The following is a 57,359-nucleotide window of genomic DNA, read 5'->3' as shown; positions in this document are numbered from 1 at the left end:
CCCGCGATACCGGCACTACGGTCAACCAGTTCCTGTATCCCTACCTGGGGCCGAACAACGAGTACAACCACGCCAGCCCTGAACTGAAGGCGATGATGGGCGGCGTAGTCGGCCTGCAGTACCTGCTGCAGGATGCCGGCGCCAACTACTTCGGCCAGCGCAACACCGACAAGAGCTACCGCGTGCTGACCGGTGCACGTGGCAACATGGGTGACTGGAACTGGGAAACTGCTTTCGCCACCGCCGGCACGCACTCCACCACCTACCAGACCATCAACGTCAACCTGAAGGGCTTCGAGAAGGCCTTCGGCCCCTACTCGGTGGATCCGGGTACCGGGCGGGTGATCATTTCCGACCATCCGGCATACAAGTTCGGTGAGATCAGCGAAGCCAACGCAGCGCTGATCCGCGAGGCGTTCCCGACCTTCGACATCCAGTCCTGGACGCGCCTGCACACCCTGGACGGCAAGATCGAAGGCCCGCTGTTCCAGCTGCCGGCCGGTGAGATGCGCGCCGCGTTCGGCTTCAATGCCAGCCGCGAAACCTTCTACACGCCGGGCAATGCCGACGCAGCCGCCGGCCTGATCACCCAGCAGGGCGGCTCGTGGTTCGACGGTGCGCGCAACACCTATGCACTGTTCGCCGAAACGGTGGCGCCGATCACCGACAAGCTGGAACTGGATGCCGCGGTCCGCGTGGACAAATACCCGAACTTCAGCGCCAACGTCGCACCGAAGATCGGCTTCAAGTACCAGGCATTCGATCAACTGATGCTGCGCGGCACCTATTCGACCGGCTTCCGTGCGCCGAGCCTGGCCGAGTCCGGCAGCGGTGGCGTGTTCGCCCAGCTCGGTGGCTACCGCGATGAGGTGCGCTGCGCCGAGACCAACGCGATCGCCGACCTGTTGCGGCAGTCGCAGCGCGCCGGTGACGTGGACCTGGGCAAGAGCCTGGCCAACGTCGATTGCAGCCGCACCGTGGCCCGCATGACCCAGCCCAACCAGGACCTGAAGCCGGAGAAGGCCAAGATCGCCACCCTGGGCTTCGTCTACGAGCCGGCCAGCTGGCTGTCGGTGTCGGCCGACTACTGGTTCATCTACCGCAACAACGAGATCGTCGCCCCGGATTTCAGCCGTGATACCGACATCATCTCCTCCACCCGTTCGCCGATCACTGATGCCGATCGCGCAAACCTGGCCCAGCTGGCGGCGATGTGCGCCGACCCGGCCAGCGGTGTGAGCTGCCCCTCGGTCCTGCCCGGCTACAGCGTGGGCAACGTGGCCAGCGTGGTCGGCCAGTACAAGAACCGCGGCAAGACCCTGGTCGACGGCTTCGACGTGGACGCACGCAGCCGCTTCTCGCTGGGCGAGTGGGGCGGGCTGAACGTGGGCCTGGCCGCCACCATCGCCAATCGCAACCGCTACTACATGGATGAGGAAAGCGGCTGGTACTACGGCGACGTGGTGGGCTACTACAACAACCCGCGCCTGCGCGCCACGCTCAACGCCGACTGGACCTACAAGCAGGTGACCACCAGCATGTTCGTCAACTACGTGGGCGGTACCAAGTGGGCCCGTGACCGCGTGGATGAGGTGGATAACAACAAGGAGACCTGCACCGCCGGCTACCTGGCGCTGCAGGCCAGCAAGTGCGACGGCGCGCCGTCCTGGTGGACCGCCAACCTGAGCGTCACCTGGCGCCCCGACGACGCCTGGAACCTGAGCTTCACCGTCAAGAACCTGTTCGACCGGCTGCCGTTCTACGATCCGAACAGCTTCCTGGGTGACTCCAGCGACTACGCGACGATCTTCGGCCGTGGTTACAGTGTGACCATCGGTTATCGATTCAAGTAAGCAGGTTCGAGTGATCCAGCGCGCCGGTTGCGGCCGGCGCGCTTCCAAGAGGAGAGATGTTTGCCATGAAACGCAGGGAGTTCATCGCGGCCAGTGCCGCCGTCGCCGCCAGCAGCCTGTTGCCACAGACCCCGGCCTGGGCGCGCGGGCGCACGCTCCGCCTGGCCATGATCGGTACCGGCATGCGCGGCCAGGTGCTGTTGAAGGAGCTGGTGCGCCGCGACGATGTCGAGGTCATTGCACTGTGCGACATCGAGCCGATCATGCTGGGTCGTGCCGTGGACATGGTGACCAAGGCCGGCAAGCCTGCGCCGAGGACCTACGGCCAGGATCGCGACAGCAACGCCTGGAAGCGCCTTCTGGAACAGAAGGGCATCGATGGCGTGATCATCGCTACGCCGTGGGAATACCACGCGCCGATGGCGATCGCCGCCATGCAGGCGGGCGTGGCCGTAGGCTGCGAGGTGGTGGCCGGCATCACCCTGCAGGACCACTGGGATGTGCTGAAGACCCAGCTCACGACCGGCACGCCGTACATGCTGCTGGAGAACGTCTGCTACCGCCGCGATGTGATGGCCGCCCTGCAGATGGTGCGACAGGGCCTGTTCGGCGAGCTGGTGCATCTGCAGGCCGGCTACCAGCACGACCTGCGCGGGGTGAAGTTCAACTCCGGTGATCCCAGCCAGCCTTACGACAGCGGCGTGGAGTTCGGTCCCAAGGGCTGGAGCGAGGCACGTTGGCGCACCGAGCATTCGGTGGAGCGCAACGGCGAGCTCTACCCCAGCCACAGCATCGGCCCGTGCGCGATGTACACCGGCATCAACCGCGGCAACCGCTTCACCCATATCAACGCTTTCGCGACCAAGGCACGCGGCCTGCACGAGTACACCGTGGCCAAGAGCGGTGGCACCACCCACCCCAGCACCCAAGTGAAGTTCAAGCTGGGTGACATCGTGACCACCACGCTTGCCTGCGAGAACGGTGAGACCATCCTGCTGCAGCACGACACCTCGCTGCCCCGACCGTACTCGATGGGCTTCCGCGTGCAGGGCACCAAGGGTCTGTGGATGGACGTCAACCACTCGATCCACATTGAAGGCCGCAGCCCGCCGCACCAATGGGAAGAGTTCAAGACCTACCAGGATCAGTACGAGCACCCGCTGTGGAAGCAGCATGCCGACACCGCGGCCAGCGCCGGTCACGGCGGCATGGACTGGTTCGTCATCCATGCGTTCGTCGAGGCACTGAAGGCCAAGGCGCCGATGCCGATCGACATCTACGATGCGGTGACCTGGAGCGCGATCACCCCGCTGTCCGAGCAGTCCATTGCCAATGGCTTCCAGACGCTGGAGTTCCCTGACTTCACCGCTGGCGCGTGGAAGCAGCGCAAGCCGATCTTCGCCTTCGACGGCACGTACTGATCCGTACACCCACGGTAGCGCCGGGCCATGCCCGGCGTTGCTGTGTGGACCGGTGTACCCGCCCCGACAATCGGTGGCCTGAGCAGGGAAAGATGGCGCGCCCGGAGGGATTCGAACCCCCGACCAATGGCTTCGGAAGCCACTACTCTATCCGGCTGAGCTACGGGCGCGTTGTAGAACCGCCACGCCATCAGGTTGACCGAGGCGGGCATCGCAGCGCCATGAGGCGGTGCGGGAGGGGCATTCTATCCAGTTTTGCCGCACAAATCTCCCCCCGGCTGGCAAAGTCGTTCCAGCAGCGCCGGAGTATCCTATCGCCATGGCCGATACCCCCCTTACTTCGCCGCATTCGCCGGCGACGCCGCGCTGGCGGCATTACTGGAGTCTGATGCGCGCGGATCGTCCGATCGGCACGTTGCTGCTGCTGTGGCCCACCTGGTGGGCGCTGTGGCTGGCGGCAGGCGGCATGCCGCCGCTGTGGACCCTGTTCGTGTTCACCGCAGGTGTCTGGCTGACCCGCTCGGCGGGGTGTGTCATCAATGACTACGCCGATCGCTGGCTCGACCCGCATGTGGAGCGCACCAAGGCCCGTCCGCTGGCGACAGGGGCGATCAGTGGCCGTGCCGCGCTGGTGCTGTTCGCAGTACTGATGCTGGTGGCATTCGGACTGGTGCTGACCCTGAACGGGCTGACCATCGGCATGAGCTTCATCGGCGTGTTCCTGGCCGCCAGCTATCCCTACCTGAAGCGTTATACGCACCTGCCGCAGGTCTATCTGGGCATGTCGTTCGGCTGGGGTATTCCCATGGCATTCGCCGCGGTGCAGGGCGAAGTGCCGCTGCTGGGCTGGCTGCTGTACGCCGGCAACATCCTCTGGTCGACCGCGTATGACACCTGGTACGCCATGGTCGACCGCGAGGACGACCTGAAGATGGGCTCGCGCTCCACGGCGATCCTGTTCGGGGACCTGGATCTGGTGATCCAAGGGGTGCTCTACGCCCTGTTCCTGGCGACCATGGCGCTGGTCGGTGTGCGCGCCGGCCTGGGGAGCTGGTACCTGGCCGGCCTGGCGGTGGCTGCGGCGCTGGTGGTGTACGAATTCTGGATCTGCCGCAACCGCGAGCGGGGGCCATGCTTCAAGGCGTTCCTGCACAACAACTGGGTCGGCGCGGCGCTGTTCGCCGGTATCGCGCTGGATCTGGCGCTGCGCTGACAGGCGCAGCCGGGAAGGGGCCCGTACCGTCCTACGACCAATAGGCGACTGACAGTCCCCGCCGCGAGGCCGAGAATCGAGCCATCGAACCTGGGAGGGTAGGTGATGGCCTCGACGGCAGCAGTACAGGATGGCTGGATGGCGCGCGCAGCGCTGCGCTCGGCCTCCTGGGCGGAAAAGTGGTTCCCTGATGCCTACGTGTTCGCGGTGCTGGGCGTGGTCATCGTCGCCCTGGCAGCCATCGGCTTCGGTTCCACGCCGCAGACCACGGCCAGTGCCTTTGGCGATGGCTTCTGGAGCCTGATTCCGTTCACCATGCAGATGGCCTTCGTGGTGATCGGCGGTTATGCCGTGGCCACCGCGCCTGTGGTGGCGCGCTTCATCGAACTGCTGGCGCGGATGCCGCGCACGGGGCGCGGTGCGGTGGTCTATGTAGGCCTGGTCAGCATGCTGGCTTCGCTGCTCAGCTGGGGCTTCTCGCTGGTGTTCGGCGGTCTGCTGGTGCGTGCATTGGCGCGCCGGACCGATCTGCGCATGGACTACCGCGCAGCGGGTGCCTCCGCCTACCTCGGCCTGGGCGCGGTCTGGGCGATGGGCCTGAGTTCTTCGGCTGCGCAGCTGCAGGCGAACCCGGCCAGCATGCCGCCGGGGCTGGTGGAGATCACCGGCGTACTGCCCTTCACTGAAACCATCTTCCTGTGGCAGTCGATCGTGCTGACCGCGGCGTTGATCCTGGTGTCACTGCTGATTGCCTGGTTGACCGCACCGGCGGCTGGCAGTGCGCGCACCGCTGAATCGTTTCCCGGTGCGGCGCAGGCCGAGCCTGAGCCGCTGCAGCGCCGCACGCGCCCCGGCGAATGGCTCGAATACAGCCCACTGCTGACCGTGCTGCTCTCGTTGCTGGCCTTCGGATGGCTGTTCAACGAGTTCGCCAACAAGCCGGTGGTGACCGCAATCGCCAACCTCAATACCTACAACTTCCTGTTCATCTCGCTCGGCCTGCTGCTGCACTGGCGCCCGCGCAGCTTCCTCAACGCTGTGGCCAAGGCGGTGCCCAGCACGACCGGTGTGCTGATCCAGTTCCCGCTGTATGGCGGCATCGCGATGATCCTCACCCACGCGGCCGGCGCCGATGGGCAGACGCTGGCGCACCGGCTGTCCAGCCTGTTCGTGCACATCGCCAGCACCGATACGTTCGCTCTGGTGATGGGCGTGTACTCGGCGGTCCTGGGCTTCTTCGTTCCCTCCGGCGGCGGCAAGTGGATCATCGAAGCACCGTACGTGATGCAGGCGGCCAACGAACTGAAGGCGCACCTGGGCTGGGCTGTGCAGGTGTACAACGCCGCCGAAGCACTGCCGAACCTGATCAATCCGTTCTGGATGCTGCCGCTGCTGGGCGTGCTGGGCCTGAAGGCCCGCGACATCGTCGGCTTCACCTTCATCCAGCTGCTGGTGCACATCCCGCTGGTGCTGGGCCTGCTGTGGTTGCTGGGCATGACGCTGGATTACGTGCCGCCTGTGATGCCATGAGGTGCTGCGCCCGCTGCGCGGCCGGGCCGGGCGGGCGCCGCTGAATGGGTCACAGCCTCTGCGGGCATGAGCACATGCCGAACCCGCATGAATCCTTCAGCCGCTTGCGGCACAAGGGGCCACGCCGGTTCATTCACGCGCATGCACATTTCTGTAGCTGCGTCACAACGCATGGTTAACCCACCGCTGCAGACGATGGCCGCAACCACCGCATTCCGCGAGTGGCACTGGAGACACCGCAATGGGCCAGCACAATCAGAACCAGCAGAACCAGCAGAACCAGAAGCAGCAGGATCAGCAGGATCAGCAGGATCAGCAGGGGCGCGGTCGCGATCAGCAGCAGCAACAGCAGCAGGAACAGCAGCAGCGCGGCCAGCGCAATCAGCAGCAGGGCGGGCAGGACGAGGAAGAGTGACCCTCGCGTCCCTGTCCAGCATCGCCTGAAGCCCCGCCTTGTGCGGGGCTTCTCATTCCAGTGTGCCGATCCGCTCCAGCACGGGCGCCGCCGACATGTCGTTGGGATTGGTACCCGGTACGCCCTGCGGTACGTCCATGCCCATGCTGCGGTAGAGGTCGATCCAATGCCGGGCGATCTTCCCGGTCTGCGGATTGCGGAAGTTCATCGGCTGCAGCGCGAATACATGGTGGGCACGGAAGGCACGCTCGATGAAGTCCGAGCAGTAGTAGCTGTCATCGTTCGGCACGTAGGAGGCGTTGTAGGGCCTTCCAAGCAGGGTACGCGCGGTGGCGACGGCGTCGCCGATGGCAGCGTTGTGCGGTGCGCGCAGGCGGTAGACCACGATCTGCCGCAGCCGGGCGCGCGCCTCCTGCTGGAACGTAGCCAACGTCTGCCGGCGCGAGCCCTTCTCGTCCGCATGCAGCACTTCCCAGCCCTGCGTCGTGGCGGCCACCAGGCCAACATGATCGAAACCGGGATGAGCCTGCGTACCGGTCGCATCATCGATGGCAGCGCTCAGGCCACTTTGCCCTGCGGTGACGAACAGCAGGTCGCCCTCCTGGAGATCCACGGCCGTCGCCGCGGCAGCGGGCAACAACAGGGCGAACAACAGCAGGATGCGGCGCATGGAGGGTCCGGCAACGGGAGGGAGCGCCATTGTAGGTTCCTGCACGGCACACGGTCCGTTCAGCCCCGCCGATGCGGTACGGCGCGTACCTCCCAGCCCAATTCCGCATCCCGCAACTCGCCCGCGGGTACATCTCCCAGAAGCACCTGCAATCCCCATGCGTTGGGCAGGTCCTTCTGTTCGGGGAACCAGCGCCGGTCGGCGGCAACGACGATCAGCAGGCCCTCGTCATCGCCCATCGGTGCGAACTGGGCCGAGGGCGCGCTGATCGGTTGCAGGCCGAAGCGCCCGGCGGCCTGCAGGCGCACCGAATCGACATCGTGGCTGGGCAGACCGACTTCGCTCAGGCAGGTCATCTCACTGCCATGGAAGGCGCCCTCCTGCGGACTGCACGGAAGCCGGCGCCGGCCGATCAGCTCCAGGATCAGTCCATCCGGGCCGGTGAAGTACACCGACTGCGATTGCCAGCTGCTTTCCAGCGCGAAGTAGTCCAGTCCTGCCGGGTTGCGCTGCAGCGGCGTACGCTCGCGCAGCCAGGTCATGGCGGCCGCGAAACGGTTGTCCGGCACGTTGAAGGCCAGGTGCACGCCGCCGACCGCGACGTCCTCGGCCAGCCGCAGCTCGATCGTGCTCCAGCCGATGTGGATGCGGTTGCCGCTGACCGGCAGCTGCAACACATCGCGGAAATAGGCCGCCACCCCGGTGACGTCGGATACCGGCAGGGTGAGATGCAACAGACGCATGGTCTCTCCGCCTCGAAGCGTGCGCTGACAGTGTAGTGGCACGGGCCTTCGCGCGCCGTCTTCATCCGTGCAACCGGGCGTCGCGAAGCGCTATGGTCGCGGCTTCAGGGCGGCCTCGAAAAACCGCTGCGCCTCCGCCACGGTGCGTGCATGCGTCTGCGCTCTTGGCGTCTGGCTGCTGCACAGGGCGGGCAGTCGCTGCTGGCCCAGCGGCGTGCATTCGGACAGGAAGTCGTAGTGGCCGACACCGGGCAGGACATCCAGTCTCGCCTCCGTGATGGACGCCTTGGCGACCTCCGCGTTGGTGGCTGCAGGAGCGACCGTGTCCGCCGCGCCCTGGATGATCGACACCGGTTGCCGCAGCGCCTGCAACTGCTGGGGCGGGAACGCCTGCATGATCGCCGGTGCCATCAGGAACACGGCGCGCACACCCGGGACCGGGCGGGCATCATCGGCGTGGGCCATCCACGGCGCCAGATCCGCCGCCGCCGCCGCGGCCTTGCGAGCCTCCAGGGTGTGCGACGGCGCCTCGCTCTGGGGCTGGCACACACCGTCATCCGGATGGGCTTCGCAGAAATCACGCAACCGCCGCAGGTCCGGTCGCGCCCCCGCCGCCAGCAGGGCCGTGTAGCCTCCGGCCGAGAAGCCCATTACACCGATCCGCTGCGCATCCACGTGCGGCCCCAGCTTGGGATCGGCCTGCACGGCGGCCAATGCGGCGCGCAGATCATCCGCACGCAGCCAGCTCAGCATGCTGCCCTGCAGGGTCAATTCATCCACGCCGTTGTTGCCGGGATGGTCGACGGCGATCACCAGATAACCAGCGCGCGCCAACGCGGTGCCCAGCCAGCCCATCATGCGGGCGCTGCCGCCGTTGCCATGCGAGAGCAGCAAGGTCGGCAGGCGGCCACCGGCAATGGCGGCCTCCGGCGCCGCCTGGCCCACCACGAACAACGTTGCATCGGGCGGACCGATACGCAGTGGCACTTCGCTGCTGCCCGCCATAGCCGGATACCAGACGGTGTAGCGAAGCGTATCGCGCTGCTGCGCGTCGCGTACCGCAGCGCTGGCCACGGTGGTCACCGCCTGGTGTTCGCCGGCCAGGCCACTGCCGGGGACGCCGGCGAGCGACGCGGGGGCAATCAGGACCAGGCCCAGCAGCAGGTGCATCAAGCGCATCGCACGACTCCTTTCAGTGTGTTGCATTCATCAGGGGTGGGGGTCCACGGGCAGCCAGATCTCCACACCGCCATTGCCGCTGTGCTCGTCGAAGCGGGCGTCGTAGCGTTCCAGGTCCGGCGCCGCGGCAAGACTCAATCCGGAGGTGGGCAGATAGTGATCCAGCAACCAGAACCAGGTGGCGCGGATGGACGAGATGTGGCCGTCATGCCAGGCCACCAGATAGCGGCGCGCGGGAATCTGCAGGCGCTGCCAATGTGCTGGAATCGAGGTCAGCGCGGCGCTGGGCAATGCGGCCAGGTAGGTGAATCCGCCGTCGTCATCGCTGTCGTGGCATACACCAAAACTGACCGGTGCGGGTTTGGGCCATTCCCGGTTGAGCTGCGCCCATTGGCCGGGGATGGCGCCACTGCTGTGGCGGGTGTGGCGCATGCCGATTCCGGCCACCTGGAACGAAGGCGTGTCGAGCAGGCGCGGTGCCACGCTGCAGGCGGTGGGAATGTCGTCCACGCGCGCCGCCTGCACCAGGACCAGATCCGCAGTGCCGGACTCGCGCACCCGTTCGGGGGTCTGCCCGAACTGCTCGCAGAAGGCACGGGTGAACGCGGCATGCGTGGAATAACCGGCGTCCATCGCCACCGGCAGGATTTCGTCGGCGCCGTCGGCCAGCCGCTGCGCTGCCATGCTCAAGCGGCGGCCGCGCAGGTAGCGCATCACCGACGTGCCGGTGCGCGCGTGGAACAGACGCGACAGATGGAAGGGCGACAGGCCAGCGGCAGCCGCGATATCGGCCAACGCCAGCGGACGGCCCGCATGGGTTTCGATGTACCACAACGCCTTGCCTGCCGCGCTCATCCCGCCATCCCCGCTGCACTGTCCGGCACAGTAGCGGATCGGCTGCCGCTGCGCTTAGCAGTTCTTGCGCAGTGGATGCCTGACATGGGGGAGAGAACCGGGCCGCCGGTCGACTCCGGCAAAGTCCCCGGCCGGCCGGGAGAGCCGGCCCGCCGGGGATACCACACAACGCTTTACCGCCTTACTTGGTTTCTTCCCACTGCACGACGTCGGGCTCGGCGGCGCGGATGCCGGCGGTCGACAGCAGTCGTGTGGTCGCGTCCAGTGCGGCGTTCACCGATGGGTACTCGACGATCGCACGGCCGGAGGCCTTGGACACCTTCACCACGGTGCCGCCGGTGGCCGTTGCCGCGCGCTGTGCGGAGGCCGCATCGGTGAAGAAGACCTTTACCCGGGAGGTGGCCACCACCGGCGCGCCGTCGCTGGAAACGGCGGCGGCGAACTTGCCGGCACCAGCATCCAGACGTGCAGCGGCACCGGTGCTGCTGGCCTCGGTGGAGCGCTTGCTGCGGGTGCCAGTGGCGGGCGCCGGTGCGTCGGTCGAGGGCGTGATGCGGAACTCACCGCCCTTGGCCTGCTGCACGGTAGCCGACGGCGCCAGCTGGAAGCGGGTCGCGCCCACGTTGAACGCGCGGCCCGTGGCCCTGGCCTTCAGTTCCTGTGCGTCCACGGCAGACAGGCTCCGGGCTGTGGGGGCCTGGGTCGAGCTCTGCGCCCAGGCGGTAGAGGAGATCGCCGCGACGGCGAGGGTGGTCAACAGAATGGTCGTCTTCATCATCAGTGCCCCAGAACGCGGATCTTGAAGAATTCGAGGCTGCCGCGCGACGCTGCGTTCGCGGACTGCCCCATGTCGGTCACTTCCAGGGTCCAGGTGCCGTTGCCGGTCTCATCCAGGAAGGCGTTGCTGGACAGCAGGTCCCAACTGGTGAAGTTGCGCTGGATCGCCACGGAACCCGACAGGCCGGAGCCGATCGAGGTGAACGCCGGTTGCACCACGCTGCGCGTCCCGCTGGGCGAAACCAGCACGAACTGCAGCTGGCGGGTGTTGCTGTGATTCACCCGGAAGCCCAGCTGCACCGATTCGACGTTGCGTGCGACATTGGCCAGCTGCACCGTCAGCCGCGCTGCCGCAGCGGAGGTGTTGCCGATGGCGACCCGGCGCGTGGTGTTGCGCCATCCGCTGTCCACCAGCGGCCCCAGAGACTGGAAGTTCTCTGCGACCTCCACCGCGCGCGCCGCGTTGACCACGCCGAAGCCGTACCAGTTGCTGTAGGCCCGGTTTGCAGCGTTGACGGTCCAGCCCGGCACCAGCGTGCGTCCATCGGCGAGTGTCACGGCAGGCTGGTTCGGGTGGTTGCGGGTGGCTGTGGTGGCCAGGATGTACTTCACGTCGCGGTACGTCAGGTTGGGATTGGTTTCCAGCACCAGCGCCGCCACGCCCGACACCATCGGCGCCGAGGCCGAGGTGCCATTCATCTTGGCGGTGTAATTGCAGGTGCTGTCGACAGCGGACTGATTGCCGTCCAGTGTGTTGCGCAGGCTCGCGTTCTTGTTGCTGCCCTGCGCGCAGCCGGTGACATCGGTGGTGACGATGGCCGGATCGTAGCGGACGGCAGGCTGGCCCGGGACGACCTGCCGCTGCCAGCCGTACTCGCCACCGAATGCGGACACCCACAGCGCGGCACCGGTGGACGAATAGGACGAACGTACGCCGTCGGCGCGTATCGCACCCACGGTGATCACATTGAACAGATTGTTGCGGGGGTCGCGGCCGGCAGGCACGCAGCCGGTGCCGCGGTTCTTGGTGTCGGTGGTGCAGACATCCTGCGTCTGGCTGATCGATGCGTTGTTGAAGTTGTTGCCGGCGGACTTCACGTAGATGCCGCCGCTGCCGCCGCGCGTGCCGGACAGGGCCTGCTCGTACGCGCGGATATCGTTCTCGCTGAACGCGAACGGCAGGTTCGGATTGCCCGGGCCTGCGCCCCAGCTGTTGTTGAACACCTGCACGTCGGCGGCCTCGGCGCCGTCCCACCACGAGTACTCGATGTTGGCCGTCTGGCTGCCGCTTGCATCGGAGGCCAGTACGTTGAAGCCCTTCAGCGTGGCCGCCGGGGCGACGCCGCGCACGCCCACGCCGTTGGCGCCCACCGCGCCGGCAATGCCGCCGACCATGGTGCCGTGATTGTCCACATCCGGAGCGGAGGGGGAGGGGTTGTTGGAGTTGTTGGCAAAGTTCTTGCCCGCCACGGCTGCCACATTGGCGGCCAGGTCCGGGTGGGCGATCTGCAGGCCGTCGTCGACGATGCCGATGATCACTCCTTCGCCGCGGATGCCATTGCGGAACAGCCCATCCACGTTCAGATCATTGCCGGCAACCGGGCGCGTGTCGCCCTGTACCGCTTGCCCGGTGTTGAGCAGATGCCATTGGATGCCGGCCAGCGGATCGGCCTGCTGGGCCTGGGCGGTCACGGCCAAACCGCCCAGTACCAGGGCAGTGGCCAGGGCCAGCCGCGCGGAGCGCGGTGGCGCGGAGTGGTGCGTGTGTCGCTTCATACACGAATCCTTCTGTTGTGAATCGGCCTGGCAGGACGGCGGGACGGAATTGCCCCATCGCAACGAGCCAAACGCGACACAACCGAGAACCCCCTACCTCTTCACGGCAGCAATTTGCAGATGTGCCGATTGCGTCACAAACACTCATGCCCCGCGGTAATGACGACTGCGTATTCCTGTTGTAAGGCCGAGCCTGGCGTCGCCGCAGAACCGAAGGCTCATCGCGCGCCTTCACCACCGACTGTGCTACCAAGGCCCCTGCACTTCCCCGCAATGGAGCAGGACGATGGTCAATCCGCTGGCCCAGGCCCATCGTGGCCTTGGCACGACGCTGTTCAGCCTGTTGAACCCGATCCCGTTCGGCTTCTTCGTCGGCGCCCTCATCTTCGATGCCATCTACCTCAACTCTGCCGAGGTGATGTGGGGCAAATCCGCGGCGTGGCTGATCACGTTCGGCCTGCTCATCGCCATCGTGCCGCGACTGATCAACCTGTTCGCCGTCTGGCGCCGGGGCAACACTGCCACGCGCATCGACCGCCTCGATTTCCTGCTCAATCTGGTGGCGGTCGCCCTGGCCATCTGGAACGCCTTCGTGCACAGCCGTGATGCGTATGCGGTGGCCGTTCCCGGCACGATCCTGTCGGCGCTGACCGTTGCACTGATCGGTCTTGGCCATGTCCTGTTGTCACTGCAGCCGCCGGTGCTGCAAGGAGGCCGTCATGGTTGATCGCATCGTGCCTGCTGCAGGCGGGCTGGTCCTGGCCGCAATCCTGTCGGCGTGTGCCGGCAAAGCCGAATATCACCCCAGCGAACAATCCGGTGCGCATCCGCCGCTGCCGGCGCCGGAGAACTACCTGATGCCGCCCATGCAGGTACCGCGCGGGGTGGGCTGGGCCGATGGGCAGGCGCCGTCGGTGGCCGACGGACTGAAGATCGAGCGCATCGCTGCCAACCTGCAGCACCCTCGCCGCCTGCTGACCCTGCCCAATGGCGATGTGCTGGTGGTGGAAGGCAACGGTCCGGGCACCGAGCCGGTCACCACCCCCAAGCAATGGATTGCCGGCAAGGTGAAGGCGCGCTCGGGCAAGGCCGGCAAGGGAGGCAACCGGGTCACGCTGCTGCGGCGCGCGCCCGGTACTGCCACATGGACCCAGCACGTCTACATCGAGGGCCTGCATTCGCCATTCGGCATCGCCCTGATCGGCGACACGCTGTACGTCGCCAACACCGACAACATCATGAAGTACCACTACGTGCCCGGCGAAACGCGCATGTCCGACAAGGGCAGCGAATTCACCGACCTCCCCAGCACCGTCAACCACCACTGGACCAAGGATCTGCTGGCCAGCCGCGATGGCAGCAAGCTGTACGTGGGCGTGGGCTCCAACAGCAACATCACCGAAAACGGCCTGGCCATCGAGTACCGGCGCGCGGTGGTGCTGGAGGTGGACGTGGCGACCAGCGGCAGCCGCATCTATGCCTCCGGCCTGCGCAACCCCACCGGCCTGGACTGGGAACCCAGCACCGGCAGGCTGTGGGCAGTGGTGAACGAGCGTGACGAGATCGGTGCCGACCTGGTGCCGGACTATCTCACCTCGGTACAGGAACATGGTTTCTACGGCTGGCCGTACAGCTACTACGGCCAGCATGTGGACGAGCGTGTGCAGCCGCAGCGGCCGGATCTGGTGGCCAAAGCGATCCGCCCGGACTACGCCATCGGTTCGCACGTGGCACCGTTGGGGCTGCTGTTCTATACCGGCCAGGCACTGCCGGCGAAGTACCACGGCGGCGCCTTCATCGGCGAACATGGCAGCTGGGACCGCTCTCCGCTGAGCGGCTATGAAGTGGTGTATGTGCCGTTCAAGGATGGCAGGCCGAAGGGGCGTCCGCAGACCGTGGTCAGTGGCTTTGCCTCGGAGGACGAGAAGACATTGAGGGGCGCACCGGTGGGCATGGCCATCGACAGCGAGGGCGCCCTGCTGGTGGCCGACGACGTCGGCGATGTGGTGTGGCGTGTGTCGGCCAGGTAGCTCTGCAGAGTCCAGCCATGCTCGACTGCTCTGGATCTGGCTTCTGTAGGGCCGAGCCCGGGCTCGGCTCTACAGTTCCGTGGTACCGCTGCGGAGCCCGCTGAACACCGATTCGGCCGCAAACCCGACGCCGCCCAGCAGCACGCCGAAGTACGCAACCGTGGCGACCAGGAAGGCATAGCCGGCCGCCACCGCCGCGCCATCACGCTGGATGAAGCCGATGGCGAAGGACATCAGGGCAAGTGCCGGCAGCGTGTTGCTGAAGGGAATCGGCCCGGCCGGCGCCATCAGCAGCAGCGTGGCCACGATCAGGGCCAGGTTGTTCAGGCGCATCATCTTCTTCGAGCGCACCATCACCGCCAGCCGCATCGGTCGCGACAGGCGCTCCATGCGGTGCACCCACTTCAGTGCGCGGCCAAGGTTGGCCTTCAGCTTGTCGGTGGCGATCTCGCGACGGGCCAGCTTCTGGGGCACCCACAGCGGGCGGTTGCGCACCCGGCTCAGGCCGATCAGCAGGATCGAGGCACCGAATACGGTACTCAGCCCGGGAATCGACACCGGAATGATGAAGATGGCCGAGAGCAGGATCACGATCAGCAGCAGGCCTTCATCGCCCAGCGCGCCGAGCAAGGTGCCGACGCTGACCTGGTCACCGGGCAGCTCGTCGATCATCTGCTCGATCTGCTGGGCCAAGGGGGCGCTGTCGTTGGTTTCGGGGGCACGGTAGGTCATGCGTCGCAAGCTTCTCCAGGGAAGGGCGGTCAACGGGCCGTCCTGCGGTGTGGGACGCACAGGCTCTGGCAGTATCCCGGCCAACGTGGGCAAAGAGGTGAACCGGGCATGAGGGGGTAAACTGGCGTGCCCCGCATGAGTTGAACGCAATGGACATGGGCCGCAGGCAATCGACCGTCGAACTGGTCGCCATCGACATGGATGGCACCCTGCTGGATCCCACCCACGCGCTCACCGCACGCGCCAAGCAGGCTATCGCGCAGGCGCGCGCGCTGGGCGTGCACATCGTGCTGACCAGCGGCCGCCCGGTCCCCGGCCTGGCGCCGTTCCTGCACGAACTGGGCATCGATGGCAACGACGACTACTGCATCGCCTGCAACGGCGGCCTGGTGCAGCGCATCGGCACGCGTGAAACGGTGGTCGAGTACCCGCTCAGCTTTGACGATTTCCTGTTCTGCGAGCAGGTGGCGCGCGAACTGGGCGTGCACTTCCAGGCGCTGGACAGCCAGCGCATGTACACGCCCAACCAGGACATCAGCTATTACACGGTGGCCGACTCGCACCTCTCGCGCATGCCGCTGTCGTACCGCCGAGTGGCCGACATGGATCCCACCATGTCCTTCATCAAGCTGATGATGATTGATGAGCCGGAGGTACTGGATGCGGCCATTGCGCGGTTGCCCAGTGAGCTGACCGAGCGTTTCGCGGTGCTGAAGAGCGCACCGTTCTTCCTGGAGGTGTTCGATCATCGTGCAGGCAAGGGCCCCAGCCTGCAGAAACTGGCGGAGCACCTGGGGATCGACCGTGCCAACGTCATGGCCATCGGCGATCAGGAGAACGACCTGACCATGCTGCAGTACGCCGGCACCAGCGTGGCGATGGGCAACGCCATTGACGCGGTGAAGGCGGTGGCGCGGTTTGAAACCACCAGCAATGCCGATGACGGCGTGGCACGCGCCATTGAGCGCTTCGTGCTGCGGTAACCGCGTCATCCCTGTGCTCTGGTAGGTGCCAACCTTGGTTGGCACACACAAACGGCAAGCGCCGACCAAGGTCGTCCCCCGCCACGCCAGGGCTATACCCACGTATAACCCACCCATCCCCATCGCCATTCGCGCTGTACCACGGCCCAATGGCGGACGCGGCAGTGCGATGCAAGAATTCCGCACGTCGAAATCACGCCATCGAATGATGCGGCAGATGATCGTCTTCTGCTGCTGACCGGCGCGCACCGCGTCGTCTCCCCTTCAACGCAATCGCACCGCCAGCCAGGGCGCCGACACCGGTGCTGCAACGCGCTGGGCGTGCGCCTGCGCCGCTCTCCCTCTGCACCCTGGATCTGCCCATGAGCACCCCACCCACGACGCGCCTCGCCCTGGCCATCATCGCGGCCATCGCAGCCCCTGCGTACGCCGCAGACACGCACGACGCTGCGCTCGACACGCCCACTACGCTCAATGCCCTGCAGGTGATCGCCACGCCGCGCGGCGCCGCCGTTGCACCGACCCAAGTGATCGGCCCCAACCGCTACCTCATCAAGGCCGAAGACCTGGACGCGATGCTCACCGGCAACAACGGCCTGGCCATGCTGAAGCAGGTGCCCGGCGCCAGCTACACCGCCACCGACGGCCTGGGCCTGGATATCTCGGCCACCAGCCTGTTCGTGCGCGGCTACCGCATGAACGAAATGGGCATCACCTTCGAAGGCGTGCCGCTGAACGACAACGGTTTCCTTTCGCTCACTGGTACCAGCGTGGTGAACGTGGGCGTGCCCGATGGCATCGGCGTGATCACGGTCAGCCCCGGTGGCGCACCGGTCAGCGTGTTCTCCAGCAGCGTCAACGGCGGCAGCCTGGAGTACTGTCTGCGCGAGCCGCGGGACACGCCCAGCCTGCGCGTGAAGCAGGGCGTAGGCAGCAACAGCACCCTGGTCACCACCGTGTCCGGGCAAACTGGCCAGCTCGGCGAACATGGCCCGAAAGTGCTGGTCGACCTGCAGCGGGTGTCGGCCGACAAGTACCAGGGCGAGGGCACGCAGAACTTCCTGCGCGGCGACCTGAAGCTGCAGCAGGACGTCGCCTGGGGCGATTTCACTGTGTTCCTGTCCGACAGCAAGGCCAAGGTCTGGGGCTACAACAACATCTCCTTCGACATGATCCGCAGGCTGGGCTGGAAGGCCGACATCTTCTACCCGGACTACGCGTGGGCCTGGTACGTGGCCTCGCCAGAGAATGCGGACAGATCCTGCGGTGCCTACACCTGCGGTGAGCTGTCCGAACTGATTCCGTACGACACCGGCCAGAGCACCCGCGACCGGGTGTCTTCGATCAACCATCGCTTCCAGATCAGCCCGGCGCTGGGCGCCAACGTGCAGCTGTACAACGCCAACAGCCACACCCAGGCCACGCTGACCGACCCGAACGTGCCGTCGCCCAACGGCGCGCCGTTCTCCGAACAGGTGCAGACGCCGCACCTCAACCGGCTGGGTGGCATGCTCAACCTGCAGTTCGAGGCCGGCGTGCACACCTTCACTGCCGGTTTCTGGCAGGAGAAGAGCAAGGCCGCGGCCAAGACCGAGTGGTACCAGCAGCCGCTGCTGGGCGAGGGTCCGCCGCTGAAGGCCACCGGTCCGTTCGATGTGTACGGCCCGGCGTTCAGGACCGACAACGCATCGTGCTGGGTGACCCGCTCGCGTCAGTTCTACCTGCAGGACGACATCGTGCTGAACGATACGCTGAAGCTGGGCGTCGGCTTCAAGGCCGTGGATTTCCGCACCAGCGGTGGCGGCCTCGGTGATGCCAAGGACCGGCCGGTGAACGGCACGCTGCGCGCGAAGAGCAACTTCCTGCCGCATGTATCGTTGTTCTGGAGCCCGACTGAATCCACCGATGCGTTCATCGACCTGGTCAACACCATGAACGGCTACCGCGTGGCCCAGCGCGGCAACATCGGCTACACCGCCTCGGCGTGGACCATCACCGACCAGGATGAGTTCGACCGCGTAGCCGGCACGCTGCGCCCGGAGAAGAACTGGAACCTGACCATCGGTGCTTCGCATCGTTTCGACCGACTGACGATCACCGGCGACGTGTTCTACAACGACATCCGCAACCGACTGCTGTCGGCCGCCATCGGTACCCAGTTCGCGCAGATCAACACCGTGCGGCTGATGCCGAAGATGCATGTGATCGGCGCCGACCTTGGTATCACCGCCGACCTGACCGACCACCTGCAGTTCTACCAGGGCGTGGCCGTGGCCCGTTCGTACTACGACAGCGATTTCGTGGTGGGTGACACGGTGTACCCGATCAAGGGCAATGCGCAGCCGGGCTACCCGCAGATCTCGCTGGTCAGCGACCTGTCCGTGCACTTTGGTGACTGGCGCTTTGGTGCCACCAGCACCTCGTACCTGCGCCAGCCGTTCACCTACGAGAACGACATCCGCGTGCCGACCTTCTGGCAGGTCAACACCTATGCCGCCTACCGCTTCGGTGCGGACAGCGCGGTACCGGGGCTGGAACTGCGGCTGGACGTGAGCAACCTGTTCAATCGCCACAACATCGGCACCGCCACCATCGCCGGCTCGTCATTCTCGGGGGATTACCAGAGCCTGCAGCGCAGCGCGCCCCGGCAGCTGATGTTCAGCACCTCGATGGCGTTCTGAGGCAATGATGGTCGGGGTCAGAGCCCTTTGCCCAGCAAAGGGCTCTGACCCCAGACCCACCTTTGCGCGGCCGGCAGCGATTTTCCGGCAGTGACGCAAGGTTCCCACAATGTTGCTGGGTCATTCTGTTCGCATGGCACAGCACACCCCGCCAACCCGATTGTTCGGCATAGGCGGCCCACGACGGCCCCGGCAGGCGCTGTCCGTGGCGCCGGCGATCGACCTGCAGGGCGAATACCAGTTCTGGCAGGTCTACGAACGCGTGGTCCGCCCGCTGCCCGGCGGTGGGCTGCGCCGGGCTTGGCTGGTATGCCAGAAGGTGTACCGGGACCGCCTGCGGTTCCCGCATGACACACGTGAAGCCGCGCTGGCGCGTGTGCTATTCGGCAGCAACAGCACGCCCGAGCGCGCAGCCGAACTGCGGGACCTCTTCGGCCTTGTCAGCCGCCGCATGGCGTCCGTTGCCGTCCGGCGACAGGCGCCCATCCCCGGGAAAGCGAATCACTGGCCAGGAATCGACACGCGTTGATGGCTTTCTCTCGGTCCGCCTGCTTTTGGCCTATTCTGGGGTGGGCCGGTAAGGACAGGAAACGATGGAAATCAGACGATCTGCACGCCTTGTGATCGTTGGTGAGGATGCGGTGCTGCTGTTCCGGTATCACGATGAACACCACGCTCCCTTCTGGGCTACACCGGGCGGGGAGCTTCTGCCCGGGGAAGGATATGCGGACGCCGCACGGCGTGAGCTTCGGGAGGAGACCGGATTGGATCTGCCGATAGGAGAGCGGCTGGAAAAGCGCGATGCCGTCTACGCGGTCGCCCGATCAACGCCTGCGCGATGGCTGGAAGAGTATTTTCTGGTCCGCAGCCCCAACCAGCCCGACATCCAGCGTGATGGGTGGACGGAGGAGGAAAGTGCAACGATCAGGGCGTGGAAATGGTGGCGCCCAGAAGAGATGAGAAAACAGCCAGCTTCCCTGTTCAAGCCGGAATGGCTGCCGGGATTGCTGGAGCGGCTGCGGTCATGACGCAGCATCACTGGCTCGCCTTCCCCCGATCCAGCTGCCGATAGCCAATCGCCTCGGCCAGATGTGCGGTCTGGATGTTCTCGCACCCGGCCAGATCGGCAATCGTGCGTGCCACGCGAAGAATGCGATGCATCGCGCGCGCTGACAGTTGCAGGCGCTCGATGGCGTGTTCCAGAAGATCCTGGTCGGCCTCGCTCAACCGCGTGCACGCGCGCAGCGCAGCGGGAGGCAGATGCGCATTGAGTCCCCCGCGCATCTGCTGCCGCGCATGCGCAGCCTCCACCCGCCCGCGCACCGCATCACTGGGCTCGCCCAGCGGCGTGCTCTCGCGCAGCTCCACCGCATCCATACGCGTCACCGCGATGTGCAGGTCGATGCGGTCCAGCAATGGGCCGGAGACTCGGGCGCGATAGCGGGTAATCCGCTCATCGGTGCACAGGCAACGGTTGCTGCGGTCGCCGGCCCAACCGCAGGGGCAGGGGTTCATCGCCGCGACCAGCTGGAACCGCGCCGGAAACATCACGCTGCGTGCAGCGCGGGCGATGCGGATGTGGCCCGATTCCAGCGGCTCGCGCAGGGTCTCCAGCGCGCTGCGGTTCCACTCGGGAAGTTCGTCCAGGAACAGCACCCCATGGTGCGCCAGTGATATCTCGCCGGGGCAGGGCGGATTGCCGCTGTCATTCACACCAAATGGCGAGAAACCCCCTCGCAGAAAGCCCCGGTTAGAGCCCTTCACCAAAGCATATCTAGTCTAGGCTCAACATTAGAGGATGCGAACGAAAACACGAATTAACACGACCGGATTGCATAAAACATCTGATGAAGAGACTCGTTTCCAGCGCCCCCGTTCGAAAGTTGAAAAATAGTCGACGGGCCCTGACCGGGAAGGTCAATTTGGAAGCTGGCGGGGTAGCCGGCTTTGAGTCGTCGCTCGAGCGCGATCTACTGATTGTTCTGGACTCCAACCCTCAGGTCCTTCGGGTCCAGGAACAGCCCTTCACTCTGACCTACGTAGATGCCGGCCGGGTTCGGCGGTACACCCCTGACGTGCTGGCGGAGTTCAATCGGGACGAGATCCCGACCGTTGTCTATGAGGTCAAACCTCTTGAGTCCCTGAAGGAGGACTGGCAAGAGCTGCGGCCTCGCTTCAAGGCCGCGGTCGCCTACTGTCGTAGGAGGGACTGGCAGTTCAAGATCGTGACTGAGCGTCATATCCGCACGCCCTACCTCCAAAACGCCAAGTTCCTTCGCCGGTATCGGGCGATGGACCCGCTGTATGTCAGGCAGGCCCAGCTGCGCTACACCGCAAGCGCGCTTGGTCCTACTACACCCGAAGCCTTGCTTGCCGCCGCCTACTGGCCGGAGGAGGAGCGGGCATTGGCCATCCCTGCGCTGTGGCAGATGGTCGCCCGGGGTGACTTCGACATTGATCTGAACAAGCCGCTCAGCATGCGCATGCCGATGCAGCTGAGGGAGTAACCCATGTCTGAATCCAACTTCATGAGCATCGCGCCCGGAGCTGAGGTGATGGTTGGCCAGCGCCGCTATCGCATCACCCGTTCGCTCGATCTCTATAGCGTCCTGGCCGAGGATGTTGAGACTCAGGTGCCCGCACGGCTGCGAATTGAGACCATGTCGCGTGTTATCGAGGCAGCGACGGCCGATGGCACCCCCAACTACTCTGTGCACCACTATTCAGACGAAGTTTGGGCGGTGGCGCAGCGCCGTTTCGAGGCTATCAAACCTCTAATCGAGATGCCATACCGCAGCAAGGATGATGTCAGCCGGGCCGCTTTGGCCGCGGGTGTTAACACCTCAACGCTCTATAAGTGGCTGTCGTTGTACTTGGATCACCAGCACGTCGCAGCGCTGGTGCCTCGGAAGCCTGGTCGCAACAAGGGCGACCGCTTTCTTCATGCCGACCAAGAGCTGGTCATCGCCTCTGTCATAGAGGACTTCTACCTGACCAAGCAGCGCCGTTCGCCCAAGGAGGTCGTTGCCGAGGTGCTCCAGCGTTGTCGCGTCGCGAGCATTGATGCGCCGCACGAAAACACCATTCGTAAGCGGTTGGCTGAGGTCAGACCTGCTACAGCGCTGCGCTCGCGTGGTCAGAAGGATCAGGCCCGCAACAAATATGAGCCGATTCAGGGCTCTTTCCCTGGCGCTGACTTCCCGATGGCGGTCGTCCAGATAGACCATACCCCGCTCGACGTGATCGTTGTTGATGAGGTGTACCGCAAGCCGCTTGGCCGACCCTTCCTCACTTTGGCCATCGACGTCTTCAGCAGGTCGGTTGTCGGGCTCTATGTGACCTTGGACGCACCCTCGGCTACCTCGGTGGCCATGTGCGTATCACATGCAATCAACACCAAGAGTGAGTACCTGCGGGAGCTTGGCGTTGAGGGAGACTGGCCGGTTTGGGGCCAGATTGGCACGCTACACGCGGACAATGCACGCGAGTTCAAGTGCAAAGCGGTTGACCGCGGTTGCCAAGCAAACAACATCGACATGCAGTGGCGGCCAGTGAAGAAGCCTAACTACGGTGGGCACATCGAGCGCTACATGGGAACGGTGGCCACGGAGATGAAGAAGGTGCCGGGCACTACGTTCTCCAATACTCAGGAGAAGGATAGCTACGATTCTGAGAAAGAAGCAGCCCTGACATTGAAGGACGTGGAGCGCTATCTGGTTGAATTCATAGTCAACAACTATCACCAGCGTAGCCACAGTCAGCTCCAGGACTCCTCCCCCATGCGAATCTGGCAGCAAGGCATTCTCGGTGGTGACAAGCCTGGTATTGGCCGGATGCTGCCCGCCAACCCCGATCGCATTCGCTTGGACTTCCTGCCTTACTTCAGCAGCACCGTCCAGCGCTACGGCGTTCGCATCGACTACGTCTACTACTACGACCCTGTCCTGGACCCGTACATCGGCGCCACGGATCCGGAATTTCCCAAGCGCCACCAGAAGTTCACCTTCGCAAGGGACCCTCGCAACGTCAGCGTCATCTACTTCCTAGACCCGGCCGTGGGCGACTACATCGCTATCCCTTACCGCAACCTCGGCCATCCGGCGGTTTCTGTTGGCGAACTGCGTGAAGCACAGCGTGCCATTCGCGCCGAGGGCAAAGCAGCGGTGGACGAAGATCGCATCTTCGACAGTATCCGCAGGAATCGGCAGCTGGTGGACGAGTCGGTGTCTAAGACGAAGGCGGCCCGCCGGCAGCACGCCAAGCGTCCCAAGCAAGGCGATGCTGCGCCTGTGCCCGGCACAACGCATACGGTACCCGCGGTACCGAAATTCCCTGTGGCAGCGGTGAAAGATCGCGGCATCTTCTCCCAGGTTCTTGAAGTACTCGAGGTAGGAGAGATCAACTGATGAACGCATTCCCGCATCTGATGGATAGCATCGCTGTCCACATGGACAGCAACGTCGAGAAGCGTATTGAGATCTGCAGAGCAGATCGCTGGATCGGCTATGAAAAGGCCAAGTCTATCCTGGATTCCTTGGATCAGTTGGTCATGTACCCCACCACCCAGCGCCCACCTTGTCGTGTGATCGTGGCACGAGCGGACAATGGCAAGACTGCGTTGCTCCGACAGTTCCAGCTCAGGCACAAGTCAGTGGAGAAAGAGAACGGAACGCTCTGCTCGCCCGTTGTTCGCATGGCTATGCCTGTGCCGGCCGATCTGTCGCAGGTCTGGTCTGAGATCCTGACGCGCTGCGCCGTGACCCATCGCCGGTCTGATCCGGCCCACACCAAATATCAGATGGTGCTGGCAGTGATGCGCTTGCGCATGGTACGGGTTCTGGCCATCGATGAGTTCAATGATGTGACCCTCGCACGGAAGGGGGCGGCCGATATCCTCGCCGGCCTGCGCAAGCTCAGCAATGACTTGAACATCAGCATTGTGGCGGCGGGTACCACCGCTGCTGTGAATGCGCTCTCCTTTGACGCGCAGATGAAGTCGCGCTTTCAAACTGTGGCCATGCCGAGGTGGGAGCTGGACATTCCCTACCTCAACTTCCTCAACACCTACGAGCGTCTCTTGCCGCTGGGCAAGCCTTCGGGCCTGGCGACCGAGGAGCTGTCCACTGCCCTGTTTGCTCTGGGAGAGGAGACCATTGGCGGGACCGTACGTCTTCTGAAGGACGCGGCAATCTTGGCTATCACCGACGGTAGCGAGAAGATCACCGTCAACCTGATTCAGGCGGTGAAGGAAGCGCGGCCAAAGGAAGATGCACTGGCAGATGTCTAGTGCATACCAACTGGCCACCTCCGATTCCCGGTGAGTTGCTTACCAGCTACTTAGCGCGTCAGGCCATCTTGTGGGGGGTCTCGCCCCATACGCTAATCCAACTTGCATCTCCAGGGACGGCCGTATGGAACCGCGATGTCGACGTCAGCGCCTCATCCCGCCTGATTGATGATCTGGCTGTCGCATCCGGGCAACCCAGAGAGGTACTGGAAGAATTGACCTTGGGCCGGTGGGAAGAGGTAACCCGGCGACAGCCTGAACCGTTACAGGGGGCCTACCACTGGATAGGGAGCATTGGCGTGTACCACCGCAGGCGTTTGCGGCCTGGTTTGGCATTCTGCCCGGCCTGCTTGGCTGAGGGCGGGGGCTTCCTGAGGCAATGGCGGCTTTCCTTTTGGACGGTATGCCCCATCCACCAAACGCTGATGCTGGACCGGTGCCCCCGTTGTGGTGTTCCGGCCCAGCCGCAACGCCAGGGCTTTGACATAACGGTCTGCTGGAACTGCTTTGCGAACTTGGACGCTGCAAAAGCACTGCCTGCAGAAGTGACCGCGGCCCAGTCTCTTCTCTTCAATGCCCTGGTGGGACCGTGCGATTGGTTCTTGCCGTGCGACTCTCGCTGCAGTGGCAAAGACCTACTCTGGGGCGTCGATGCCTTGCTATCCGGATTTGGGGCCGCGGGGCGCCCTGCTTATTCACCCACGGTACGTATGGAGTTCAGGTCAGTGGAAGCCCGGCATGCGTACATGCAACTGACAGAATCTCTGATCGGAGACGCGGTGGCGCTGGAAGCCAGCGCAGATCGTTGCCACCTTACGCAGCGCAGCTTCCGTCAGAGCATGCCACCTTGGCTAGCCGCCTTTGTGGGGCGATTGCCCCCAGGCCGCCGAAACAGGGGATGTAGCTTCAACAGGCAAGAGATACGAACGGTGGGAGAAGCGGAGCGAAAAAGACAGGTTGGGTGGCGCGAGAAAAGGGCAGCTTTGTTATTCAAGATGGTTGGAAAAGCACGATGAGTACCGATAAGTTAGGGCGCCGTAGCTGCGATGGTTGCAGCCGGCACATCACCAAAGCCCAGCGAATTCACGAAGGGAAGGAGTACTGCGCAACGTGCTACAAGCGTGAGTTCAAGCGGGCGCAATGTCCTTCTTGTGAGGGTACCGTGGTGCATCATCGGTCAGAATCGAAGGCGCCTCAGTGCCCACGATGCGATCGTTCTGAGCGGCGCTGTAATCGATGCAACCGCCTGGCTCCTGAAGCAAGACACGTGACGCTGGTAGTCCCGGCTCCGGACGGGGGTAGCATCACCGAGTGCGTTGTTGCCTGTCTGTCTTGCTATCCGTACTTCACCGAAGCCGTTCCTTGTGACATTTGCAAGGAACCGAGCCAACGCCTGAGCGGTGCCAGCCATCTTCAGCCGGGACAGAAGGCCTGTCCGCGGTGCATCAATAAGGCAACACACACCACGTGTTCAAGGTGCCGACGCTACCGAAAGCTGGTGCAGACCACAGATGATGGCCGCAAGCTCTGCGGCCACTGCAGCACTGATCAGCCGGCCACTCATGACTGTCCGGAGTGTGGGACTACGGTCAATGGGACCGGTCGTGCGCGCTGCGATGGATGCAGCATCAAGTCCAGGGTGCGCCGAGAAGTTGAGCAGCAGCTGCCGATCTTCCAGCGATCATGGGTCGCCGATCTGTACCGGCAGTATGGTGAGTGGCTGTTGGTCAAGAACGTGCCTACGGGCGCGTTGCCGAAGAAAGCTGGAAAGGCTGCGGGATTTTTCTTGGCAATCGACAGTGATGCCCAGGCTCGCCAGCCACTCATTGCTGCCGATCTTCTCCGCATCTACGATACCAAGACGCTCCGGGCAAACCTCAATGCCACACAGTACGTTTGCGAACACTACGGCCTGTCCATCGACAAGGACGCACGCAATGAAGCTCGTGACCTCGCTCTCATCGAGGATCGCTTGTCCGCTGCCGACAGCAAACCGTGGGGGCCTTTCCTGCGCGAGTACCGGGTGTGGCTCACTGGGAAGCAGACCCGTACGGTTTCCCAGTACCTAGGAGTTGCCGATGCATTCTGTGAAAGTGCGCAACTGGAGGGGCCATTCAGCCAAGAGCAACTGCTCGCCTATCTGGCGAAGGTTCCGGGTGCTCGGGCAACCATCAGTGTCTGGGTCACCTTCGTGCAAAGGTGCTACGACTGGCAGGTGACTATGCCGCCTCGAGCGCCCAAGGCGCCGAGCCTCAAGCGGGGAGCGGTGAAACTGGTGGATCTGTTGGCGCGGGTCAAGGATCTGCCAAAAGCGGACTACGGGGACCTGGCCGCCATCCTCTGTCTGGTCTACCAACTTGAACCCGCAGAGCTGCGCCGGGCTATGACCGGGGTCACCCCGGAGGGGGATATTGTTACCAGGGATGGGCTTGTGCGGGTCCAGGCTGAGATGAAGGGCATCGTGCTGGAATGGTCAAAGAGGCAAGGTCGGTAAAGCCTGTTGGATCTTGCGCATCTAACGCCGGATCCAGCTCTCCAGCTGGTCCGGCCGTTGCCATAAATGGCATGTCGTGTGAAGCATTCAGGACCGCGGACTGCTCGTGGCCCGTGAGAAGTGGTACGGTGAGACAGCTGAACTGGGGGACTGGCGCTTAGGAGAAGCATTACATGCCCATCAAGGCCGTGGTCTACGTAAGCGAGGCAGGCCCAGCTTTAGCGGGTGACGTTCGGGAGGCAGTCGAGGAGCGGCTGCAATGGCTGATCGGCGATGCGTCGCGGTTCAACTGCAATGCCGGCGTAACCGGCGTGCTGTTGTTCGATGGGGGCAGGTTCCTCCAATATCTGGAGGGCCCGGACGATGGGGTCGACATCGCCTATTCCCGAGTGGTGGGCGCAACGAGCCATTCGGGCTTGGTCGAGCTCCAGCGGGGTCGGGTTGGTCAGCGCCGACTCCCTTTCTGGTCCATGCGTCGGCTATCGGTCAGTCCAAACGAACTGAGCATCGTTGCCCATAGTGACTGGACAGGCTTCCGCCGACAGGGTGATGCCGAGGCGGCGAATGCTACCGCGATGGATAGGCTGATTGCTCTGGTGATGCCTCACGTCACGGTGGCTTAGCACCGAGTCTTAACGATTAACTGAAGTGGCGTCGGCGTTCGCGAATGGCACGCGACGCGCGCCGTACCGGTGGGCTCACACCCCGTCCGTACCAGTAGGCTCACGCGATAGACAGCATTGCACCAAGAGAGCAAGGTAGTCGCACGCATCGACGGCGGAGGCAGTGATGAAGCCGACCATATTGGCGCTGGACCTTGAGGGTACCCTCATCTCCAATGCGATCAGCCAGATTCCCAGGCCTGGGCTCTACAGGTTCCTGGAGGACGTATTCGGGCATTTTGATCAGTTGGTAATGTTCACGACTGTTCCGGAAAAGCGTTTTCGTAGCATCGCATCGCTACTGGTTCGCGAAGGCAGCGCGCCTGCCTGGTTCGCCGAACTGCGCTACATCTGCTGGTCAGGCAAGACGAAAGACTTGCTTCTAGCGTCACCGCGGCTAGGTGATGCTCTACTGCTTGATGATCACGCGCCCTACGTACATTCCGGGCAAGAGCACCTTTGGATACCGATTCCGCTCTTTGGGTCTCCCTATCCGTCCAGCGACGATGGCCTCAATGTCGCTCTCCGACGTCTCCTTGATCGCATCGGTGATGCTGAATGTTTCCCAAGGACGGCAGCTCGGTTCGAAGAGCTGTAGCCAGGCGCATACTGATCCTTTCTGAACTTCATCCTAGGCCGAGGCCTGACGCGCCGAAGAAGACGAATGGGCTCGTAGATGCAGTGCAGCTTGATATTGATGTTGGTCAACAAGAGGTAGTTGCCGGCGACATTGACGTGGGTGACCGCGCCGTGTTCTGGGCCGAACGAACGTTCCCCCAATCTTCCTTTGATCTACGCGCATGGAACTGAAGAGGCCAAGTGAAAAGCTGAACAGGGGGCGGCTTGCAGAGGCGTGCCTCGGCACTGTTCACATCCACTTCCTAGATCAGGGGCGCTAGTGAGCGGCAATATCCGCCTCCTTGGCGCGACGCTGTGAACCGACTTCCAGACCGAGGTCCGACGGCAGTCGAATCAGCACATTCCGCACGGAGTTGATTCGGGATGAAGCAAAGGCACCTCCAGGCTGTTGCGCAGGGTAAGCACGCCAAGCTGCCACATAGTGCTTTCGCGATCAGGCAGCGCGTGAGTCACATGAGTTGGAATCTGCCAAAACGTACGGTGTCCACGCCATTGCTGCTGGAGGGTCTAGAGTTTGACCGCATATCGACCTCTACCCTTTGACATGAGCGCCCCTTGCGGCCGGGGTCGAACATCTTCTGAGCGTCCGTGAGAACGGGGGCGGCCCCAGGCGATGGTGACGTCTCGCGAATTTGATCGCAAGGAGCGGAGTTCGTATTGGGCGCAAAGCGTCCAGACTGTGATGGTCAACCAATCGCTTCGAGAACAGGAAAATGAACATTGATCAGTCTTTCTTCAAATACAACTTTCGCGCGCCTGGCTCCGAGCAGACCGGTACCATTCGCTACGCCGTAGGCGAGACGACGCGCGGGAAAGCCCTTATCGGCCGGAGTGAACGTGGCATTTGCGCAATTTTCCTTGGGAGTAATGACGGTGACCTCGTAGCGCAGCTGAAAGAGGCATTTCCACATCTTCCCTTGGTAAAAGCCCAGTCGGAACTCTACCGAGAGCTTGGGCAAGTTATTGCATTCATTGACAAAGACAGCGCCGACGGCATTGTAGATCTTGACGTGGGTGGCAGCGCGTTCCAGCAGAAGGTTTGGCAGACTTTGTGCGGCATTCCCATGGGCGAGACAAGAAGCTATAGCGATGTTGCTGAGCATCTGGGCGTGCCAGAAGCTGTGAGGGCCGTTGCCAGTGCCTGCGCCGCCAATGTTCTTGCGTTAGCCATCCCCTGCCACCGTGTGGTGCGTAAGGATGGAGCGCTCGCCGGCTACCGTTGGGGCATCGAACGGAAGCGAAATCTCCTCGCCGACGAGGCAGCGTCGTGAACGCAATCAACCTTGAACCAAGCTCTATTCTGAACGGAGTAGATTGGGGGCGCGTGGCCGATGAGCTGAGGGAGCGCGGAAATTCTTGCCTGCCTCGGCTCTTGAGTCCGGAGCAGTGCCAGGCGATTGCCGGCAGTTACAACAATGATTTGCTCTACCGAACCCGAATTGTCATGGCAAAGCATGGATTTGGAAAGGGTGAATACAAGTATTTTGCCTATCCGCTTCCAACGGCGATTGAAGACCTTCGGCATGCCCTCTATTCCAAGCTCGTCCCGATTGCGAATCAATGGGTCGAGCAGCTGAAAATTGGTACACGCTACCCAGATGATCTGGGGTCGTTCCTCGCGCGTTGCCATGACGTTGGCCAGCTCAGGCCTACGCCCTTGTTGCTTGAGTACAGTTCAGGCGATTACAACTGCCTCCATCAGGATCTCTATGGCGAGCACGTATTCCCCCTGCAAGTAGCCATTTTGCTGTCAGCGCCGGAACAGGACTTTCACGGTGGGCAGTTTGTCATGGCCATGAAGAGCGGCTCTAGTAGCTTCGCCGACGTGGTCGATCTACAGCAGGGGGACGCGGTCGTTTTTGCTGTCAATTATCGGCCCGTTGTGGGCAAGCGCGGCACCTCAATTAAAGGGCAAGCGCGACATGGAGTCAGTAGGATTCGAGCTGGAAAGCGCCACACCTTGGGTTTGATTTTTCACGATTCGAAGTAGGCATTGAAAAAATGAGTAACCTAGATCTGTTTCCAATGTGCCCGGTCGTGCAACTTGGTCCCAGTGCTGTTGTGCTGAGGGGTTTCGCGCTCCCTCATATAGGGACTCTCTTGCCGGCTATTCACTCATTGGTTGAGCGGTCACCGTTCCGGAACATGGTGACGCCCGGCGGATTCACCATGTCAGTAGCGCTCACCAATTGCGGTGATCTTGGATGGTCCACGGACCGTCGTGGCTATCGCTACACAGCGCTCGATCCAGACAGCGGCAAGCCTTGGCCGCCTATGCCGAGCTCCTTCAGAGCGCTGGCTGTCGCGGCCGCTTGCCAGGCCGGATTCGAGAGCTTCGAACCGGACGCATGCCTGATCAATCGCTATTTACCTGGGTCCCGCTTGTCCCTACATCAAGACAAGAATGAGCGCGACTTCAACTCGCCGATCGTCTCAGTTTCATTGGGCATGTCGGCCACTTTTCTCTTCGGCGGGTTGGACAGAACAGATCGGTGCCTTAAGGTCGAACTCCATCATGGCGACGTGGTGGTTTGGGGAGGTGAAGACAGGATGCGGTATCACGGCGTGATGCCGCTGAAGGGCACAGCCCACCCTCTGCTTGGTGAGCAGCGCATCAATTTTACTTTCCGTAGGGCTGGCTAAGTCTCTGTCAATACCAACGAAGGGCTCAAGCTGCTTGAGTGAAAGGGAGTCAATAGCGCTCTGCGAATTGATGTTGGACCGATCTCTGACAGCGCACGCAACCTCCATTTCTACTGTTTGACAGCCGACACTTGCAGCGCGTGAATTCCAACATCACGATTGCCCGTTGGCATTCAAAGGTCCAAAGCCAAGCAAATGCAACTGAAAGCTGGATCCCGAAGATGCTGGCGGCAAAGAAATGGACCACTGAGGCCGGATCAGTCGCCACACCGCTGTTGCTTATCGCGTCGAAAAGAAGACGTTTCAGTCCATGGGTAGACAAAAATGTGCGCCCGGTCACGGCAGCGACCTACATTGAGGTATCGTGCGATGAGTCGACGCTGGCGCAAGACGCCCAAAGGCCGACTATTCGTGCAAAATTGGGAACGCCAGTCGCTCAAGTGTTCGATCGCAACGCCTGGAGTGCTCGGCGCAAGGGGACGCGGCGTTAGGGGCGAGCGGCGCATAGGATTACATAAAGGATTGTGTGAGGTCTCACTAACCAGTATCGGAGGTCGCCATCAGCCGACGCCGATTGTGCAGAAGATCCAAAAAAGACTACTAGGAGAAGCGCGCAAAGGAGAAAGCGATCGATGTGGTAGGCGAGAAGAATAAGATATGAGAATGATCAGCTTGGCCTTGGTAGAAGACGATGCGCAGATGCGGGACAAAATACTCGTCCCAGGGCTGCGAGACTATGGGTTCGACGTCCGAAGCGCAGGAACTGCCGCAGATTTCTTCCGTTTGATAAAGGTGCGTGACACCGATTTGGTGCTGGTTGATCTGAGCTTGCCTGATCTGGACGGGCTGGAACTTCTATCCAGACTCCGCCAGCGGCAGGAAGACGTGGGAATTGTCGTTCTCACTGCGAGGAGGGGACGGCAGGATCACCTAGCTGCACTATTGAAAGGAGCCGATTTGTACTTCAAGAAGCCGGCTGACATCGAACTGGTTGCGCTGTCAATGCGGCAGCTAGCAAAGAGGCTGGACACTAAGAGGCTTGCTGATCAAGAGGGTCAGTCTGAGAGTCCAGAAAAGCAGAATAGGCAGCTCGCTACTTGGAAGTTACAGGACGATGGCTGGGTCCTTTGGATGGAAGATTCGGGATCAGTGGCACTGAATGTTTCGGAGCGGCTTCTCATGCGCGCACTTGTTGCCGCGCGAGGTAAGAGCATCACGAGAGGCGCGTTGGCGGCGCTGCTGAGCGAGGATGTTGCGGCGTGCGATGTAACCCGGCTGGATATGGTGATTCATCGATTGCGCAAGAAGCTTGCTACGCTCAATGCCTCAGGTGAGACACTGCAAATCGTCGCTCGCCGAGGAATTGGATACTCCCTGGAGGCTAGTTCAAATTTGCTGCCGATAGCCGAACGGTGACAGTCGTGCCCGTCCCTGGCGATGAGGCCAGTTCTACCTGGCCACCAGCGTGCTCGACCAATTCCTTGACGATAGCTAAGCCAAGACCAACGCCTTCAGAAGATGACCTCGCACTAAACAGTGGCTCAAAGGCTCTACGAAGTGTGGAGGCATCCATTCCGCTACCGGTGTCCCGGATGGTGATGGTCGCGACACACTCCTCAGATGACGCACTAATGCTGAACGTTCCGCCCTCGCTTATCGCTTGGCCTGCATTGGTGCTTAGATTCATGATCACGTGTTGGAAATGTGCGGGATCGATTGCCAGTTCCAAGTCGTCAGGCACGTCGATGTCGAGCGACGCGCGACGGGGCAGCAGTTTTCGTATCAGCGGTGCTAGGTGTTCAAGCGTCTCGCTCAGAGGGGTCACCATGATCTCGGATTTCTCTCGCTTCGCGAAATCAAGAATCCTGTCGATGACGTCGAACCCCATTTCGCAAGACTTGCTAATCTCCTCCATTGCGCAAATGAGGGCATCCACGCCTCCGTCCGCAAGCCGCTCAGCGTCCGCGGCAAACGCCGAAATGACGCTGAGATTGTTAGCTACATCATGGATTACGCCCACGGCCAGCTGAGAGGCGGTGTCAAATTTCTGCATGCGCGTCAGGGCTGCTTCGGCCGACTCGCGAGCCGACATCACGCGACCTAGCTCTGTGAGGGCATCCTCAAGCTCCTTTGCCTTGATTCGAGCGGTGTTATACGAGCTCCGCAGGGCATTGGTGGTGTGGTCGACCAACAAGCCAATCAACGCATAGGTGATGCAAAGCTGGGCGAGGTACACCGCCATGATTGACAGTGGTTGTCCCCTAAGTGTGGCCAGCCAGGCCACCTCCAGGAAAACGAGGCTCAAAAGACCGTAGCAAGTCCACAGCATTCGGCGTCCGAAGAGAAGGCCGGCTAGAAGAACTACAAACAAGGGGAGAGGATCCCGCGTGAGATTTCCGGGCTCAACACTCCAGTAGCCAACAGCAAGACTTGCGATAATTCCAAAGAGAAAAACTTTGGCGCCAATGCCAAATCTTTCTGTACGTGTGTATGCCAAGGCCCAGATGGATGCGCCGGATACAATGAAATCACTAAAGATATCCGCTAGCTCGACGCTGTCGATTCTGCCGGGATCAGCCAAGCTGACCCACAAAGAGATTGCCTTGTTCGCAACGGGGAGGACGGCGAAGAGTACATACAAGACTTGCATGAACGGGGAATTCCGCGATTCCACCATGTCTTGGAACTGCGGAACCAGAAGCCAACGACGAAACGCATGCACTTGAACAGCTCCCGCTGCGATGTTCGTGATAAATGTGGGGCGGCCCCGATGGTCAGAAATGAACCCTGACGCCTGACGCCTGACGCGTCACCATTGTAGCGGCCCTCTGGTTCGACACTCTCATCCACGCTTACACCTTCGACCTCCTGCCGCGGCGTCGCCCAGATGCGCCTGCGCCGTTAGCTTGGTTAGTGTGGCGCGTTCGCCACCGCACTATGATCCAGGTGTAGGGGAGGCACAGCGGAAGCTAGGTACGCGCGCCGGACGTCTTTGAAACCTAGCACTTGGGGAAGCTATGAATCACTACTCGACTCCGTGGCGACGCGGAATGCAGTACCTATGCCCTTCACTCTGGCTGTGCGTATCGATGTTGTCCGCATGTGGCGGAGGGTCAAGCGCGCAAGCCGAGGCCGCCCAGCCGCTGCCGGTGACGCCAACCCAGCCCTCCGTCCCGCCGGCCGAGGCACCCACAGAGGCGCCGGCCCCTGTGCCAAGTCCAACCCGCACCTTCAGTCATCCCGGTATCGTGTTCACGCGAGACCACTTGGATGCGATCAAGTCAAGGCTCACGCAGGATCCCTGGAAAGCCGGCTACGCAATGCTGGCGTCCAATTCGCATAGCTCGCTCAGCTATCAGCCTCTGGGGCCTTTCAAAGCGGTGTCCCGTAATCCGGATATGAATCTGGACGCGTATAAGCATGACATGATGGCGGCATCAAACCTGACGCTCATGTGGTACTTCACTGACAATACCGCATACGCTAGCAAGGCACGCGAAATTCTACTGGCATGGGCAACCGTTCAAAAGGAATTTAGCGGTGCTGAGTCCAGTTTCGCGATAGGCGATGCTGCGATCCAAAGCATTGGCAGTGCAGAGATATTGCGTAGCACATACTCCGGCTGGACGGACGACGACACCCAGACGTTTAAGGACTACTTGGATCTGGTCTATTGGCCATCGCTTTTCATTGGCGGTGAGCGATGGGGGGCAGGATCGCAGACGCTCGGCGGTGGCCAGGGTGCTCTACAAATATGGTCAGCCATGGCTGTCGCAGTCTTCAGCGATGACACGGTCAAGTACAACATGGCCTTGAACGCGTATTTGACAGACCCTGCCAGCGGATTCAGCAACACGTTGCCCAATGGTCAGGCCGGCGATACAGGGCGCGACCAGGGTCACGCCTTTGGTCAAATTGCAAACACAGTCTATACGGCAGAGACCTTGTGGGCGCAAGGCTCGGACGCTTATGCATACTCAGACAATCGCCTGCTATCTATGATGGAATATTACGCCGACTTCAACTCAGGGGGCTCGCGTAATTTCATTCCCTATGGGCCAACATATGGCCTGTACACGTCAATTGGGCTGGATGCGAAGGGTCGACGCACCGACATTCCTGCGTCGGCCGGGCATCTGATTTACAATGCTTACGTCAATAGAAAAGGAGTGTCGGCGCCATATCTCTCGCACTACCGCACACTCGTCCCTGATTACACGTCGGGCTTCGTCTTCCCGGGATTCATTTTCAGAAGAGTTCAAGACAACAACCCAAAAAGAGATTTACTCAAGGCATCTTGGGAGCAGCCGACCGCCAATGAAGTGCCCAGCCTCGTTAACCAGGGCATAGGTTCTCCTAGTTCGACACCTGGCATGCAGAGTGCTGGAGACAGCCTGACTCTTACTGGCTCCGGCGTCGGAATCGAGAAAAATTATCAGTTCGCGAGTAGGATGGCCGAAGGAGATTTCACTTTCCAAGCGAAGGTAAAGACGTCCGGCACCGCCGGTAGTGCGGGGCGAGCGGGAATCATGATTCGCAAGTCCGCCGATGCCTCGCCGCGCACGCCCTATGTAGCTCTGACAATGTCTCCCCCCGGAACCACATCTGCCGGGGTGAGGTTGAACTGGCGGCGCGGTAGCACAACCTATTACATGGGGTACAAAGACTACGCGGCGGCGGGGGAGCCATACTGGATAAAGCTGGTCCGGCGAGGGAATTTCATCTACGGTTTCACGTCTGCAGATGGCGTCAGTTGGTCACCGACGTACAGCGTTGTGTTCCCTGCGGAGGGTGACGACAGTCTTGGGTCGAAAGTCCTGGTAGGGGCATTCAACTTCAGCGGCTCAGTGGGCGAGACAAGCACAGCTCGCTTCGAAGATGTGAGATTCGGATCCAATCCAAGCTCACTGCCACTGGCACCCACAGCACTTAGCGCCAATCCAAGCGCGGGCAAGATCGATCTGACGTGGAAAAGCGATCTGGCCAACGTTGTCTATTTTGACGTTTATCGTGCCTCCGGTGATTCCGACTTGGCCTTGATTGCTACGGAGGTCAACTCGCAAAGCTTCACCGACACAGACGTCCGTCCCGGTACCAACTACCGGTACGCCGTCAGGGCTTCAGGATACAGTGGTGAAAGCGCCTCGTCAGAGACATCGTCGGCTACAGGGATGTAGTTAATAGCCCGCTGCCTCTATCACCTCAAGATAGCGAGATGGAGCGGAGTCTGTTCGCTACTGACTCCGCTCCATGCCTCGTGATCCTGGAAGCGAACTGCGTAGACTGGATCTGACTGGATCGGGCGCTAAAGATGCATCGGCCCGTTGTGTCTTGATCAAGCACATAAACATTGGCCTCACACCTTGGTCGTCGCATCCGTCTTTTATCGCTCGCAAACCCAAGGCGTCTGTTATGAGTATTGGGCCTACGTTTGTACTACGGTGCCTCGGGTTGGCAGTCATGACGGTGCAGTGTCAACCTTCAAAAGCGGCAATTTATCTTGCTCGCGCGGTTGAGAGCACAGTTGATTCGGCGGCTCGGATGCGACATTCGGACGAGGAATGGGCTGCCGCTGCAGTCGACTCGGTGTCATGCCCTGTTGGGAGTGACCCGCGCCTGCCGGTCTCCAGTTGTTGGAAGTTCTGCCAAACAAGCGTCGCGGCGCAGGGCACGGCACCAGCGACGCATGCGGCATCCGACATCGGCGCATTGACCAATGGCGGCAGGTCGCTCTTCGCCTTTCGTCTTCAGCACGCAAATGCGAAAAGTATCTCGGCCGCGCTCCGCTCCGTTTACGCGAACGACGCACTTGGTCAAGCTGAGATCCGGGAAAAGGTATCGGGCGATGATGAGGCAGGCACAGTCCTGATCTATGCGACGCCGGACGAATGGAAGCAGGTGCTGCCCGTGCTTCAGAAGCTTGATCGGACGGCCAGGATGCTTAGGATACTGGTGACTGTGCTGGAAATTTGGTCCGAGCAAGCACAGTCCCTGATGGCTGCGCTGAGACCGCTTTCGCAAGAAGAGATAGCTCGAATGTCGTCAGTGCAGCAGGGAGCTCAAGCTCCACAGAATTGGATCCCGCTAGGCGCCGAGATCAGTGAACAGCATGGCCTCGGCGCGGCGGTGCTCCGCGGCGATGAACTTGCAATCATCAATTCTTTACAGAAGAGCGGCTCCGCAACCGTGCTGTCCAGTTTCATTGTTGCGGTCTCTTCCAGCAATGCCGCGATACTCCGATCGGGTGAGCTCATTCCCTATATCGAAGAAAGACGGAAGTTCGGCAGTGGAGGAGTTGAGACGCATGGTGGCTATATGGCAACCGGAAGCCACCTGAAGATCGTTCCGCTCATTGCTGACGATGGCGCGTCCATTGTGAATGTTGAATATGATCTCTCCTCACCGCTTGGATCGGCTGGCGGTACGTCGGCGCCAGTGCTCAGTACGAGGGGAATCAGGACCGAAGTCGCGCTCAAAGTGGGTGAAACCGCGATAATTGCGGGTCTGCTCGGCAATGAGCGAGGGCGAGATCAGAGCGCCGGCCTCCAGGGCAACGGCGGTCGATGGGCGCGAAATGGGCAGTGGAAGGGTGGGAGTTCAACGGAAAGAGGAGAGATCCTCGTTCTATTGACACCCTTGGTAGCGGACCCGAATTGAGCACAGTGCTGGGTGGCGGCTCTGTCATCTAACTTCGGGGAGAATGTATGCGGAGGTAATAATTAAGGTCCGCATCTATATCAAAGAGAGAGAGGCTCTAATTTGAGCCTCTCTCTGTAAGCCAGTCGTTTACGCGGCAGCCTCATCCTTGTATTTTTCAAGGTAGCTCTCATTCGGCTTTTCCAGCAGATCCAACTGCTGCAGAGCCACGAGAGCGCCCTCTTCTCCGATCTCCTCGACGATCTTGCCGTTCTCGATGCGGAAAACCGAGGTGCCGGTGAAGCGAATCTTCTTTCCCGACGCTTCCGGCAGCGAGCCGACGGGAAGGTCGCTAAAGGCCGGACCGGTGTGCGTGCCACCGCCGTCCCAACGTCCCACCACGTAATCGCCTTCGGCGATCAACGGACTGGTCCCCCAGAAGTTCAGATCCGGGAACGCTTCACGGAATTCCGTCATCATCTTGCGTACCGCTTGATGGCCTCGGATGGGGCCATGCATCGGGTAGTGGACCAAACCATTGGGTGCCAAGAGTTCTTCGATGACACTAAGGTCGGCTGGGCTTCCCCAGAACGCCTTGAACCAGCGCTCCACGATGGCCTTGTTCTCTTCGAGTTTGTTCTTCGACATGTGTATCTCCTCGCATTAGTGATCACCGCGCACCGTTCGATGCGCGGCACCGAATGTAATCATTCGATGCAGCCAATTTAGGCGGTCGTCGCAGGTCGGAAACTCTGTTTGTTGCTTCCGAAGTGATCTCATGGGGTCCCGCTTCAATCGCAAGAAACGGACTGCCCCGAAAGCCTTCGTCCGCTAGTGTCCTTACCTTCAAAAAAGCCGGCCGACAGCTCACGCGGATCGTGCAGATGCTTTGGCCGCTATCCAATTCGCTTGAGAGCGGGCATGACATTTCTATCACTTCTGACGGAATCCGACCCTCGTTTGCGGAAGCCGTCACACCAGATCTTGAGGGTCGATGACAGAGTTCGGGCGCTGGCGCGAGACATGCTGGCGACGATGTACCGCATGGGCGCGTGCGGCTTGGCTGCGCCCCAGGTCAATGCACGCGTTCGCTTGATCGTGATGGATACTTCGCGTGAACGTAATCGCCCTTGGATCTATCTCAACCCGGAGTTGGTGGCCGTGGGCCAACGTCAAGCCAGGTTTGAGGAGGGCTGTCTGTCACTTCCAGGTATTTTCGTGGATGTCTACCGCGCACGACGCGTGACGCTGCGTTCAACTGGGCTGGATGGGCAGCTGTTCGAACAGGAGATGGTCGGTTGGGACAGTGCGGTCATCCAGCATGAAATCGACCATTTGGACGGGCGTTTGATGACTGACATTTGGGTTGATCAGCAAGCAGGGCAAGATCGCCATTCCAGGAAGCGCCGGCATGGCTGAATGCGATCGACTATGCGGGCGATTGCAGCACAAGAGCGTAGTGGCAAGGTTGCTGACGGTGGAGCGGGTAGCGAATTTGACCGCAAGAGTCGGAGTTTACCGGGCTTCTGACGGGCGTAACGTTGCAAATATTCCTCCGTTAAAGGCCAACCGATGAATCCGTCCATTCAGCGAGCATCCGTCCAGACCGCGTCGGGTCACATCAGCTATCTTCAGACCGCCGACACGGGACCGGTGGCTCTGTTTATTCACGGAGTGCTGGTCAACGGCTACCTTTGGCGCCACCAGCTCTCTGCTCTGGCTGACTTGCGACGCTGCGTGGCCATCGATTTGATGGGTCACGGCCATACCACTATCGCCGCGGATCAGGCCGTGTCCTTTGAAGCTCAGGCCGAAATGGTTCGCGAGTTCCTCGACGCATTGTCCATAGATCAAGTCGATCTGGTCGCCAATGACAGCGGCACAGGTGTGGCTCAGATTTTTGCAGCACGCTACCCCGATCGCCTGCGCAGCTTGACCCTGACCAACGGCGACGTTCAGGACAATTGGCCTCCGGCGAACTTCTCTGGCTTCCTCGATATGGTCAAAGCCGGCGGGTTGCCGCAAACGCTCCGACGGATGCTGGAGGACAAGGATTTTTTCCGGGGACCTGACGCAATGGAGGGCGCCTACGAACGTTCCTCTGACGTGTCAGACGAAACCATCGAGACCTATATCCGCCCGCATCTGGCATCGCCCGAACGCACCCAGGATCTGGTGCGTTTCATCCTGGCGTTCGACCATTCGCAGACGGTAAAGATCGAACGAGCATTGCGGGGGGTCGCTGTGCCTGCCTTGGTCGTTTGGGGCACCGGCGACATCTTCTTCGGCAAGGAGTGGTCGGATTTCCTGGCACGAACCCTGGGCGGGCCCGTTACGCAGTTGGAGGTGGCCAACGCGCGGTTGCTGTTCCCTGAGGAGCGGGCAAAGGAGTTGAACGAAGCGCTGCGCGCCTTCTGGACTCAAGAGGACTGAGATGCACGCAGCCCAGCCATCCGTCAAGGACGCAGTATTCGTTGTGCCGCCGGACCATGCACCTAACGCTCGACAGCAAGTCACAGCGTATTGCCAGACCTTGGTCAACGCCGGTCAAGCGCGCTGGGGGGAGGGTTCGGAGGGCGCTGCTCAGTTGCACTTGCATACCGGAGAGGTCTACCTCTTCGGTGAGTTTGGCCTCACCAAGGTGGTGTGAATAAGGACTTACATGCTGACGTTGCACTATTGGCCTGGTTATTGTTCGTTGGCCGCTCACATCGTCCTGCGGTGGATAGGTTCGCCGTATCGGTTGAAGCTGGCGGATCTCGACACGCGACAGTCGAACGCCTTCTTGCGCTTGAATCCATCGTCAACCGTCCCGGTCTTGGTGGACGAAGACGGTTGGGCGCTCAGCCAGAACGTGGCGGTCCTGCGCTACTTGGCAGAGATCTCCCCGCAGGCGCGTCTGGGCGGGGAGGGGGTGCGTGGACGGGCCTTGGTGAATCGCTGGCTGGCCTACATCAACTCCGACGTTCACAAAGCGTTTTCTCCGCTGATGCATCCAGAACGGTTGGCTGTTGACCAGGACGAGCGCGAGCAAACACTCGATGACGCTAGAAAAGTGCTGCGCAAGCATTTTGGGGTGTTCGACAAAGCGTTGGGAGAGCGGCCTTGGATCGCTGGCGATCACCGCAGCATTGCCGATCCCTACCTTTTCGTGCTCACCCGCTGGGCCCGCGCCAGGGGCGTGGATCTAGGTGGCTTCGATGGGGTGAACACGCATTTCGCACGGCTATGCGCAGACCCTGATGTGTGTGAGGCACTGGCCGAGGAAGGGTTGGCCGGGACAGAGTTGGCCGCGCGGCCGGAACATTAAGGAGCTATTGCGATGCCGACAAACTCGAATTGGACCCTGAGCCGCATGGCATCGCCACTGGGCGAGATGCTGTTGGCCATCGACGCCCAGCAGGCAGTCCGAGCCTTGGATTTTGCCGGTCACGAGGGCCACATGCAGCGGGCCCTGGGCCAGCAGTATGGTCAGGTCGAACTCACCGAAGCAGCTGCCCCACCGTTCATCGAAGAAGCATTGACGCGGTACTTCGCTGGTGAGTGGGAGGCGATCGACGCGCTGCCTATCGCCACGCGAGGCACACCCCTACAGGAGCAGGTCTGGACGGCGCTTCGTCGCATTCCGGTCGGCACCACCACGTCTTACGGAAAGTTGGCCAAGGCCCTGGGTTTCGACGACCCACGTGCGGCCATCGATGTTGGCGCGGCCAACGGCGCCAATCCCATCGCCATCGTTGTCCCCTGCCACCGGGTCATTGCCAGTGATGGCGGCCTCAAAGGATACGCTTGGGGGCTGCACCGAAAGTCCTGGCTGCTGGAACACGAAAAGGCGCTTATGCCGCGCCAAGCGGTTCCCCAGACCGGGACATTGCCCGGGTTTTGAAACGTGCTTTGTCCCACGCTACCAGCAGCGCGCTGGAACGATGGCTCGAGCATGGATCAGTACCCGCAACCCTATTGGCCTGGGAACGCAGCATCGGCCAGTCGCTAAGTCGTTAGTGTTTTCATCCTTTTTCAGAAGAGAGCAAACATGAATCAACCCAATGCCCACCATTCGGGGCAGTTCTGTATTTCCGACATTTCCATCAATCGCTTGGGCTACGGCGCGATGCGAATCGTTGGCGATGGAATCTGGGGTCCTCCAAAGGACGTGCACGAGGCCCTTCGGACGCTTCGGCGACTGCCGGAGCTCGGTGTGAACTTCATCGACACCGCTGATAGCTACGGCCCGTACGACAGTGAGGAACTGATTCGGGAGGCGTTGTATCCCTACGATGGGTTGCTCATCGCTACCAAAGGGGGGTTCGTTCGTCATGGGGAGAATCAATGGGCGCCGCTGGGACGCCCTGAATACCTCCGGCATGCAGTGCTGCAGAGCATGCGGCGCCTGAACGTAGAACGGATCGACCTGTGGCAGCTGCATCGCATTGATCCCAAGGTCCCGCGGGATGAGCAGTTCGATGCCATCGCTCAGATGCAAAGGGAGGGGCTGATCCGCCATGTTGGTCTGAGCGAAGTGGGCGTTGATGAGATACAGGCCGCGCAGCAGCACTTTCCGGTGGTGACGGTTCAGAACATGTTCAACCTGGTGACCCGCAGGCACGAATCGGTGCTCAACTACTGCCAAGACCAAGGCATCGGCTTTATTCCATGGTTCCCGCTGGGCGCGGGCGATTTGGTCAAGCCGGGCTCCTTCCTGGATCGGCTCTCCAAGCGGACGGGTTTCACCCCCGGACAAATTGCTTTGGCATGGGTGCTGCAGCGCAGCCCGGTAACGTTGCCGATCCCCGGGACCGGTAAGGTTAGGCACCTTGAGGAGAACGTCGCTGCGGCGGGACTTCAGCTCTCTGCCGAAGATTTCGCCGAGCTGGATCGGCTGGGTCAAGCTGCGCCGGAAACGCCTGGGCCGGGAGCCTGATAGTCCCGCGCCGCCGCTCGCCTCCTCCGCAAGGGGGCCACCGAATGAGGTGGCCCCTGTTCAACGTTGCCGTCGCCGGCCGCAGCACAACGATGGTCCAGATAAGAACCGCATTCGATGATCCTTGCCTCGACAACTACCGCTGGCGCAGCCGACCTTTCGCCGCACGCCTATGCAAAGGCGGTCGCCTTTCTTTCCGCTCTTGATCCGGCATGGGCCCGCCACATCGAGATGGTCGGCCCGTGCCGGCACACGGCGAAACCGGCACGAGAGCCTTATGAGGCCTTGGTCCGTGCCATCGCCTACCAGCAACTGCACGCCAAGGCCGGTGACGCCATCTTGGCGCGATTTTTGGCGTTGTACCCAGATTCGACGTTCCCCTCAGCAACTCAGCTGCTGGCAACTGATCCAGAGCAACAACTCGCTTGCGGGTTTTCGGCGGCCAAGCTCGCCACCATCCGGGGAATCGCCCAGGCTACGCTGGAGGGCGTGGTCCCCAACCTTGCAGAGGCGCGCGCTTTGAGTGACGAGGCGCTGATCGAAAGGCTGGTTTCGCTCAAAGGGGTCGGGCGCTGGACCGTGGAGATGTTTCTGATTTACAGCTTGGAGCGTTCAGACATCCTGCCAGTGGATGACTTTGGAGTGCGAGAGGGCTATCGGCGCCTCAAAGACCTGGAAAAAGCTCCAACACCACGCCAGATGCGTGAGCTGGGCCGGGCTTGGAGTCCGTATCGGACAGTGGCGGCTTGGTATCTCTGGAGGTTGCCAGCACGTGAACAGGGGCTTGAGTTCGATAGCAAGAAATAGATTTCTTGCGCATGAATTGTAATTTACAGTGTCCACGTCGTGAACTCAGGACCACACCATGAACATGCAAGATCCTTCTCCTTTTGCTTACGATACTGACGATGCGCGCTGGGAAGCGGTGCAGGCGAGAGACGTCCACGCAGACGGCCACTTCGTCTATGCCGTGCGGACCACAGGTGTGTATTGCCGCCCTAGTTCTTCGGCGCGGCTGCCAAAGCGCGCGAACGTGGTGTTCTTTGACTCCGAGCAGGCAGCTGAAGCAGCAGGCTACCGTGCGAGCCGTCGCGCCAAGGGCGATCGCACCATCGCCGCAGCACAACGCACGGCCTTGGTCGCGCGTGCCTGCCGTCAGATCGAGACAGCCGAAACCGCTCCAAATCTGGATGAGTTGGCCGCGGAAGCGGGAATGAGTCCCTTCCACTTCCATCGCGTTTTCAAAGCGGAAACCGGCCTGACGCCCAAGGCCTACGTCACCGCATTTCGTGCCCGCAAACTGCGTGAGGAATTGAACTCGTCCGTCGGCACGGTGACCGACGCCATCTACGGCGCGGGCTTCAACTCCAACAGCCGTTTTTACGAAACGTCCGAGGAGGTCTTGGGCATGCGAGCAAAGGAGTATCGTGCGGGCGGCATCGGAACGGTGATTCGGTTCGCTGTAGGTGAATCTGCACTGGGCGCAATTTTGGTGGCACAGAGCCAACGCGGCATTTGCACCATTCTCTTGGGCGACGACCCTGATCGGCTGGTGCGCGACTTACAGGACCAGTTCCCCAAAGCGGAGCTCGTGGGCGGAGATGGCAACTTCGAGAAGCTGGTTGCCCAAGTGGTTGGGTTCATTGAGGCGCCCGGGATTGGACTGAATTTGCCATTGGACGTGCGAGGTACGGTCTTTCAGCAGCGCGTGTGGCAAGCCCTTCGTGAGATACCTGCTGGCGAGACCGCCAGCTATGCGCAGATCGCCGAGCGCATCGGCACGCCCAAAGCGGTGCGTGCAGTGGCCCAGGCCTGCGCTGCCAATCACTTGGCGGTTGCCATTCCTTGTCACCGTGTCGTGCGACGAAACGGTGATATATCGGGCTATCGTTGGGGGGTGGAGCGTAAACGAGAACTATTGCGCCGTGAGGTGCAGGCTACAAAAGGACAGCAATCATGAGTGTATTGGCAACCACCATTGAAGCCTTGGATTGGGAAGAAATTGCCCGCCAGCTGGATGGGGAGGGCTATGCACTCCTGCCCGGTCTACTGTTGCCGGATTTGCCGTCGATAGAGGAGGGAACGGACGAAGGATGGGTGTCCCTGACCTCGGTAGATATGGGGCGAGGCAAACTCTACTACTATGCCGACGATATGCCCGAACCGTTGGGCACTCTGCGCCAGTCGCTTTATCCGCATTTGGCCGCGATCGCCAACAGCTGGAATCAGGTACTGGGAGTCGATGACCGTTACCCGCTAACGCTCAAGGCCTTCCAACAACGGCAGCGTGAAGTGGGGCAGGTGCGTGGCCAGAGCCATCTGTCCCAACTTGGCGAATCGGACTACTTGGCGCTTCACCAACGCGCCGAGGACGAGCTGATATTCCCCTTGCAGCTGATCGGTCTGTTGTCGGCGCCTGGGCAAGACTTCACTGGCGGCGAATTCGTGATGACCGAACAGAGGCCACGCATGCAGTCCCGGCCTATGGTGCTGCCCCTGACCCAAGGAGATGCGGCCATCATCAGCACCGCACAGCGGCCCTTCAAGGGCAGTAAGGGGTATTACCGGGTAAATCTCAAGCACGCCATCAGCAGGGTGCGCAGCGGTGAACGTCGGGGACTGGAGCTTTTCTTCCATGACACGCGATGACACCGGCCTTCCGCGCCCGACTTCCGTGTCTGCAAAGTCATGGACACTGCTTGGCGCGGACCAGAAACCATACGCCAGCAGTGTGCCGGGAACACTGGGCGGGCATCGAGGCGGGAAGATATATGGTCGGCTGAACTGTCGGGCAGCGCTCCAGGCCATCGCCCGGGGGGGGTACGTCAAACATCGCGTCTTTTTCATCGACGAAGCAACAGCAGTGGCCGCCGGCTACCGCCCATGTGCAGTATGCATGCCTGAGCGGTACGCAGCTTGGAAGGCTGAAAACTCCCCAAAGAAAGCGACATGATCATGACGACGCCAACCCTGTTCACCCTCCCTGAGACGTCCCTTCCCGGCCCTCTTCCTGTCGATTACCTAAGCCTGGAAGATCGAATCGAACACAGCGCCTGGAACACGCTTGAAACCCAGCTCACCCGCGAGGGGTTTGCCGTCCTGCCCGGGCTGCTAAGTCCTGCGCAGTGTCGCCAGACAGCAGATCTATTTTTAGAAGAGGATTTGTTCCGCAGTCGCATTGTGATGGAACGTTACGCGTTTGGTCGAGGCGTCTACAAGTACTTTCGCTATCCGTTGCCGGATCTAGTGGGTCGCCTGCGCGAATCCTTGTATTCGCATCTCGCCCCCATAGCCAACCGTTGGCATACCGCAATGCGCATTGGAGAGCGCTTTCCTGCTACCCATGCGGAGTTTCGGGAGATTTGCAACCGGGCCGGCCAGCCGCGCCCAACCCCACTGTTGCTGCGATACCAAGCCGGCGATTACTGCTGCTTGCACCAAGACCTGTACGGCGATCACGTCTTCCCGCTGCAGGTAGTGTTTCTGTTGGATCAGCCCGGCCGGGATTTTGAAGGAGGAGAGCTGCTGCTGACTGAGAGCGATCCCAAGCGACCAGGCAGGGCAGAGGTGGTGCCCTTGGGCCAAGGCGATGCAGTGGTATTCGCCGTCAACCATCGGCCGGTACGTTCGGCAAGGGGATTCTACAGAGCTAATTTACGACATGGGGTGAGCAGGCTGCTCGCGGGCCAGCGACACACGCTGGGTATTATCTTCCATGACGCAAAATAGCTTTTCCGACTAAGTTTTCTTCAGCTCCTTGATGCCCAAGTGCCGCGTGTATTTGGAAGGGATTTAACTTTGAGGAACAACAGCAAGAGCGCGGTCGCCGCCACAGGTGTCGAGCGAACACTCTTCTAAAGAGCAGCTGAGCGGGCAAGTGTCCTCGGATTCGCCGCGTGGTCCACGGACGAGTGTCGCCACGACCGTCGAGCCCCGATCATCCTTCGAGCCTACGACGTTCAGGCCACCTGAATCTCGCCCAACAGCCGGCCTAAAAATTCCTGTCCCTTCTACAAGTCCGGGATTTCCCGTTCAGACATGAATAGACCCTGTTGAACATGATCTTGCGGTAAGAGTAGCGACTTTTCGCCCCAAGCCCACATCGATTCGATGCCTAACCCTGCGGCAACTGCGCATCAATGCCCTCTGCCTTGCGGCCACCACCAACCAAGTAATATTTGCACTGGTCCGTCACGCACCGAAATTTTCTCCCTCATAAGCTGAAATCTCTGCAATGGTGCGCTGATAATGTTCGGAAAGAACATGCATCAATTGGGACATATCGGCTCGCTGATCGGTAACTAAATTGCGCTAGGAGTGCTTCAGGGCGTGGTAGGGGCAGAGTTAAATTCACGCCTGAAATACTCCCTCCGGGCTAGAACGACCGAACAGGAGATGCAGGAGGCCGACGTGCAGCAGAGTAGTGCGATGGAGGGGGTCACCACGCGGTGGCCGGAGAGAATCTGGGTGGTACGGCATGGCCAGAGTGCTGGGAACGTGGCACGTGACTACGCCGAGGCAAACAACATCACTCTGATCGAACTGGAACACCGCGATGCAGATGTACCGCTCTCATCGCTTGGGCAGCGCCAATCCCAAGCGCTTGGCGCATGGATCAAGGGACTTAAGGAACATCAGCGACCTCAGGTTGTGCTGGCCTCTCCGTATGTGCGTGCGCAGCAAACCGCACAGGCAGTGGCAGACGTGCTCGGCAATGACCGGCGTTTGGTCATTGATGAGCGCCTGCGGGAGAAGGAATTCGGCATTCTGGATCGCTATACCTCCAGCGGCATCGTCGCCACCTTCCCAGAGCTGGCCGCTCAGCGACGACTTGTCGGAAAGTTCTATTTCCGTCCCCCTGGTGGCGAGAGTTGGTGCGACGTGATCCTGCGGCTACGCGGGGTGGTTGGGGATCTGCAGCGCAACCACGCCGGCGCACGCATAATGATCGTAGCCCACCAGGTGATTGTGAACTGCATGCGGTACCTCCTGGAGGGCATGGATGAACAGACAATTCTCGACATTGATCGTCAGGGCGATGTGCCAAACTGCGGAGTCACGGAGTATCAAGCTGCCCAGGGCGGCCGGCTCGTTTTAGTGCAGGCCAATTTCGTCTCGCGTGAGCTCGCCGAGGCGCCCACGACCACTTCGCCTGACCAACCCGCTGGAGCCAGGTGAGATGACGCGCCGGGTTGTGCAGTGGCTGATACCGGCGGTTCTGCGGGCGCATCCTGTGCCGGCGCCCGGTCGCGACAAGGAGGACCGGGGCCGAGTGTCCGTCGTGGGCGGGTCTCGACAAGTGCCGGGAGCGGCTTTGCTGGCAAGCGAAGCCGCTCTTCGCGCGGGAGCGGGCAAGCTGCAGATTGGGACCGCAGGGAGCCTGGTGGCGGCACTGGCGTTGGCTGTGCCTGAAGCAATGTTCCCGGCAATGCACGAGACCGCCGGAGAAGAACTGGCTGCCAGCATGGCCGCCCCATTTCATGGCTCGAGGGCAAAGTCCAAGGCCCGCAATGCGTGCCCGATCAGCGCTTCGAGTTCGGCGCGGCTTGCACCGTCCCTAGCCTGGAATGAAATCATCTGCGTGACGCTGTGTAGGAACACGGCACATGGCAGGGTGTCGAGCCCAGCAGGCAACTCACCGGCGGTACGGGCACGTTCGAGACGTGCATGAATGAACTCGCGGGTCTTGCCGCGTGCCGCTTTGAGGTATGCCCGCGCGCGTTCGTTGTCCGGCAAGCAATTTACCACGCCGAGTACCAGCAGGCAGCCTCCAGGCCTTACCGATTGGGCCACGTCGATGCTCGCATTAAGCATGCCCTCAATGCCATCGCGCAATGTGGCGCCGCAGTCCAGCGCCTGCCGTGGCTTTGCCCCCACCGTTGCGATGTAGTGGTCTACCGCTTCGCAAAAAACTGCCTCTTTGGAGCCAAACGCTATGTAGAAGCTCGGTGGCGCGATGCCCGCCGCCGCCGTCAGATCGACTAGTTGTGCACCTTCATAACCGCGGGCCCAGAACACCTTCATCATCGCTTGAAGGGCGACATCACGGTCGAAGCGCCGTGGGCGGCCACGCTGAGTCATGTCTTCTCCATTTATGTAATTGCTACTACAGTATTCTACAAGTCCGGCCCTTCATGGCCAACCTGAGCACCAACTTACAAAGAGAGGATCGAGTTATGTATGCATCTCCCCGCGCCATCGTCGAAGACTTTTTTCACCGCGCCGGGACGGGCGAGCCCGTCGAAAAGATCGCCGAACTGGTCAGCGAACAAGTCGATTGGTTTGTGGCGGGCGACACGAACGTCGTACCGTGGATTGGCCGCAAAGTTGGCAAGGCAGGCGCGGCAGAGTTCTACGCCCAAATCCGTGAGCAGATTTCGTCCGAAGCGTTCGATGTGAGCGAGATCCTCTCGCAAGGCAATCGGGTGATCGCGCTTGGGAAGCTGGCTTCACGCGTCGTGCGCACCGGAAAGTTGACCGAATCCGAATTCTGCTTCGACTTCATCGTCGAGAATGGCGAGATCACCCGTTTCCGTCTTTTCGAGGACAGTTTTGCCGTAGCGCAAGCCGCAGCCTGATGCAGTTCGCAAGTCCTCTCATTGGGCAATGATTGCCATAGTGCGCGCAAAACCATTGCCCCTCGCCCCGCCACCCAGGAGAAGAAGGCGGCGACAGCGCGAATTTGACGCCTTTCACCCGGCCGCGGTCATTGCCGCGACCGGCATCTAGCCACAGGCCCCCAGGGCGACACGGCTTGGGGCCGGTGGCCAAGAGCCTGGGACCCCCTCTGTCCGGGTCAATCAGCCCGAGACGTCCTTGAAGACTATGATCAACGCGGAGGACGATGCAAGTCGATCGGACGAGAGCTCTGATTTGATCTAGGGTTGTGGCTCCGCCTTACCCGCATGTCAGTAGCGCGAGTTGGCTTGGTTGCACTTGCTTTGGAACCTGGCACGCAGTCCGTGACAAACACTGGGCGAGGGTTGCCAGTGGGCTCGTGCCCCTATGCATTGCGAGATGAGTGGCGCAACTTTTTTAAAGGAAAAAGTGATACAACTGCTACGGACAACAGGGGGAGATTGCCGTGCTGAACAACGATAAGCCCTATTATCTTGAGCACTTGGTTGACTGTGTCAATCGAATGCTTCACTTTCGAGATGTGGGCGCCCACCTCGCACACAATCGTGCGAACTCTGGCGCTAGTACGCTCGATAAGGGCAACAATCGAATTATTGAGGGCAATATTGCCTGTTTGGTCCTTACCAGTGGACTCCAGTCCTACGGGGTCGAATGGGTGGGCGCTAGCTTTAATCTGAAGGAATACCTTAAAGAGTTGCTGAAATCCGACGGGGGCTACTTACTGATAGAGCCCCAGGGGAAGTGCATACACTCTCACATCAAAACGGGCGACAAAAATTCAAAAATCCCTCCCTTCTCGCCTTTATTTCCTGCAATGGAGGATGACAGGACACATGACTCGGAATATCTTCTACTCAACTTCCTTGGCCACGCCATCGGGAACAATTGTGTGCCAGCTACCGGAAGACTTTCCTTAATTACTGAGAGAATTCCTTGCGAGAGCTGCACTGCAGTCATATGTCAATTTTTAAAGACGTTTTGTGATATCACTCTTGATGTTTTCTACTTGTATGACACGCATGATCGATATCCTGCGAGCTTTCTCAACTCCGTGTCTGCGTATGACGTCCAATTGTTCAAAGTGGCGTTCCATACAGTTGTCGACCTGGTAAAAGTTCATGAGAACCCAAGGGTTACGCTCAAGCCTAGGGCACGCGAACAAGTAAGAATGTTCGGTGGGTCTCCCAACCAGATCCTGCAAGCCGTGAGGCCGGGCACCAGGGGGTCTGCCAACTAACCTAGGCGGCCGCTGCTGAGGGCAGGCTTAGCTCAGATGCAAAGGGCAAATAAGGGAATGACTGCATCCGGCCGGACGCGGACGCGCGCCAAGGCTCAGCTCGCCGCTGGCTAGCTTTAATTTCTTCAAATCAGAACAGCTCGGCGAGTCTGCAAGCTAAGCCGACAGCAGCCTATGAAGCAGGCGTCCGGTCATCAATCTGCATCAGGTACGGTGATTGGTACTTGCCAGATGTCTTAATCTGAAGGTCCCTCAGGTAGCTTTGCAGCCCCTCGGAGATTGCCTGTTCATCAGCAGCGACAGATCTGCCGAACACGGTGCTAATCGCGCTATTGACGTCCGGTCGGACGCGCACGCGGTCGGAAACGTACGCCCAGCCAAAATGGCTGACAAGCAGGGCCAAAGCCTCCTCCAAGCAGATGATCTGCGCCCAGTTGAAGCTGTCCTGTATTGACGCACCTACTTTGCACAGCGCTACCAGTGAACGCTTGTCGCCCGTGATCAGCCCGGCGCTATTGTCCTCGCAGAGTGCGGCAAAAAGTGCCAACTCACCACCATCGATATCCGGTGTACCTTCGAGCAGCGCATAGTTGGCCGACTCTGTGAGAACCACAACTTCACTGGCTTGGGACACCAGCAGATTGACCTGAGCCACTGCCAAGTCACTACCAAGCTTGAGTAGCGATTTGGCTGGATTTGCAGCATGCAGTTGGAAGCGAAGCTGAGAAAGAATTGAAAAGTCACTCAGCTTGATGCCCAGCGCGGTGGCCAGGTCTTCAATCAACCCGTACTGACAAAGAGACTTTGCCGCGTCGCTATCTAGCAGGTAGTGAGTGGCGCTCATCAGAATCCTTGCATGCTAAGCAAGTACGCGCGGTTGTCATCGGAAAGCCTGTCAACGTGGCAGTTCTTTAGGAAGCGGCCGTGCAACAGTTCCAGTGCACTCTTTTGGTTGGGTAGGTAGCCCAATGCCTGATGGCCGAACAGCCAGTCGTCATGCTCTCGGGCATAGCTGAGGATGATGTGGCCCGGGTCGATTCCAAGATCCTTGCCGCGGCTGACTGCTTCCATGGTGAGCTCTGCGGGTGAGGCCGGCGGCTGGTCGGTCTGGGGGAGATGGCGGTGGCCATTGCGTAGCAGCGTCAGCGCGAACTCATCGGCTTGGTGCTCTTCGGCATCGGCCAGGTTGTCCTCGGCTCCCTCGATGCTTTCGGTGATGGCTTCAAGGCCCTCATCGATCAGTACGCCCGCCGAATCGACATGGCCAAGACACACATGTGCCAGCTCGTGCGCGAGTACGAAAAGCTGCTTGGCGTTTTGGTTGGACTGGTAACCCAGGACGAAGACGGGCCTTCCATCAATGCGCAGTGCCATCCCGGTGACGCGCTTGCTCCCTCTGGGAAGGTCCTTGAGGAAGAGAACCGGGATGCCCTGATGCCAGCAAAAATCCAGAAGCGCTTGGAAGCTGATGTCCTTGGTTTCGCTGCCGGCCCGCACCATTCTGGCGAGCATCAGCGGGTCGTTAGGGAGGTCCTGGGCAGGCTGCTCCATGCAGAACAGAGCCAGTTTCCCCATTGCAACGCCCAGATTTGAGCAGACCTGTAGTTCGCTCTCTAAGGTCGCTGCGCGCTTTTTATAACGGGCACGGCGATCCGGGGCGAGCACTTCCAGCTCACCGCTCTCTGCAAAGCCAACATCCAGGCCAAGGCGTTGCTTGAGGATCGAGGCAAACTCAATCGCACCAGTGCTCGTCTTGAAAAGTGCGTTGTCCCACCAGTCGGGCAGAAGCCGGGTGACAAAGCTTTTGGGGAATCCGGCCGCGTCAAGAGCAGCGTAGGCGCTCTTGACCGTCACCGTTGGGGTGTTCTTGTTCATCCTTGGCCTCCGTTGGGCCTAGGCCAATTGTTACATGTGGGCTCGCTGGTGGGCAAAAAGCAGCTTGGCCAGTCGGCCGGCATGGGCATCGGTACCATCCCAGACGTGTGCGAGGGCCTCCATCAGCACCTGCGATTCCCTCGGGTCGCTGGTACCCTCGTATGCATCAATGTCCGCATATTTGCATAGGCTGCGCATCGTGCGTCCAACCTTCTTAGGACTGCCAAACAGATTGCGGTAGACCTGGGGTTGGCCCAAGCCTGAGGCCCTGGCAATAGCAGTGCTGGTCTTCAACCCATCTTGCGCGAATCGACTCCGAAGCTCGGCTGCGAGGGATTGTGTTTGCTTAAGCCGTTTCATGCAAAAGCCAAATTTGGAGTGCATAGAAGCATAGCCGTGTTATGCTTTACCTGTACACCCCCGACCCAGACGGCCCATGAGAGAGCTCCAGATCAAACAGGCGTTGGCCGACCACTTGGCCAGGCAGTCTGCTGCCACGGATATCTCATTGATCGAGGAACTGCGCCTTCACGGCGGGGAAGTCCGTGCGGACCTTGTTTTGGTCGAGCAGATGCATTGCTTTGAGATCAAGAGCGAGGCAGACAGCTTGGCGCGTCTGATTAATCAGGGATCCCGCTACGGCTGGGTGTTTGACCGGGTCACCTTGGTGATGGCGCCCTGTCATGTCACCAAGGCCATGGAACTTTTACCGCCCTGGTGGGGCGCCATGGTGGTGGATAGCAGTACCGGCTCGTTTGAGGTTCTGCGTGAGGCGGGATTGAACGTCAGGCACAAGGCGGCCTCGCTTGCTTCCATTCTTAACAAGGATGAAGCGCTTGAAGTTCTGCGGCAGGAGGGTCAGCTCACAGGCTGGCGCAGCAAGAGCCTGTATCTGATACAGCGGCATATCGCGCAGACCTTCAACCTTGAAGAGATCAAAGAGCACATCCGCGCTGCACTGCTCGCACGCGCGAGCAATGCAGCGGCAGTGCACTAGTACTGCTTCTGCAGTACGTAGCTGATGTGGTGGGTCCAGAACTCGGTGATGTGATAGTGACCACCTGTCTTGTCCTTGGCCGCCACAGTAGGGTCGACCCGGTCGGCGATGAGCCGGTCGCCAAATGAGAAAGGCTTGCCTTGGAATTCGGCGGGATAGCTGGTCAAGAAGATGCTCGAGATTGCGTTTGACTCTGCTTTTGTGGCGTATTGACCGCGAACGATGCGCCATTTGTCGTCAAGCGCGTATCGGATGGTGACTCGACTTCCGCGACGCGTGAGCGTTTCCTCGGACCAGTTTGGACTGAGCGGTCCGTAGTCCGAGAAGCCAACTAGCGCGGCGGGAGCCAACGCCTCGACGCTGGCCCAGAGATCCCAGTCTTTCCTCTTGACCTCGCCGGCGCCGTTGATATGCGCAAGCGACATGGGGAAAGCGCCAGAGGCGAGATGAATGTGTGCGAATCCCAGGCCCTTCAGGGCCAGAAGCATGCCCGCCAGGGCGCTCTTCTCGGTAGCGCCATAGGCTGGCGTTGGGCCAAGGTCGACGATTAGGCGGTTGGCCTTGGCAGCCAGTCCAGGTACAGCAAGTGCGGCCTGCACAATGGCAATGCCGTAGGGCACGTGTTCAATGTTCGACAGTCGCAAGCGAAGGGCAACATTCCGATTTCCCAAGTGAGGGGAAATCAGCGGGAAGTCCGCCGCAGCGGTCGTCGGGTTGAGCACAGGTATGCTCAGCAGGCCAGAGCCTCCCACCAGTTTCAGAAACTGGATCAACTCATTGAGCCGGGTGGCGGTGAGCTTACCCTCTGGATCGGAGTAGTCGATCAGTGCCGCGTGCTTCCAGACGTTGGCAAAGCTGCTCAACATCGTGGCGTGTTGTGCTGGCAGACGTGCCTCAATGCATGGAAGTGTTCTTGCCGCCACTGGAGCAAGTAGCTCCTTCAGTGCGCGCTGCTCCCACATCTGCCATTTGATGATCGGTACGTACTGCGGGTGACCTTCGTATTTAGTCGCCATGGCCCCTTCCTTGGCGGTGATAGTGTTCCAGCTCCCCTTCTTTAATGCTGAGCTGGTTGCATGCTCCGGGAGGAACCTCCCTCCATGGAGTCCTGGTGATACTCGGTGGAAATGTGACGAGTGTCAAACACACGGGCCGAGATTTAAGTGGCCGCAGCCGAGCCTTTGCATTTGGTTAAAGATTGGACTGGCCGCGCGCTCCAGTAAGGCCGTGTTCCGCGCCGGACCCATGATCTGGCTCGGAGCGTAGGATGCTGAAATCGCCTGACCGGCTAGTACGTGGCATCCCAGACCATCGATCCTCCTCTAAAAGCGGCTCACCCCGGGATCTTCTTGTCAGCGGAGAATCTACTGAAGAAGGTGGTAAGCGGGCCGGCGCTCCAGACGGCGGACTTAGGCTTGGCTGGAGAAGCGTCTATCTGGGTCAGCTCGGCACTATCCTGCGTAGCTTCATCTGGCGACCCTTCTCCTTTCGTCGACCTGTTCTTCCTGGTGGCGACCTTCTCAAAGTAATGGGGGTGGCAATAGCATTCGATGCTCTTGGACTGAAAGTGGCGCGACATGGAAATTCCGCTTGCTTGCCTGATGATCTGTAGGGCCTCGGTGATCTCCTTGCGCACGTCCCCACCGCGGTGCAAGACGAATGCAGACGAGTAGTTTTCGGTTTCCCTCATTTCAATCTCAAACCAGAACCCCTTTTGGCCATTGAGAAGATCGACCTCCAGCACCAGCGCAGAGCGTTCTTGAGCGGTAAAGGGGGTGCTTCCCGAAGCAAGGTAGGGCCAACAGCGTGTGGACCAGTTCGCGGCGTAAGAGCCAACCACCGCGTTCCTGCGGAGGGCTTCATGCTGGTGCTCGGTCAAGAAGTTCCAGCACTTGAACGCAGCGACATGGACTAGCTGACAAAGGACTACTGGACCGATTGGTGCGAAGTCACGGATGTGCCCCTTGGTGCGCAACATCTCCATCGCTGTAATGAGTCCTTCATGGATGTCGGACGCGGGACGCTTCTCCTTACGAGAGCGCAAATGGCTGATCGACTCACCATCGCCATTGGGTCGCCCATGTGACCCCTCATTTGTTGGGGGGGCGTTGGGTGCGGGCCGACCTCCGGTTCGAGTGGTGCTCTTGTCCTTGGTCAGGTCATGGCTAGGGTGCGGTGGATCGACCTCAAAGGAGAGCGCTGGGACGTCAAATCCTTCTCTCTTGGTAGAGCCAGCTTTCGTATCAACGCTTGGCATCCCCTTGGGTCGCTTCCTCTGCTCTCGGGGTTTGGGCTTCCATGTCTTCTGCTCATCTGTCACCTGGACATGGGCACCGTCGGTGTTGTCGTTGATCAGGATCTTGCCCACGGGGGGCATCCTCTCCGGCATATTGACGCTATGGATGGCGCGCACCAGCAGGATCTTGCCTTGGAAGGAATCTCCCTTCCTCCGCCGCAACGCATAGCCGGAAACCACAGCGCGGTATGGCCCTCGGCCTGGCTGCAAGGGAAGTCTCGCGTTGGTGTACCAACGCGGATCTTGGGAAGGGTCAAGGTCGATTCTCTCCATTGCCCTCTGCATCGGAGTAGCAAGCCGATTCGCTTGCACTCGCCCGTACTCATCGAAATAGAGAAGTGCGATCAGTGTGGCGTCGTCCTTAGACATGCCCAGTTCTAGCACGAGGTTCCAAGCGCCAGTCACATCGTCTGCGCCCGTCTTGTTGCCAGCAAAAACCTCGGAGTAGACCGCTTCGGAAGCAACTGTGTCCCATGGACCCATGCTGAAGATATCCGCAACTTTGTTAGTGAATCCGTAGAACGTCCGGTAGATCGCCATGCGAGGAATGACGAACTCCACGTGCTTGGTCGGATCGGGGTCACTGGTGTTCCTGACGACCAGGAACTCACTTCTGGCGCGGTACCGCGGATCAAGGTCCAGCTGACGCTTGGACAACACTTTGATGGGGTAGCGGTTGCTGTCACGACCGATTTCGGTATGAGCATGAACTTCCTGCAAGCGGCCCGTGCTGTGGTGCGCAGTGTAGAGCGCGGAAGACTCGCCTTCTTCCAACGCGTTCCCAGTTCGCAACTGCAACGCAGGCAAGGCGCCTACGTACTTGCTGCGCCTGAATACATCGCCGATCGCATATACAGACACGGCGCCAACGAAGATAGTGGTGATGAATGCCTCTCCATCGCGCATGCCGAACAACTCGGCGGTTTGCCGGAGTGAGAGCTTTTCTGGCGCTGCCATTCCCAACGGGATCGGGACCAGCTGGCACTCTACTGCGGTCGAGTCAGTGCCCTTGTGCGGCTTGGAGTAGCCGTCCATGTGAAGAATGAACCAATTGCGGTCGTCATCAGGGAAGTCTGTGAATTCAGTCATGCCATCGCTATGCGGAGTTCGTCATCATCCTTAGCGGCACTGAGGCTTTTTAATTGAGCCGCCGCAATTTGATCGCTAACTGCCCAAGCAGGAGCGGGGGACATGTGCTCGGACCATCAAGACTGGCTAGAGGGCTTCCTCAGTGAAGTCTCTCGCTCCAGAGAGACGTTCAACCGCTGACCCCAAGGGCTGGCATGCGCGCGCGTGAGCGCTCACCTGGTAGGCAGCCTAACGAATGAGGCTCGAGTCAGAAGCTTTGGGGCCCGCCGATGGATAGCAGGACCACCTTCACTGGCGGACGTAAAAGCCCTGCTCGAGTTCTTCCAAACAACTTCTACCAGCGGTACGCGCGTGCCCGCGGCACTTGGTAGCAAATCAATTTCAAGCAGACCACTGGGTCGACGCTTTAAACGAATCCGAGCGGATCGCAACCTAGCATTCGGGCCAGCTGGCGGGGCTGATGCGTTCTTCTGCTACAGATCCGAAGACGTAAGCTCAAATCAATGAGTTACGGCAGGGGGCTTCCGTTCCTAGGGGCTTGGCGAGTCGCGACAATTAATGTCGAGTCTCGCTAATTGGTGTGGATGACAGCCGCCGCCCACCAGTGCCGCAGCGCTGGCGCTGTGGTGTGGCGCGCGGAACGGTCGTTGTCGCCATCGCTTCGGGTCCAGCCCTTCGCCGCTGACCGAGGCGATGGCCGCCAGCTGCAACGCATCGATCTCGGTGGACGCCGGCAGCAGCCCGGGAAGGCGTGAAGCAAGCAGGGTCTTGCCACAACCGGGGCTGCCGATCAGCAGCAGATGGTGCCCGCCGGCCGCAGCCACCTCCAGCGCGCGCCGTGCATGCACCTGCCCGCGCACATCGGCCAGATCCGGCAGCGGCAGGGGCATGGTGTCCACCCGCTCAACCTGCGGCAGCAGGCGCGGATTGCCCAACCCGGCGCAGCATTCCAGCAACGTGCGGGCCACGCGCACGTCGGCGTGTTCGGCCAGCGCCGATTCGGCCGCATTCCCCGGTGGGACCACCAGGATGCGGCCCGCTTCGGCCGCCGCGATGGCGGCGGGCAGCGCGCCTGCAACCGGGCGC

Annotated in this window: 50 protein-coding genes, 1 tRNA gene and 3 pseudogenes (1 of these 54 running past the window's edge); 37 read left to right on the top strand and 17 right to left on the bottom strand. The window is 61.0% G+C overall.

All coding sequences use genetic code 11. From position 1 onward, the window contains the following. Together QMZ25_RS07100 and QMZ25_RS07095 are read left to right on the top strand one after the other, a co-directional pair. Positions 1-1,853 carry the 3' portion of a TonB-dependent receptor gene (locus QMZ25_RS07100; RefSeq protein ID WP_180877111.1) on the top strand. 1,123 nt of this gene lie to the left of the window's left edge, so only the last 1,853 of its 2,976 coding nucleotides appear in the window; its start codon lies off the left edge, out of view; it ends in the stop codon at positions 1,851-1,853. Between the two features lie 65 nt (positions 1,854-1,918). Then, complete coding sequence (locus QMZ25_RS07095; protein ID WP_262101364.1) at positions 1,919-3,274, top strand: Gfo/Idh/MocA family oxidoreductase; 1,356 nt, start codon at positions 1,919-1,921, stop codon at positions 3,272-3,274. Between the two features lie 93 nt (positions 3,275-3,367). Here the strand turns inward: QMZ25_RS07095 and QMZ25_RS07090 are convergent. Beyond that, a tRNA-Arg gene (locus tag QMZ25_RS07090) sits at positions 3,368-3,444 on the bottom strand. Positions 3,445-3,593: 149 nt separating this feature from the next. On the opposite strand from QMZ25_RS07090, the gene ubiA reads away from it, so the two are divergent. The 3 genes from ubiA (at position 3,594) to QMZ25_RS07075 (ending at position 6,432) form a co-directional block, all read left to right on the top strand. Next, on the top strand, positions 3,594-4,487 hold the full coding sequence (gene ubiA, locus QMZ25_RS07085; RefSeq protein ID WP_074900081.1) for a 4-hydroxybenzoate octaprenyltransferase: 894 nt from the start codon (positions 3,594-3,596) through the stop codon (positions 4,485-4,487). A 105-nt stretch (positions 4,488-4,592) separates the two neighbouring features. After that, complete coding sequence (locus tag QMZ25_RS07080; RefSeq protein WP_283219365.1) at positions 4,593-6,017, top strand: TIGR00366 family protein; 1,425 nt, start codon at positions 4,593-4,595, stop codon at positions 6,015-6,017. Between the two features lie 241 nt (positions 6,018-6,258). Next, positions 6,259-6,432 carry a hypothetical protein gene (locus tag QMZ25_RS07075; protein ID WP_283219364.1) on the top strand — a complete coding sequence of 58 codons (174 nt, stop codon included), beginning with the start codon at positions 6,259-6,261 and terminating at the stop codon, positions 6,430-6,432. A gap of 52 nt (positions 6,433-6,484) precedes the next feature. Here the strand turns inward: QMZ25_RS07075 and QMZ25_RS07070 are convergent, their stop codons facing one another. The 6 genes from QMZ25_RS07070 to QMZ25_RS07045 all read right to left on the bottom strand — a co-directional run bounded on the left by QMZ25_RS07070 (position 6,485) and on the right by QMZ25_RS07045 (position 12,432). After that, positions 6,485-7,102 carry a YiiX/YebB-like N1pC/P60 family cysteine hydrolase gene (locus QMZ25_RS07070; protein ID WP_065181487.1) on the bottom strand — a complete coding sequence of 206 codons (618 nt, stop codon included), beginning with the start codon at positions 7,100-7,102 and terminating at the stop codon, positions 6,485-6,487. Between the two features lie 59 nt (positions 7,103-7,161). Then, complete coding sequence (locus QMZ25_RS07065; RefSeq protein WP_283219363.1) at positions 7,162-7,845, bottom strand: VOC family protein; 684 nt, start codon at positions 7,843-7,845, stop codon at positions 7,162-7,164. 90 nt (positions 7,846-7,935) lie between these two features. Further along, positions 7,936-9,024, bottom strand: coding sequence for an alpha/beta fold hydrolase (locus tag QMZ25_RS07060; protein ID WP_283219362.1), 1,089 nt, complete (start codon positions 9,022-9,024; stop codon positions 7,936-7,938). A gap of 30 nt (positions 9,025-9,054) precedes the next feature. After that, entirely contained in the window at positions 9,055-9,879 is an 825-nt protein-coding gene (locus tag QMZ25_RS07055) for an AraC family transcriptional regulator (RefSeq protein WP_065174337.1), read from the bottom strand. Between the two features lie 181 nt (positions 9,880-10,060). Then, positions 10,061-10,657, bottom strand: a complete 597-nt coding sequence (locus tag QMZ25_RS07050) for a DNA breaking-rejoining protein (RefSeq protein ID WP_065181490.1) — start codon at positions 10,655-10,657, stop codon at positions 10,061-10,063. Beyond that, on the bottom strand, positions 10,657-12,432 hold the full coding sequence (locus QMZ25_RS07045) for a S8 family serine peptidase (RefSeq protein WP_283219361.1): 1,776 nt from the start codon (positions 12,430-12,432) through the stop codon (positions 10,657-10,659). Before QMZ25_RS07045 ends, QMZ25_RS07050 begins: the two co-directional genes overlap by 1 nt. A 286-nt stretch (positions 12,433-12,718) precedes the next feature. On the opposite strand from QMZ25_RS07045, the gene QMZ25_RS07040 reads away from it, so the two are divergent. Then, positions 12,719-13,159, top strand: a complete 441-nt coding sequence (locus QMZ25_RS07040) for a DUF2231 domain-containing protein (protein ID WP_053518153.1) — start codon at positions 12,719-12,721, stop codon at positions 13,157-13,159. Beyond that, on the top strand, positions 13,152-14,462 hold the full coding sequence (locus QMZ25_RS07035) for a sorbosone dehydrogenase family protein (RefSeq protein ID WP_283219360.1): 1,311 nt from the start codon (positions 13,152-13,154) through the stop codon (positions 14,460-14,462). The genes QMZ25_RS07040 and QMZ25_RS07035 overlap by 8 nt, the downstream gene beginning before the upstream one ends. Before the next feature lie 69 nt (positions 14,463-14,531). Here the strand turns inward: QMZ25_RS07035 and QMZ25_RS07030 are convergent, their stop codons facing one another. Further along, the gene (locus QMZ25_RS07030) at positions 14,532-15,194 is read right to left on the bottom strand and encodes an exopolysaccharide biosynthesis protein (RefSeq protein ID WP_283219359.1); all 663 of its coding nucleotides are present in this window, start codon (positions 15,192-15,194) and stop codon (positions 14,532-14,534) included. Between the two features lie 149 nt (positions 15,195-15,343). On the opposite strand from QMZ25_RS07030, the gene yidA reads away from it, so the two are divergent. The 4 genes from yidA to QMZ25_RS07010 all read left to right on the top strand — a co-directional run bounded on the left by yidA (position 15,344) and on the right by QMZ25_RS07010 (position 19,886). Further along, entirely contained in the window at positions 15,344-16,177 is an 834-nt protein-coding gene (yidA, locus tag QMZ25_RS07025; RefSeq protein WP_279941884.1) for a sugar-phosphatase, read from the top strand. 362 nt (positions 16,178-16,539) lie between these two features. Further along, positions 16,540-18,858: a TonB-dependent receptor gene (locus QMZ25_RS07020; RefSeq protein ID WP_283219358.1), complete on the top strand. Its 2,319-nt coding sequence runs from the start codon at positions 16,540-16,542 to the stop codon at positions 18,856-18,858. A gap of 109 nt (positions 18,859-18,967) precedes the next feature. Next, complete coding sequence (locus QMZ25_RS07015; protein WP_277381168.1) at positions 18,968-19,387, top strand: hypothetical protein; 420 nt, start codon at positions 18,968-18,970, stop codon at positions 19,385-19,387. A 64-nt stretch (positions 19,388-19,451) separates the two neighbouring features. Continuing rightward, complete coding sequence (locus QMZ25_RS07010) at positions 19,452-19,886, top strand: NUDIX domain-containing protein (RefSeq protein WP_283219356.1); 435 nt, start codon at positions 19,452-19,454, stop codon at positions 19,884-19,886. Between the two features lie 7 nt (positions 19,887-19,893). On the opposite strand, the pseudogene QMZ25_RS07005 reads toward QMZ25_RS07010, so the two are convergent. After that, positions 19,894-20,559 (bottom strand): annotated as a pseudogene (locus QMZ25_RS07005) (ATP-binding protein); the annotation flags it as partial. A gap of 146 nt (positions 20,560-20,705) precedes the next feature. On the opposite strand from QMZ25_RS07005, the gene QMZ25_RS07000 reads away from it, so the two are divergent. From QMZ25_RS07000 to QMZ25_RS06950, 11 genes are all read left to right on the top strand, one after another. Next, positions 20,706-21,365, top strand: coding sequence for a TnsA endonuclease N-terminal domain-containing protein (locus QMZ25_RS07000; protein WP_261728159.1), 660 nt, complete (start codon positions 20,706-20,708; stop codon positions 21,363-21,365). Between the two features lie 3 nt (positions 21,366-21,368). Further along, the gene (locus QMZ25_RS06995) at positions 21,369-23,264 is read left to right on the top strand and encodes a Mu transposase C-terminal domain-containing protein (RefSeq protein ID WP_283219355.1); all 1,896 of its coding nucleotides are present in this window, start codon (positions 21,369-21,371) and stop codon (positions 23,262-23,264) included. Continuing rightward, entirely contained in the window at positions 23,264-24,145 is an 882-nt protein-coding gene (locus QMZ25_RS06990; protein WP_283219354.1) for a TniB family NTP-binding protein, read from the top strand. Before QMZ25_RS06995 ends, QMZ25_RS06990 begins: the two co-directional genes overlap by 1 nt. A gap of 1,639 nt (positions 24,146-25,784) precedes the next feature. Further along, on the top strand, positions 25,785-26,639 hold the full coding sequence (locus tag QMZ25_RS06985) for a hypothetical protein (protein WP_283219353.1): 855 nt from the start codon (positions 25,785-25,787) through the stop codon (positions 26,637-26,639). A gap of 173 nt (positions 26,640-26,812) precedes the next feature. Next, positions 26,813-27,262 carry a BLUF domain-containing protein gene (locus QMZ25_RS06980; protein WP_283219352.1) on the top strand — a complete coding sequence of 150 codons (450 nt, stop codon included), beginning with the start codon at positions 26,813-26,815 and terminating at the stop codon, positions 27,260-27,262. A gap of 166 nt (positions 27,263-27,428) precedes the next feature. Next, positions 27,429-27,899 (top strand): NIF family HAD-type phosphatase, encoded by a 471-nt coding sequence (locus QMZ25_RS06975; RefSeq protein ID WP_283219351.1) that lies wholly within the window; start codon positions 27,429-27,431, stop codon positions 27,897-27,899. Between the two features lie 754 nt (positions 27,900-28,653). Next, positions 28,654-29,211: a methylated-DNA--[protein]-cysteine S-methyltransferase gene (locus QMZ25_RS06970; protein WP_283219350.1), complete on the top strand. Its 558-nt coding sequence runs from the start codon at positions 28,654-28,656 to the stop codon at positions 29,209-29,211. Then, entirely contained in the window at positions 29,208-29,930 is a 723-nt protein-coding gene (locus tag QMZ25_RS06965) for a 2OG-Fe(II) oxygenase (protein ID WP_283219349.1), read from the top strand. The genes QMZ25_RS06970 and QMZ25_RS06965 overlap by 4 nt, the downstream gene beginning before the upstream one ends. Positions 29,931-29,941: 11 nt before the next feature. Next, complete coding sequence (alkB, locus tag QMZ25_RS06960) at positions 29,942-30,583, top strand: DNA oxidative demethylase AlkB (protein ID WP_345782650.1); 642 nt, start codon at positions 29,942-29,944, stop codon at positions 30,581-30,583. Between the two features lie 140 nt (positions 30,584-30,723). Further along, positions 30,724-31,074, top strand: coding sequence for a hypothetical protein (locus QMZ25_RS06955; protein WP_283219348.1), 351 nt, complete (start codon positions 30,724-30,726; stop codon positions 31,072-31,074). A gap of 172 nt (positions 31,075-31,246) precedes the next feature. Then, positions 31,247-31,999, top strand: coding sequence for a response regulator transcription factor (locus QMZ25_RS06950; protein WP_283219347.1), 753 nt, complete (start codon positions 31,247-31,249; stop codon positions 31,997-31,999). Here QMZ25_RS06950 and QMZ25_RS06945 read toward each other — a convergent pair. Then, a complete protein-coding gene (locus tag QMZ25_RS06945) occupies positions 31,965-33,233 on the bottom strand; it encodes a HAMP domain-containing sensor histidine kinase (protein WP_283219346.1) in 1,269 nt (422 codons plus the stop codon). The genes QMZ25_RS06950 and QMZ25_RS06945 overlap by 35 nt on opposite strands. Positions 33,234-33,849: 616 nt before the next feature. Between QMZ25_RS06945 and QMZ25_RS06940 the strand changes: the two genes are divergently transcribed. Both QMZ25_RS06940 and QMZ25_RS06935 read left to right on the top strand, forming a co-directional pair. After that, a complete protein-coding gene (locus tag QMZ25_RS06940) occupies positions 33,850-35,760 on the top strand; it encodes an alginate lyase family protein (RefSeq protein ID WP_283219345.1) in 1,911 nt (636 codons plus the stop codon). 283 nt (positions 35,761-36,043) lie between these two features. Then, complete coding sequence (locus QMZ25_RS06935) at positions 36,044-37,240, top strand: secretin N-terminal domain-containing protein (protein WP_283219344.1); 1,197 nt, start codon at positions 36,044-36,046, stop codon at positions 37,238-37,240. 129 nt (positions 37,241-37,369) lie between these two features. Here the strand turns inward: QMZ25_RS06935 and QMZ25_RS06930 are convergent, their stop codons facing one another. Next, positions 37,370-37,867, bottom strand: a complete 498-nt coding sequence (locus QMZ25_RS06930; RefSeq protein WP_283219343.1) for an ester cyclase — start codon at positions 37,865-37,867, stop codon at positions 37,370-37,372. A 273-nt stretch (positions 37,868-38,140) separates the two neighbouring features. Between QMZ25_RS06930 and def the strand changes: the two genes are divergently transcribed. From def to QMZ25_RS06870, 11 genes are all read left to right on the top strand, one after another. Continuing rightward, on the top strand, positions 38,141-38,638 hold the full coding sequence (gene def, locus QMZ25_RS06925) for a peptide deformylase (protein ID WP_283219342.1): 498 nt from the start codon (positions 38,141-38,143) through the stop codon (positions 38,636-38,638). Positions 38,639-38,791: 153 nt separating this feature from the next. Further along, positions 38,792-39,652 carry an alpha/beta hydrolase gene (locus QMZ25_RS06920; RefSeq protein WP_283219341.1) on the top strand — a complete coding sequence of 287 codons (861 nt, stop codon included), beginning with the start codon at positions 38,792-38,794 and terminating at the stop codon, positions 39,650-39,652. A gap of 229 nt (positions 39,653-39,881) precedes the next feature. Beyond that, a complete protein-coding gene (locus QMZ25_RS06915) occupies positions 39,882-40,529 on the top strand; it encodes a glutathione binding-like protein (protein WP_283219340.1) in 648 nt (215 codons plus the stop codon). A 45-nt stretch (positions 40,530-40,574) separates the two neighbouring features. Beyond that, complete coding sequence (locus QMZ25_RS06910; protein WP_283219339.1) at positions 40,575-41,105, top strand: methylated-DNA--[protein]-cysteine S-methyltransferase; 531 nt, start codon at positions 40,575-40,577, stop codon at positions 41,103-41,105. A 147-nt stretch (positions 41,106-41,252) separates the two neighbouring features. Continuing rightward, positions 41,253-42,140: an aldo/keto reductase gene (locus QMZ25_RS06905; RefSeq protein ID WP_283219338.1), complete on the top strand. Its 888-nt coding sequence runs from the start codon at positions 41,253-41,255 to the stop codon at positions 42,138-42,140. A 117-nt stretch (positions 42,141-42,257) separates the two neighbouring features. Then, positions 42,258-42,947 carry a DNA-3-methyladenine glycosylase gene (locus QMZ25_RS06900; protein ID WP_283219337.1) on the top strand — a complete coding sequence of 230 codons (690 nt, stop codon included), beginning with the start codon at positions 42,258-42,260 and terminating at the stop codon, positions 42,945-42,947. A gap of 58 nt (positions 42,948-43,005) precedes the next feature. Then, positions 43,006-44,100 (top strand): bifunctional DNA-binding transcriptional regulator/O6-methylguanine-DNA methyltransferase Ada, encoded by a 1,095-nt coding sequence (gene ada / locus QMZ25_RS06895; protein ID WP_283219336.1) that lies wholly within the window; start codon positions 43,006-43,008, stop codon positions 44,098-44,100. After that, positions 44,097-44,789 (top strand): 2OG-Fe(II) oxygenase, encoded by a 693-nt coding sequence (locus QMZ25_RS06890; protein ID WP_283219335.1) that lies wholly within the window; start codon positions 44,097-44,099, stop codon positions 44,787-44,789. The genes ada and QMZ25_RS06890 overlap by 4 nt, the downstream gene beginning before the upstream one ends. A 300-nt stretch (positions 44,790-45,089) precedes the next feature. Beyond that, entirely contained in the window at positions 45,090-45,869 is a 780-nt protein-coding gene (locus QMZ25_RS06880) for a 2OG-Fe(II) oxygenase (RefSeq protein WP_283219333.1), read from the top strand. A gap of 666 nt (positions 45,870-46,535) precedes the next feature. Continuing rightward, on the top strand, positions 46,536-47,318 hold the full coding sequence (locus QMZ25_RS06875; protein WP_283219332.1) for a histidine phosphatase family protein: 783 nt from the start codon (positions 46,536-46,538) through the stop codon (positions 47,316-47,318). 1 nt (position 47,319) lies between these two features. Then, entirely contained in the window at positions 47,320-47,811 is a 492-nt protein-coding gene (locus tag QMZ25_RS06870) for an NAD(P)H-hydrate dehydratase (RefSeq protein ID WP_283219331.1), read from the top strand. A 248-nt stretch (positions 47,812-48,059) separates the two neighbouring features. On the opposite strand, the pseudogene QMZ25_RS06865 reads toward QMZ25_RS06870, so the two are convergent. Beyond that, positions 48,060-48,164, bottom strand: a pseudogene (locus tag QMZ25_RS06865) (TetR family transcriptional regulator); the annotation flags it as partial. A 110-nt stretch (positions 48,165-48,274) separates the two neighbouring features. Here QMZ25_RS06865 and QMZ25_RS06860 point away from each other — a divergent pair. Beyond that, a complete protein-coding gene (locus QMZ25_RS06860; protein WP_283219330.1) occupies positions 48,275-48,718 on the top strand; it encodes a nuclear transport factor 2 family protein in 444 nt (147 codons plus the stop codon). Positions 48,719-50,188: 1,470 nt separating this feature from the next. On the opposite strand, the gene QMZ25_RS06855 is transcribed toward QMZ25_RS06860, so the two are convergent. Together QMZ25_RS06855 and QMZ25_RS06850 are read right to left on the bottom strand one after the other, a co-directional pair. Beyond that, complete coding sequence (locus QMZ25_RS06855) at positions 50,189-50,860, bottom strand: hypothetical protein (RefSeq protein WP_283219329.1); 672 nt, start codon at positions 50,858-50,860, stop codon at positions 50,189-50,191. Next, the gene (locus tag QMZ25_RS06850) at positions 50,860-51,891 is read right to left on the bottom strand and encodes an ImmA/IrrE family metallo-endopeptidase (protein ID WP_283219328.1); all 1,032 of its coding nucleotides are present in this window, start codon (positions 51,889-51,891) and stop codon (positions 50,860-50,862) included. The genes QMZ25_RS06855 and QMZ25_RS06850 overlap by 1 nt, the downstream gene beginning before the upstream one ends. A gap of 436 nt (positions 51,892-52,327) precedes the next feature. Between QMZ25_RS06850 and QMZ25_RS06845 the strand changes: the two genes are divergently transcribed. Further along, on the top strand, positions 52,328-52,888 hold the full coding sequence (locus QMZ25_RS06845; protein ID WP_261728144.1) for a sce7726 family protein: 561 nt from the start codon (positions 52,328-52,330) through the stop codon (positions 52,886-52,888). Here QMZ25_RS06845 and QMZ25_RS06840 read toward each other — a convergent pair. From QMZ25_RS06840 to QMZ25_RS06830, 3 genes and pseudogenes are all read right to left on the bottom strand, one after another. Then, complete coding sequence (locus QMZ25_RS06840) at positions 52,885-53,904, bottom strand: hypothetical protein (RefSeq protein ID WP_283219327.1); 1,020 nt, start codon at positions 53,902-53,904, stop codon at positions 52,885-52,887. The genes QMZ25_RS06845 and QMZ25_RS06840 overlap by 4 nt on opposite strands. 317 nt (positions 53,905-54,221) lie before the next feature. Next, positions 54,222-56,273 carry a hypothetical protein gene (locus tag QMZ25_RS06835; RefSeq protein ID WP_283219326.1) on the bottom strand — a complete coding sequence of 684 codons (2,052 nt, stop codon included), beginning with the start codon at positions 56,271-56,273 and terminating at the stop codon, positions 54,222-54,224. Between the two features lie 590 nt (positions 56,274-56,863). Next, positions 56,864-57,359 (bottom strand): annotated as a pseudogene (locus QMZ25_RS06830) (ATP-binding protein); the annotation flags it as partial.

The sequence above is a fragment of the Stenotrophomonas sp. RS-48 genome, from assembly GCF_030053245.1.
In the GTDB taxonomy this organism is placed as follows: Bacteria; Pseudomonadota; Gammaproteobacteria; order Xanthomonadales; family Xanthomonadaceae; genus Stenotrophomonas; species Stenotrophomonas maltophilia_P.
The sequence above is the reverse complement of the archived record's forward strand: the minus strand, read 5'-3'. Positions and strand labels throughout refer to the sequence as shown.

Bases quoted from the DNA above. Each gene is read 5' to 3' on its own strand.
- QMZ25_RS07095 (WP_262101364.1), top strand. From the start codon at position 1,919: ATGAAACGCAGGGAGTTCATCGCGGCCAGTGCCGCCGTCGCCGCCAGC.
- ubiA (WP_074900081.1), top strand. From the start codon at position 3,594: ATGGCCGATACCCCCCTTACTTCGCCGCATTCGCCGGCGACGCCGCGC.
- QMZ25_RS07080 (WP_283219365.1), top strand. From the start codon at position 4,593: ATGGCCTCGACGGCAGCAGTACAGGATGGCTGGATGGCGCGCGCAGCG.
- QMZ25_RS07075 (WP_283219364.1), top strand. From the start codon at position 6,259: ATGGGCCAGCACAATCAGAACCAGCAGAACCAGCAGAACCAGAAGCAG.
- QMZ25_RS07070 (WP_065181487.1), bottom strand. From the start codon at position 7,102: ATGCGCCGCATCCTGCTGTTGTTCGCCCTGTTGTTGCCCGCTGCCGCG.
- QMZ25_RS07065 (WP_283219363.1), bottom strand. From the start codon at position 7,845: ATGCGTCTGTTGCATCTCACCCTGCCGGTATCCGACGTCACCGGGGTG.
- QMZ25_RS07060 (WP_283219362.1), bottom strand. From the start codon at position 9,024: ATGCGCTTGATGCACCTGCTGCTGGGCCTGGTCCTGATTGCCCCCGCG.
- QMZ25_RS07055 (WP_065174337.1), bottom strand. From the start codon at position 9,879: ATGAGCGCGGCAGGCAAGGCGTTGTGGTACATCGAAACCCATGCGGGC.
- QMZ25_RS07050 (WP_065181490.1), bottom strand. From the start codon at position 10,657: ATGATGAAGACGACCATTCTGTTGACCACCCTCGCCGTCGCGGCGATC.
- QMZ25_RS07045 (WP_283219361.1), bottom strand. From the start codon at position 12,432: ATGAAGCGACACACGCACCACTCCGCGCCACCGCGCTCCGCGCGGCTG.
- QMZ25_RS07040 (WP_053518153.1), top strand. From the start codon at position 12,719: ATGGTCAATCCGCTGGCCCAGGCCCATCGTGGCCTTGGCACGACGCTG.
- QMZ25_RS07035 (WP_283219360.1), top strand. From the start codon at position 13,152: ATGGTTGATCGCATCGTGCCTGCTGCAGGCGGGCTGGTCCTGGCCGCA.
- QMZ25_RS07030 (WP_283219359.1), bottom strand. From the start codon at position 15,194: ATGACCTACCGTGCCCCCGAAACCAACGACAGCGCCCCCTTGGCCCAG.
- yidA (WP_279941884.1), top strand. From the start codon at position 15,344: ATGGACATGGGCCGCAGGCAATCGACCGTCGAACTGGTCGCCATCGAC.
- QMZ25_RS07020 (WP_283219358.1), top strand. From the start codon at position 16,540: ATGAGCACCCCACCCACGACGCGCCTCGCCCTGGCCATCATCGCGGCC.
- QMZ25_RS07015 (WP_277381168.1), top strand. From the start codon at position 18,968: ATGTTGCTGGGTCATTCTGTTCGCATGGCACAGCACACCCCGCCAACC.
- QMZ25_RS07010 (WP_283219356.1), top strand. From the start codon at position 19,452: ATGGAAATCAGACGATCTGCACGCCTTGTGATCGTTGGTGAGGATGCG.
- QMZ25_RS07000 (WP_261728159.1), top strand. From the start codon at position 20,706: ATGAAGAGACTCGTTTCCAGCGCCCCCGTTCGAAAGTTGAAAAATAGT.
- QMZ25_RS06995 (WP_283219355.1), top strand. From the start codon at position 21,369: ATGTCTGAATCCAACTTCATGAGCATCGCGCCCGGAGCTGAGGTGATG.
- QMZ25_RS06990 (WP_283219354.1), top strand. From the start codon at position 23,264: ATGAACGCATTCCCGCATCTGATGGATAGCATCGCTGTCCACATGGAC.
- QMZ25_RS06980 (WP_283219352.1), top strand. From the start codon at position 26,813: ATGCCCATCAAGGCCGTGGTCTACGTAAGCGAGGCAGGCCCAGCTTTA.
- QMZ25_RS06975 (WP_283219351.1), top strand. From the start codon at position 27,429: ATGAAGCCGACCATATTGGCGCTGGACCTTGAGGGTACCCTCATCTCC.
- QMZ25_RS06970 (WP_283219350.1), top strand. From the start codon at position 28,654: ATGAACATTGATCAGTCTTTCTTCAAATACAACTTTCGCGCGCCTGGC.
- alkB (WP_345782650.1), top strand. From the start codon at position 29,942: ATGAGTAACCTAGATCTGTTTCCAATGTGCCCGGTCGTGCAACTTGGT.
- QMZ25_RS06950 (WP_283219347.1), top strand. From the start codon at position 31,247: ATGATCAGCTTGGCCTTGGTAGAAGACGATGCGCAGATGCGGGACAAA.
- QMZ25_RS06945 (WP_283219346.1), bottom strand. From the start codon at position 33,233: ATGCAAGTCTTGTATGTACTCTTCGCCGTCCTCCCCGTTGCGAACAAG.
- QMZ25_RS06935 (WP_283219344.1), top strand. From the start codon at position 36,044: ATGACGGTGCAGTGTCAACCTTCAAAAGCGGCAATTTATCTTGCTCGC.
- QMZ25_RS06930 (WP_283219343.1), bottom strand. From the start codon at position 37,867: ATGTCGAAGAACAAACTCGAAGAGAACAAGGCCATCGTGGAGCGCTGG.
- def (WP_283219342.1), top strand. From the start codon at position 38,141: ATGACATTTCTATCACTTCTGACGGAATCCGACCCTCGTTTGCGGAAG.
- QMZ25_RS06920 (WP_283219341.1), top strand. From the start codon at position 38,792: ATGAATCCGTCCATTCAGCGAGCATCCGTCCAGACCGCGTCGGGTCAC.
- QMZ25_RS06915 (WP_283219340.1), top strand. From the start codon at position 39,882: ATGCTGACGTTGCACTATTGGCCTGGTTATTGTTCGTTGGCCGCTCAC.
- QMZ25_RS06910 (WP_283219339.1), top strand. From the start codon at position 40,575: ATGGCATCGCCACTGGGCGAGATGCTGTTGGCCATCGACGCCCAGCAG.
- QMZ25_RS06905 (WP_283219338.1), top strand. From the start codon at position 41,253: ATGAATCAACCCAATGCCCACCATTCGGGGCAGTTCTGTATTTCCGAC.
- QMZ25_RS06900 (WP_283219337.1), top strand. From the start codon at position 42,258: ATGATCCTTGCCTCGACAACTACCGCTGGCGCAGCCGACCTTTCGCCG.
- ada (WP_283219336.1), top strand. From the start codon at position 43,006: ATGAACATGCAAGATCCTTCTCCTTTTGCTTACGATACTGACGATGCG.
- QMZ25_RS06890 (WP_283219335.1), top strand. From the start codon at position 44,097: ATGAGTGTATTGGCAACCACCATTGAAGCCTTGGATTGGGAAGAAATT.
- QMZ25_RS06880 (WP_283219333.1), top strand. From the start codon at position 45,090: ATGATCATGACGACGCCAACCCTGTTCACCCTCCCTGAGACGTCCCTT.
- QMZ25_RS06875 (WP_283219332.1), top strand. From the start codon at position 46,536: ATGCAGGAGGCCGACGTGCAGCAGAGTAGTGCGATGGAGGGGGTCACC.
- QMZ25_RS06870 (WP_283219331.1), top strand. From the start codon at position 47,320: ATGACGCGCCGGGTTGTGCAGTGGCTGATACCGGCGGTTCTGCGGGCG.
- QMZ25_RS06860 (WP_283219330.1), top strand. From the start codon at position 48,275: ATGGCCAACCTGAGCACCAACTTACAAAGAGAGGATCGAGTTATGTAT.
- QMZ25_RS06855 (WP_283219329.1), bottom strand. From the start codon at position 50,860: ATGAGCGCCACTCACTACCTGCTAGATAGCGACGCGGCAAAGTCTCTT.
- QMZ25_RS06850 (WP_283219328.1), bottom strand. From the start codon at position 51,891: ATGAACAAGAACACCCCAACGGTGACGGTCAAGAGCGCCTACGCTGCT.
- QMZ25_RS06845 (WP_261728144.1), top strand. From the start codon at position 52,328: ATGAGAGAGCTCCAGATCAAACAGGCGTTGGCCGACCACTTGGCCAGG.
- QMZ25_RS06840 (WP_283219327.1), bottom strand. From the start codon at position 53,904: ATGGCGACTAAATACGAAGGTCACCCGCAGTACGTACCGATCATCAAA.
- QMZ25_RS06835 (WP_283219326.1), bottom strand. From the start codon at position 56,273: ATGACTGAATTCACAGACTTCCCTGATGACGACCGCAATTGGTTCATT.